The following is a 54,881-nucleotide window of genomic DNA, read 5'->3' as shown; positions in this document are numbered from 1 at the left end:
GGCCCGGGTCAGCGCGTTGCAGGCGACGATGTCCTGACGCCCGTTGCGTACGAACGCCGCCGCCATCGTCATGGCATCCAGCATCCACTGGACCCGCGGCGGCACCTGGGCATCCGAACGGCGCGCGGGCGCGCGACGGGCGGGGCGGGCAGCGTGCGCCAGCGTGAACAGATAGGCGCGTTCGTCCTGGTCCAGCCGCAGCGCCTGGACCACCGCGTCGAGCACGTCGTCCGATACACCGCTGATGTGGCCTTTCTCCAGCCGGGTGTACCACTCGGTGCTCACCCCGGCCAGCACCGCGACTTCTTCACGCCGCAGCCCCGGCACCCGGCGGCGGCCGCCGGCGGGCAGCCCGACCTGCTCCGGGGTGAGCCTGGCGCGCCGGGTGACGAGGAAGTCCCTGATCTCCGCGCGGTGCTCCATGCCTTCCACGGTAACCGCGGCCGGCCGCGGTAAGGGGGTTGAGCCTGTACCCCCGATGAACGCGCTCTGCCTCGCCCGCGCTCGGACGGGTTTTCTGGACGCGACCCGAAACGAACGGAGAACTCCCGATGCGCGCAACCCTGATGTACGGCGCCGGCGACGTCCGCGTCGAGCAGGTGCCGGACCCGGTCATCAAGCGGCCCACCGACGCGCTGGTCCGCATCACCGCGTCCTGCGTCTGCGGCAGCGACCTGTGGCCGTACACCTCGATGAAACCGGCGGACGGCCCCGCCCTGATGGGGCACGAGTTCATCGGCGTCGTCGAGGACGCCGGCCCGGAGGTGACCACCCTCGCCAGGGGCGACCTGGTCGTGGCGCCGTTCGCCGTCTCCGACGGCACCTGCGTGTTCTGCCGCGAGGGCCTGCACACCTCCTGCACCGACCCGCAGGCCGGCTTCTGGACGAACGCGAGCGGCCAGGCCGAGGCGATCCGCGTCCCGCTCGCCGACGGCACCCTGGTCAGGCTGCCCGTCGAGGCGGACTCGGCGCTCGTACCGTCCCTGCTGACGCTCGCGGACGTGTTCGGCACCGGCCACCACGCGGCCCTGACCGGCGGCGTCAGCCCGCGTACCCTCGTCACCGTGATCGGTGACGGCGCCGTCGGCCTGCTGGCGGTCCTTGCGGCCAGGCGTCTGGGCGCCGAGCGGATCATCCTGATGGGACGCCACAAAGCTCGCACCGACCTCGGCCGCGAGTTCGGCGCCACCGACGTCGTCTCCGCCCGCGGCCAGGAGGGCATCGATGTGGTACGCGAGCTCACCGGCGGGCACGGCACCCACGTGGCCGTGGAGGCCGTCGGCACCATGCCGGCCTACCGGCAGGCCCTCGGCGTCGTCCGCCCGGGCGGCGTCATCAGCCGCGTCGGCATCCCCCAGTACGAGGACGCGCCCATCGGCTTCGGCAGCCTCTTCCTCCGCAACATCCGCCTGGCCGGCGGACCGGCGCCGGTCCGGGCGTACATCGAAGAACTGATGCCGGACATCCTGAACGGCTCCATCGAGCCGGGCAAGGTCTTCGACACCACCATCAGCCTCGACGCCGTCCCCGTCGCTTACCAGGACATGGCCGCCCGCAAGAGCCTCAAGGTCCTCATCAAACCCTGACCGAGATGATGCGGGGGGCCGGAGATGAGCGGCATCAGGTGCCCTGCCGCGCGAGCCGGACCGTCGATCGGGAGGTCGCCGTGGTGGTACGCCTGACCACCCTCGGCGAGGACGGCCTGCTGCCCTGATAGCGATCCGGCCAGGAGAAGTGATCGGCCGGGAACCGGATCACTGTTCGATCGCTTCGGCCAGTTCGTCACGGAACTCGGCCCCGGCCAGCGGGTTGGCGTAGTCGCGCGAGTGGACGATCAGCCCATCCCTGATCCGCATGACCATGACGTAAGAGAAGACGAAGGGCCGGCCGGATTTCGTCATGGATCCGTGGAGGTCGTACTCCACGATGACGACCTCCGGGTCGCGCGTCTCGTGGATGACGACGGGGGCGGCCTTGTCGAACCGCCGCAGCGGCGCGGCCGCCTTGAATCGGGCACGGAAGATCTCCCGCCCCCGCGATCGGGCCGGGACTCCTTCGGGCGCGAAGGGGATCTCGATCTCCGCGTCGGGGGCGTACAGGTCGGCGAGGTCGTCCCAGGCATTGGCGGCCGAAGCGCGCAGGAAACGGTCGACGACCTCGCGGGGCGAAGGGACGTTCGTGCTCATGGGACTCCTTGAGGAGATGACGGCCGTGCGGGCCGTGGATAGAATCGGAACGACCAACCCGGTTGGACGTTACGGAACGACCGCCCCGCCTGTCAAAGCGGACCCAGGAGGAGCACATGTCCGAGGAGGCCGCCCGTGGCGGCGGCGCGCCCGCGCGAGCGGACGCGCGACGCAACCGGAGCCGCGTGCTGGAGGCGGCGCGGCACGCCTTCGCGGAGATCGGCCTCGACGTGCCGCTGGACGAGATCGCCCGGCGCGCCGGAGTGGGAGCGGGAACGGTCTACCGGCATTTCCCGAGCAAGGAGGCCTTGTTCGAGGCGGTCGTGCTGGAGGGCCTGCGACAGCTCACCGAGGAGGTCGGGGCCCTGGTCGCCGCCCCCGATCCCGCCGAGGCGTTCTTCGCGGCGGTCCGCCTCACCGTCGAACGGGCCGGGCCGAACAAGGCCCTGTGCGACGCCCTGTCCACCGAGGTCGACCCGCGCCTCGCCGCGCCGGCCAGGGAGGAGTACGCGGCCGCGCTCAGCACCCTGCTCGACCGGGCCCAGCGCGCCGGCGCGGTACGTCCTGACGTCGACCCGGCCGACGTGCGCACGCTCCTGAGCGGCTGCCTGACCATGGAGGGCGGACCGGACGGCACCCCCGGCCGGGCGACGGCGATCGTCCTCGACGGACTGCGTCCCGCTCCGGCGGACGGGCGCCCTTCCCTGCCACCCGTAACGAAAGCCACCCCGTCACGAAACTCAACGACGGGCGGTGACGCTGGAGACGGTGCCGCCGAGTCCTCGACGGAGGACGATCCGCGCTGCCGCCAGTGCGGCCGGCACCTCCGCCCGGCCCGCACCGGGCGCCCGGCCCGGTTCTGCGGCTCCGCCTGCCGCCAGAAGGCCCACCGCCGCCGCACCACCGACCGCTGACGCGCCGGGACAGGCCGTCGGGGGACGGTCATCCGGCGCGGCTGACGGCGCCGCGCCGAGTACGGTGTGTGCTGTGATCCGGGTGCTGCTGGCCGACGACGAGGCGTTGATCCGCACCGGGGCGCGGGCGATCCTGGGCGCGGCCCCGGACGTGGAGGTGGTCGCCGAAGCGGCGGACGGTCACCAGGCCGTCGAGCAGACCCGCGCCTACCGTCCCGACGTGGTCCTGCTGGACATCCAGATGCCGGTGCTGGACGGGTTGAGCGCCGCGGCGGAGCTGCGGCGGGTGGCGCCGGCGACGGCGGTGGTGATGCTGACGACGTTCGGCGAGGACGAGTACGTGGCCGCCGCCCTGGAGGCGGGGTGTCGGGGTTCCTGCTCAAGTCCGGCGACCCGTACGAGCTGATGGCAGCGGTGCGCGCGGCGCACGAGGGGGCGGCGCTGTTCGGTGCGGGGTTGAGCAACGCCGAGATCGGGCGCCGCCTCTTCCTGGTGGAGGGCGCCGTCAAGGCGCACGTCTCGGCGCTGATGACCCGCGGCTACGCAGCACCCCGATGCCCGCGCCCACCGCCGCGACCGAGGTAGACCCCGGTGCCGGCCACCTGCTCGGCCGCGGCCCCGAGGACGCGGGGCAACTCCCCGTGGCGTGCCGCGGCCGTACCGACTCCTGAGGTGGTGTCGTCCAGGAAGGACTGACCAACGCGGCCAAACACGCCCCCGGATCCGTGGTCCGCGTGAGCTTACGCCGTACCGGCGACCTTCTGGAGGTGACCGTCGCCAACGGGCGAACAGACGGCCGGCGCCAGAGTCCGGCCGACCCGGCCGGCTCCGGGTACGGCCTGGACGAACGCGTCCGCCTGGCCTGCGGCGGTCTTCCTGCTCCGCGGCGGAACGTTGTGACGCCTGTCGAGCCGTCCGGCGGTGGGTTCTGGAGGCACGGTCGGCCCGGGCTCCGGCCGGGTGCTCAGGCGGCGGCTACCAGCAGGAGGGCAGCGGTGACCGGGACGAGGTACATGATCGGGTAGGCGACGGTCTTGTACGAGCGGGCGCGGAGCACGGTGACGACGGCCCCGGCGAAGTACACCACCAGGCCGATCCCGGCCAGCACGCCGATCACGGGCAGGACCAGGCCGGCCAGCAGGCCCGCCGCCCCCGCTGCCTTGGCGACGCCGAGCCAGAGCCACCAGGAGGCGGGGACACCGTACGACCGCAGCGGCTCGATGACCCACGCGGCGCGGGTGAGGATGGCATAGGCGGAGAAACCCACCCAGGCGGCGGCCAGAACGGTGACGATGAGCTGCATCATGGGGTGTCCCCTTGCTTGGATGAGGCTGAGCGGGTGCCGCAGCGGCGGTGATCGATGAGTCCGTCACCGCCTTGACCCGCCGCCGTACGGCGATGTGACCGACGACGGCTGTGACGTGCGTCATAAGCAAGCCGACGGGCAGCTGGATCGCGACGACCCGCCTGTCCGCCTCTGTCAGTCGACGGGGCGAACCCCTGGTGGGCAGGCGCCCATCACCGTCAGTCGAGGACCGCCAGCTGGAGGCGATCAAGACGATCGGGTTCGGCGATGACGTCGATGGCGGTGATGAGGTCGTCGGCGATCGTGAAGGCGAGTGCCACCCGCAGGCGGCCGTACGGAGCCATCACCAGGCCGACGGCGCCGTCCAGGAGGGCGGGTCCGGTGAACCGGGCCCGCCGCATGGCGGCCATCGCGCCCTTGGCGACGGGCTCGGCTCCGGCCACCATCACGGGTTCGGCGGTCAGCATGACGGCCCTGTCGGCGCGGAGCGTGACCTCGGGGTGGAGCAGCGTGATCAGCGCCCGGAAATCCTGGCCGCGCGTGGCCGACAGGAACGCCTCGACGATCTTCCGCCGACGAGTCAGATCGGCATGCGGAGCAGGTGCGGCGCCCCTGACCCGGCGGCGCGCACGGCTGGCCAGTTGCCGGGTCGCCTCCGGTGATCGTTCCAGCATGGGGGCGATCTCCTCGAACGGTACGGCGAACAGATCGTGCAACACGAAGGCGAGCCGCTCGGCCGGGCTCAGGGTGTCCAACACCACCAGCAGCGCCACCCCCACCGAGTCGGCCATCACCACCTCGTGTTCTGGATCACCCGCCGACGCGGGACCGAGCAGCGGATCGGCCGTCTGGATGTCCAGCGGTTCGTCGCGGCGCTGACCGCGCGAGCGCAGCATGTTCAGGCACACCCGGGCCACGATCGTGGTCAGCCATCCGATCAGGTTGTCCACCTGGCCGACATCGGCGCGGCTGGCCCGCAGCCAGGCATCCTGCAGCGCGTCGTCGGCCTCACTCAGCGAACCGAGCATCCGAAAGGCCACCGCGCGCAGGTGCGAGCGATGCTCGGCGAACCGATCCGCCAGCCACTGCTGTTCGTCCATGTCACGTTCTCCCCGTCAACCAGCGTCGAAGGGGAAGAATACTTTCCGACATATCGCCCCATAGAGGGATCTATGACGTCCGCACGAGCCCGCCGCGACGCTCACACGTCATGGGCCTCCAGTGCCTTCATGAGCGGGAGCGGGTTGATGTAGTCCCGGTAGAACACGACCTGCCCGTCGCGGACCCGGATCACGGCGATGACCCGTTGAGTGAACGGCGCTCCCGTGCCGGTGACCGTGCCGTTCGCGGTGTATTCGACGATGACCACCTCAGGATCAACCGTCTCGTGCAGCACCAGGTCGGCATACTCCTCGAAGCTGATCAGCGAACCCCGCGCGGAGAGGAACGCGGCGATCTCCGCCCGGCCGCTCAGCGTGGCCGGCCTGCCTTCCAGCCGGTACGGCCACTCGATCACGGCGTCGGGAGCCATGAGGCCGAGGAAGTGTTCATGGTCTCCCGTCCTGCCCGCCTGGAGGATGTCCGTCACCACTTTCGTTGTACGCATGTTCATTGAACCAACGTACAACGAAACTCGCGGTCGATTCAACGCCCGTACAATGAGTCGGTGAGTGAGCCGTCCCAACCCAGCCGTACGCGCGCTCAGCAGCGCATCGACACCCAGCAACGCATCCTCGCCGCGGCCCGGCAGTCCTTCGCCGAACTGGGTTACGACCACACCACCATTCGCGCCGTCGCCGCCGCGGCCGGGGTCAACGCCGGCCTGGTGATGCACTACTTCGGCAGCAAGGAACAGCTCTTCGCGCGGGCCGTCCCGGTCGAAACCCACGAACTGCCGCCCGGCGAGCCCGCCGAAGCGCTGCTCGCGATGCTGCGCAGCCGCCTCGACGACGAACCGGCGGCGTCGCTGGCACTGTTGCGTTCCGTGCTCACCCACGCCGGCGCCGGCGACGACTACCGCGACAGCGGGCGGGCCTGGCTGTCCCGGGTCGGCGAGTCCATCCCGCACCAGGACGCGGACCTGCGGGCGGGCCTGGTCACGGCCATCATCACCGGCGTGGTCATCGACCGTCACCTTCTCAAGCTGAGCGCCCTCGCCGACGCCTCCGCCGACGACATCATCGAGCTCCTGCGTCCCTGCTTCGAAAGCCTGGCGGGCGAGCACACCACCCCTTGATCGGCGCGCTCACCGTCCGCGCGCGCACGCTCCGCGAGGACGCGGAGGGCGTCGGCCCAACCCGCACACCACCAGCGCCCGCCATCCCAAGAACCGACTCGCCCACGGACGCGCCGCCCAGACCATCCTGGTCGCGTCACACTTGGGGGTTACGGCACCACGGTCCTGTCATGATCTCGGTGGTACCTCACCGATGGGATCCGCCATGCCTCCACGCTCACTCGTCCTGGTGGCCGCCTCACTCTGCGCGGGTGGCCTCGCAGTCCTGCCGTACTTCCACGACTCTGACCTGGTGCTCTTGAGGGAGCATCTGAACCATCCGTTCGCGTTCGGTGCGCTGGCCTGTCTCCTGATGGCATGCGCCGCCCTCGGGCTGCGGTGGAGATGGCTACGCGTCCTGATCGCCGTCCTTGCCGGGCTGGGCGCGAGCGGTGCGCTGTTCGTGGCATTGGTCGCCCTTTCGTTCACCGCCACCGAGGAGGCCGGCTACGTCGACGGGCCCGCCCCGTACCGGATCCGGCTCCAGCAGTCGTCGACGGGTTTCGGGCCGGACTCGGTGATGCGGCTCAGCCTCCGCAGAGACGACGGGTTGCTCAGCAAGGAGTGGGATCTCGGCTGCATCAACGACGACGACCCCGACGACGCCTTCGACTCGGTCAAGTGGACGGGGCCGAGCTCCGTGGAGATCCGGGTGACCGACGGACGAACGTTCCCCATAGCCTTGGACCCCGCCTCGGGCCGGCCCCAGTCCACCACCGCGCTCAATTGCTGACACGCTGCGGTCGCCACCGCGCTCCGTACCAGGATCGAGAGGGGCGAGGTCATCCATCCGGAAAACCCAGAGCAGGCACACGGTACGTTCCGCACCGACTGACACGTGAAGCCGCCATCGATGGCGAGGGTGGCGCCGGTGATGAAGGCGCCCTCCGGTCCGACGAGGTGAGCGACCAGAGCGGAGACCTCTTCCGGCGTGCCGATCCGAGGCAGAGCCAGCCATTTGGTCATGGCCTGGGCGGCGGACCGTCGGCGCTGCCACGACGTAGTGGCAAAGCGACATTTCGCAGGAGCACCGTGGTGATCGAGGAGACCCATCCAGCCGCTGCCGACCTGCGACTGCCGAAGGTCCTGGCAGCCCTGGCCGACCCGGCGAAACTGCTGGCCGTACGCGCCCTGGACCAGGTAGGGGAATCGCCCTGCACCCAGCTCCAGCAGACGGCCGGCCTGACGATCAGCCGCTCCACCTTCTCCCACCACCAGCGGGTGCTGCGCGAGGCCGGGGTGATCCAGGTCAGGGTGCGCGGCTCCCAGCGCATCCTGAGCCTGCGCCGCGACGACCTGGACACGTGCTTCCCCGGCCTGCTGGACGCCGTACTCGACACCGCCCCCGAACACATCGAGACCTGACCGGACTCGCACAGCTGCGCGGCTTCGTAACCGACCCGACCGGCCCAGCGGGGCTGCGACTGGCCGACGACCTGCCCGAACCCGAATCCCAAGGCAGGAAACTTCCATCGAGCCGTATCCCAAGTCCCGAGCCGAACGACGGGAAAGCCCGCTTCCCGGCTTCGAGGTCCGAAGCCGATTCTCTTGAGGATCGAAGTAGCGCAGGCCGAGTTGGGCCGCAACATGGACCGCGTACGCCGAGGTCTCCTCCGCGCGGCTCCACGCCATCGCGACGTAGACGAAGGGCCCTGCCGCCCCATGATCAGCGGAGATGCCGCCCACGGCACATCCTCCTCCGCCTCACTCTTTCTGGCCAGCGCCGCAGAAGCCGCTCCACGAGGCTGCGGGGATGCAAGGCGCCGGCTCAGCGGGATTTGGTGAGTGACCACAGGGATACCGCCATGAGCAGAGCGGTCAGCCCGCCGCAGATCATCACGGTGGAGACCGAGAAGCCATCGACGATGCGGCCGCCGAGAAGAGCGCCGAGGGCGAAGGTCGCCTGGAAGGAGGAGGTGAAGACGACCGTGGCGGCTTCGGGCGTGCGACGGGCGGCGGTGACGAACGATGCCTGCGAGCAGACCGGCACGCCTCCGTAAGCCAGGCCCCAGACCATGAGCAGCACCACGGCGCCGACGATTGTGCCGCCGACCGAGGGCAGCAGCAGGGTGGTGGCTGCGAGCAGGCAGCCGCAGGTCACGAAAGCGGCTCGCAGGCGTGTGGCGGCGACCTTGCCTGCCAGGAAGTTGCCGGCGATTCCGGCGATTCCGTACGCCAGCAGAACGGCGCTGACGGCAGCTGGAGGCAGGCGGGTGACGTCCTGAAGGAAGGGCGTGACGTAGGTGTAGGTGCCGAAGTGGGCCAAGACGATGAGAAAAGTGGACAGCAGGGCGATGGCGGCACCCCGGGTGCGCAGCAGGTCGAGGAGGACGCGAGGGCTGGTGACCTGGTGGGCGGGCAGTGGCGGCAGCAGTATCAGCAGGGCGGCCAGGACCAGGATGGCCAGCACGGCCAGGACCAGGAAGGCGGTCCTCCAGGTGGCGAGGTTGCCGATGAAGGTGCCGGCGGGTACACCGAGCACGGAGCCCAGCGGCACGGCGGAGAAGATCACAGCGGTGGCGGTGCCGACGGCGTGCGGCGGCATCAGACGGCCGGCCAGCCCGGCCCCGATCGACCAGAAGCCGCCGATGGTGAGACCGACCAGCACCCTGGAGATCAGCATGACCCAGTAGGACGTCGCCACTGCGGCCAGCACGTCGGCCACGGCCAGCACTGCCATGAGGACGCACAGCATCACGCGGCGGTCCAGGTGCGCAGTGGTCAGTGTGACGGCGGGTGCGGCGACTGCGGCGACGATGCCGGGCAGCGTCATGGTCAGCCCTGTGGTGCCGTCGGAGATGCCGAAGTCGGTGCCGATGGCGGTCAGCAGGCCGATGGGCAGGATTTCGCTGGTGACGATGGCGAAGATGCCCAGCATGAGCGAAGTGACCGCGAGCCAGCTGATGAGGGGCGAGCGGGGCCGGGCGAGCGTGGTGGTAGACATGATCCCCGTTCAGGCAGGTGTTCTGCGTGGCGTGCAGGCACCCAGCCAAGCAGTGATGAAGTAGCGGACACTGGCACGTTTCGGACGCAGCCGTCGCCATGCCTCAGTGCACCGTCAGCGGTGGCTCGTCACCGGCATGGATCCCGACGGCTGTCCGGGGGCAGTCCGGCTGAACCCCATCATTGACATCGCCCCGGCGCCGGACACGGCTCGGCTTTGGGTCCATGTCGAGCGCCGTGATCTCGCCGGCAACCAGCGCGGCGACAGGAAGACTGCCCTGATACACGAGTTGGTTCAGTAAGGGATCTTGCATTCGGAAACGTCTGAAACGACAAGATCCCGCCCGATCACGATGACCAGACGGGATCCCGTCAACTTCAGTCCGGCCGTTTCAAGAACGGCCCCTGGTGGGGTGTTCACGAGTGTGACTGGCCTGCGATAAGACAGGCTCGTCAAGATCGCTTCCCATCACGACGATGATCGCTTCCCGGACGGCTCATACGGTGAATGTCCACCCAGCCCTTAGCGATCTTCGGTCGCACTGCTTTCCCCAGGGAAGACTTCACGCGTGTGGCAGAGGAGGGGCACCCGCCTCGCCTGGCCGCGACCACGGCCGGGGACGATCCTCGTACCCGCGCGCGGCCCGCTCGCAGACCGGGCCACTGTCGCTGCCTCTGGGCAAGCCCGCGCCCTGGGTCGTGATGCCGGACTGGACGGTAACGCGGGCGTCGCCGTATCGGAGGGCTAGCTCCTCGCAGGCGGCCGTCCTGATGTGTCGCTGCCGTCATCGTCCCACTGTGGGTCGTCGATGACGACGCACGGGCCGACATCGCCGGGGACCAGGAGCGTGGCGAGCTTCCAGAACACCTTTCCGGTTACAGGGGACTCCTTCTCATCGTCCTGTTTGCCGGCGAACTCCAACACCAATGTCTTGTCCTTGCCTATAAGCCGAGGCTTGATATCCAGCCCGCCCTCCCGCATGGTGACGAGCCCGTCCGGGGTCAGGACGCTCGCTCCTCTGTTCTTCTCGCACTGCTTGCCGGACTCGAGGTACGTGATGTCCGCTCTGACGCCCGCCGCCTGCAGGTCCCGCTCCAGCCGGTCGGCGTCCTTGAACTCACGGATCTCGACCCCCACCGTGCCGTCCGCCTTCTTGCTCACCGCGTACGCCGAGCTCTCCGTGCCGGTCATCAGCGGTACGGCGATGGCCGCCGCGGCGGCGAGGCCGGCCACCGCCGCTCCCACGGAAATACGGCGAACAGTACGACGACGGCGTTCGTCCCGCGCGGCGAATTCGACTTTCAGATCCATCAGCAGCTGCTCCTCGAAACTCATGTGCCGTTTCCTTCCATGACGAAGGGCACTTCCTTGAGCGTTCGGCGCGCACGGTGCAGCCGGACCATGGCGGTCCCCGACCGGATGCCGAGGGAGCTCGCGGCTTCGGTAACTGTCAGCTGGTCGAGGACGACCAGCTCCAGTACGGCACGTTCCCCCTCAGGCAAGTCGGCCATGGCCTGGAAAGCCCGCCGAGCGGGCTGTTCCGCGTCGATCCGCTCCTCCAGCCGGGCGATGTCGTCGCCGTCCAGTGGCCGCCGCCTGCTTACGCGGTCGGTCAGCTGGGACTCCCGCAACGCCCGGCGCCGCTCGGCCGAGAGCGTGTTGCGTGCTACGCCATACAGCCACGCGACCTCGCTGCCCCGTCCCGGCCGGTAGGTGTGAGCGGACTCCATCACCGCAAGGAACACATCCGCAACCAGGTCCGCGACTGCATGAGGGTCATCGACCCGGCGGGCCAGGAATCGCGTGACTCCCTCGACGTGGCGCCGGTAGAAGGCTTCGAACGCCACGGAGTCTGTGGCGAACTCCGCCTGTTTACGACGCACCGGCCATGCTCCCTTCGTCGATCTACACCCATACTTGGTATGAAGCGATCAAAGGCTTACAAGCCGACGTTATCGACCCGTGAGTCGCACGAGCGGTGGCTGGTACTGGCTGGGGGCAGCGCTGCGCGCCGGAACGCGAACACGCTCTTGGCCGGGATCAACTCCCGCCTTTCGACTGTTCCACCGTTGACAACGCATGGCCTGAAAGATCTTTAAGCCTCGTAGTGACTGTCAGTGCTTTGCTGTTTACAGTTTGGAGTTGTTGCTGCATGGTGTGAATGCGGCAGGCGGATACGGCGGCTTCTCGTTTGGGAGGCGATGGTGACGTCACTGTGGGAACGCGTGGCCCAGGCCGAGACGACTGCGCTACGGCAGGCCGAGGACTTGCGGGCACAACTGGCCGCGGTCGAGGAACGACTGCAGCGCCTGGCCATCACGCGCGAGACGCTGACAGAGTTCGCTGGCGATCACCCCAGCGACGCCGACATGCCTGAAGACGACGCGGGCGCCGAGGCGGAATCGTCGCAGGCTGCTCACCTCGCCCCCACAAAGGAGCCGTCACCGCTACCGCCGCTGCGGGGGTTCCGGCAGCAGGTGGTGGCGTTGCTGGCCACGGCCGATAAGCCGATGCGGACACGGGAGATCGTGCAGGCCATCGGCAAGCCGGACACGCGCTCCCAGGTGGAGGGCATGCGTTCACGGCTGCAGCGGCTGGTGACTGATGGATGGCTACGCCGGGAGGCGGACGGCCTCTATGCGATCGCCGCCGGGATCAACGGCTACGTGCCGAGCGGGGAGGCCGATTGACCATCCGTTCCTGATCACGGCCATGCCGTGGACGAGCAGGGTGCCGCCGAGGGTTCAGCTCGGCGGCACCCGAGGTTGCACGAGCGACCCGAGCTAACTACCCAAAGTGGCTCACGCATTCCCGAGAGTAACCCGGATGCGGTGTCTTGGGGAGGCGTCGAGCCTGGAGTTCGCCTGCTCTGCCACCGGCAGGGCCTGGCAGGAAGGATCGACGATGCCCTCACCAGGACGGAAGCGGGTACACCGCGAATCAACTTCCTCCCAACTCACCGGGCGTGCCCGGCCACAAGCGGATGGCCAGACCGGCCTCGAGCTGGGCGATGGTGGCCACGTCCGGCCAGCAGCGTCCGGCGACCACGTCGTTGACGGTCTGCCGGTTCACCCCACTGACCTCGGCCCGCGCCACCACCAGCCTGGACGACGCCGCCATCCGCACACCGTCGGAAGAACTCACCGCGTTGATCGCCGCGCGAGAGCCGTACTTGCTGCGTCTCAAACATAGCGTGAACGCAGGCGGCAACATTCGTCTCCAGTGCCCGGCAGCAGGCACCGCCCCGTCCCTCACCTGCCCCCGCATCGACCGCCTCCACCGACGCGGGCCGTTCCGGCCCGCCGCGGTCGACCTGACCGACACCCGACAACGAGCCGCCCACCCCGCGGCCAAACCCCGCGTCCTGCCCCCCAACCCCCGACCGCAAGACCGGCGAACTGCCGAAGATCTGCCACCAGCAGACCATCACCCTGAACGCCGGCGACCTCGGCCACCTCGACAAATTCCGCCAGGATCTGACCTACTTGAGTTCCGCCTGGATCGGGACCTACAAATCTGTCCGCGCCAACACCAAGGCGTCAACGGCAGACTCAAGGGACACAACCTCGACCCTCGGCGACCCCAAGAGCCGGCTCGCCCACGGACGCGTCGCCCAGACCATCCTCGTCGCATTGCTCATCACGGTCGCCAACAACCACTTCCTCGACCAGTGGCGCCACACCCACCAGCCTCCAGACGAGCCGATCACACCCGCCGACACCCCGCAGACTCCAGTCGAGCCCTTCGACGACACGCCCCCCACAGGCCAGAGCAGGCCACCACCCACCCCATAGGCCGCAAAAGCCGCCACCCCACCGCAGCGCCCAGCCCACCATCGGCTTCGCCATGCCCAACGGCCGAATCTCGGTCCTCCACCAGCGGCCTGACACCACCCGGACCTTCTCGGACACCTGCTCCTCGGTTCCCAAACCAGGACGAACCCGATTCGAAACCCCTGAAACGACAAGATCCCGCCCGATCACGACGATCAGACGGGATCCCCTCAACTTCAGTCCAGCCGCTTCAAGAACGGCCCCTGGTGGGGTGTTCACGAGTGGATCTGGCCTGGGGCGGAGGAGGGGGCAAGGAGATCGTTTCCTGGCATGAAGATGATCGTTTTCCAGCTCCGAACGGATGCCCAGAATCCTGGAGTACAGGGCAGCGGCGTAAGGGTTCCTTGATCTGCAGTGACCTGGCGGTGGGTGCTGCGGCGGCTGGCTCGTTGACGTCGAAGTCCTGGCGCACACATGGCCCGCTCACCACGAGAACGTCCACGCCCACGGCACTCACTTCGTCGCGCCATCGGCTACGGCGCAAGACGGGCGCGGGCAGTCACCCGGTCACGCCGAGCTCGGTCAGCACGTCAGATGCGGGATCGGTGCGGTCACCGTCCAGAAGCCCGACCAGTAGGTGGACCGCGGTGACCCGGCGCGCGGGGCCGCGCTTAGCCACGACGATAGCCCGGGACAGCGCGGCCTTCGCACCGGAGGTGAAGGGCATCCGTTTCGACGGTGCCGAAATCATGGCCCGCTCGACGCCACGCGCGACTACGCCGATGCGGCAAGGGCGGCATCATCCAAGACAGCGAGCGCGGACCGCGCCGATTCGACGTCCGCCCCGAGTGCCTGTGCCGCCTCTGCTTCATGGAGCACGCCGCGGAGTAGATGTTCTGTGCCAACGCGCCGGTCGCCGCGCCGCCGCGCCTCCGCGGGTGCGTGCGCCACGACCGCGGCTTGGGCACCAGCCGTGAACCGTTCGAACGTCGCAACTCACTTCCCGTGCTTGGCGTGGGCGGACTGGCGCGAGACGCCGAGCGCGTCGCCGATCTGCTCCCAGGACCAGCCTTCGGCTCGAGCGCGGGCTACTGCGGCGGCCTCGACCTGCTCCGCGAGCCGGTGCAGGGCACCGACGGCGCGCAGCCCCACCGCCGGGTCGTGCGACCGCAGCCGGGCGACCAATTCGGGCTCCTCCATGCCTGTCAGTTTGGATTGACAAGCGATGCTTGTCAATCCAAACTGACATTCCAATACTTGAGGAGGGCTCAATGTCCAAGGCCACGTTCATCTGCGGCATCGCCGCCGGTCCGCTGTTCGTACTCAGCTTCCTCATTCAGGGCGCCGTTCGGAACGGCTACGATCCGCTGCGCCATCCGGTCAGTTCCCTCGCCCTCGGCGACCATGGCTGGGTGCAGAGCGCCACATTCCTCGTCGCCGGCGCGTTGACCACCGTCTTCACCGTCGGGCTCCGACGGAATCTGCGCCCAGGGCCCGGCAGGCTATGGGGCCCACTGCTCGTGGGCGTGTGGGCGCTCGGCCTCGCCGGCGCCGGCCTGTTCACCACGGACCCGGTGAGCGGATACCCGGCTGGCAGCCCGGATCTGCTGCCTGCCTACGGCAGCACCCAGGCGGCCCTGCACGACGCTGTGTCACTGGTCGCCTTCGTCGCATTCCTGGGGGCCTGCATCGTGTTCGCCCGCCGGTTCGCCGCCGACGACCGGCAGGGCTGGGCGCTGTACTCGACCGTGACCGCCATCGTCGTCCTCGTCGCCCTCGGACTCTCAAACGCGGCCTTCGCCCAATCGCCGAACCTCGTGGCCTTCGGCGGCCTGTTCCAGCGAATCATGATCGCTGCAGCCTGGTCATGGCTGACCCTGCTCGCCCATGACATGTATGGCAACAGTGAGCGATCAAGGTGAGCGCCCGCATCCGTTAGCCGATCGCGTATCGGACACCGGGCTGGACGAACCGGAGAGGATGCCGACCAGCATCGGGGTTGAGGAACCGGCGGGAAGCCGTTATGTGCGACCGCCCCAGATGCCCCGCCATCGGCACTTCCCGCTCTTCGCCCACCTTCGGCGACGCGCCCGCGGCGGCATCCGGGAGACGTTGGACCTTGCTGAGGGTTGTGGCCGGTGATGTCCTGGCCGGCTTCTCGTCACCGACCTCCAGAAAGACAGGATCCGCCATCCCTACGGCGGGCGCATGGAGACTGGCTGTCCGCCCTCCCTTCCGGCTCGTGAAGGCGCAGCGCCATATGCAGGTGTTGATCTTGATTGTGGTAGTGACTGCCAGAACTTCCCCGCTTACAGTGTGGAGTTGTTGGACCACATGGCGTGAAGCGGATCGGATGGGCGCGTCTGCGCTCTTTCGTGGAGGGCGACGTGACGCCACTGTTGGAACGTTTGGCCCAGGCCGAGGCGGCTGTCACCGAGAAAGCGGCTGAGCTGCGTGAGCAACTGGCCGCGGCGGAGGAACAGCTCCGGCGCCTGTCCATCACCCGCGAGACGCTGCTGGCATTGTCGGCCCAGAACGAGCAGGTGGCGGGGTCGGGCGAGTCAGGCGCCGAGGAACCAATCGAGGCAGGCAAGGGGCATGAGCCGGACGGCCCAGCCGGGCCTTCAGGCGGGACTGCGGCGCTGCCGGAGTTGCGCGGGGTTCGCCGGCAGACGGTGGCGTTGCTGGCCACGGCGCAGCGGCCGATGCGGGTCCGGGATGTGGTGGTGGCGCTGGGGCAGCCGGACGACCGGGGGAAGGTGGAGTCGATGCGGTCGCGGTTGCTGCGGCTGGCCGCCGATGGATGGCTGACCCGCTGTGAGGGCGGCACCTACGCGATCGCCTCGGGCGTGAACGGCAACGCCCCAGCCTGGGAGGGAAGTGAACCGATAGCTCCGTGAGCGACCGAAGCGGGGTGCCGCCGAGATTAGGCCCTCGGCGGCACCCGAGGTTGCGTGAGCACCCTCCAGGTTCTAACTGACAGTGGCTCGCACACTCCCGAGAGTAACCCGGATGGGATGTCTTGGGGAGGGGCGTCGAGCCTGGATTTCGCCCGCCCTGCTACCGGCAGGGACCGGGCGGGAAGGATCGGCGATGCCCTCACCAGGGCGAAGGCAGGTTCGTCGAGGCCTGGCGGATCGCCGCGTTCTGTCTGACCGCCGCCGCACGCCACCGGCTCGGCCTGCCCGACATCAACCCCGAAGACATCCACCGGGTGCTCGCCTCCTCCCGCCGCTTCTACCGGGCCTTCGACCGGCTGACCACCCTGCTGGATCCAGCCCGCCACGATCGGCGCGCCCGCCTGCCCCAGCATCAGGCCGACGCGCTGGCCACCGCCTGGGAGGATGACGACCCAGCACACAAGCGCAAGCGGGAACTGCTGCAAGACATCGTCACCGCGCTCGCGCTCACCCCAGTGCGCTGGGCCAAAGGCCGGGGCTACCTCCGCCACTTCCGCGGCGACGTCGGCATCGACACCACCGCCACCCCGGTCTTCGCCCGCCCGCCCCACGCCCGCCGCTCCACCGGCGAACTCATCGCCTCCACCGAGATCACCGCAGGCTGGCACCACTCGGCCGGCAACGGCCCACCCGCCTACGGCTACAGCGCCACCCTCACCGTCGCCGCCCGCACCCGCTCGACTCCTGGCTCTTTCCCGCAGCTGGCGCTCGGCCTGGTCCTCGACACCCCGCACAAACGCATCGGCGCCAACGCCATCACCACCCTCAAACCCCTGGCCGCGCTCGGCTTCCCCACCGCCTTCGCCGTCGTCGACCGCGCCTACACCGACCAGCAGAGCGCCCATTTCGCCCGACCCGCACGCGACCTCGGCTACAAACTCGCCCTCGACTACAAAGTGGACCAGCGGGGAGTGCAGGGCAGCGCCCATGGCGCGCTGCTCATCGACGGCCACCTAGCCTGCCCGCTGATACCCGGCCGACTCGCGCAGGCCACCACCGGTCTGGACGACGCCGCCATCCGCACCCCATCGGAAGAACTCACCGCGCTCATCAGCGCGCGAGAGCCGTACTTGCTGCGTCTCAAACAGAGCGTGAACGCAGACGGCGCCATCCGCTTGCAGTGCCCGGCAGCAGGCACCTCCCCGTCGGTCGCCTGCCCCCGCTTCGACCGCCTCCACCAGCGTGGGCCCAGCCGGCCCGCCGCGGTCGACCTGACCGATGCCCGGCAGCGAGCCGCCCACCCTGCGGCCAAGCCCCGCGTCTTGCCTCCGAACCCCGACCACAAGGCCGGCGAACTGCCGAAGATCTGCCACCAGCACACCATCACCCTGAACAAGGACGACCTCGGCCACATCGACAAGTTCCGCCAGGACGTGGCCTACCTGAGTCCCGTCTGGATCGGGACCTACAAGTCCGTCCGCGCCAACACCGAAGGCATCAACGGCAGGATCAAAGGACACGACCTCGACCTCGGCGATCCCAAGAACCGGCTCGCCCACGGCCGCGTCGCCCAGACCATCCTGGTCGCGCTGCTCGTCACCGTCGCCAACGACCACTTCCTCGACCAGTGGCGCCACATCCACGAGCCCCAAGACGAGCCCGTCACACGCGCCGACACTCCGCGGACTCCAGCCGGGTCCTTCGAGGGCACACCACCCGCAGGCCAGAGCAGGCCGCCACCCGCCCCATAAGCCGCAAAAGCCGCCACCCTGTCGCAGCGTCCCGCTCACCGTCGGCTTCGCCATGCCCAACGGTCGGATCTCGCCCCACCACCAGCGGCCTGACACCACCCGGGCCTTTCCAAACACCCGCTCCGCTGCTCCCAAACCGGGACGAACCCGATTCGGAAACCCCTGAAACGACAAGATCCCGCCCGATCACAATGATCGGACGGGATCCCGTCGACTTCAGTCCGGCCGTTTCAAGAACGGCCCTGGGTGGAGATGAGGGGATTCGAACCCCTGACCCCTTCGATGCGAACGAAGTGCGCTACCGGACTGCGCTACATCCCCAAGGACTCGACCAGATTAGCAAACTCCAGAGGGTCCTCGCGCCACCGTTTCAGTCCCCCACCGCGCGCCGAGGCGGTTCGGCGTACTGATCGAACAGGACGTCCCCGTTCAGCGCCGTTAGATCGATCACCTCGGCCTCCGCCTCGACGGCGGCCCGCTGCTGCTCGCGCTGCCGTCGCAGGCGCTCAGCGCGCGCCTGGCGGGCGCGTTCGCGGCGTTCTCTGTCGACCTGTACGGCGATGCGCAGGAACGCCATGTACGTCAGCATGACGACGATCGAGGGCGCGACGCCCCACCACGGCATCATCTCGACCGAGGCGGTCACCACGGAGGCCAGGACGAGCAGGGCGGTGAAGAAGAGCAGGCGGCGCCGGCGGGCGACGATGATGGCGCGGCGCCGGAACCGGAACTGGCGGACGTCGACCTTCTCGATCTCGGCGGGCGTCGCCCCGTCGTAGTCCTCGGAATCGGGGGCGAGATTGTCGAGATCGGGCAGTTGGTGCTCGCCGGTGTAATACTCTTCGAGCTCGGCCAGTTCGGCGAGGTTCGTCTTGTCCCGACGCAGCCACATGGGAATCAGGACACAGAGCCACATAACGACGATGGCCATGTAGAGGAGGACAGGACTCACGGCCACCTCCGGGCAGCACAAAGACGCGGATGTGCTCGTCGCGCCTTGAATGTGCTCACGTCACGCACCGTAAGACCGCGTGTCACTAATTGACGAGCATTCGGTGCGGTGTGTCGCGAGATCGTCAAACCTCTTCGACGGAGGACCCCCCGTGAGCCGCTGACTCACGCGCGCGACGCCACTGCACGAGCAGCCCGCCAGGTACGTCCTCGACGGTCAACGCGTAACAGATGTGGTCGCGCCAGGCTCCGTCGATGTGGAGTTGGCGACGCCGAATGCCTTCTTCCCTGAAACCGAGCTTCTCAACCACTCTACGGCTGGCTTGATTCTCGGGGCGGATGTTCGCCTCCAGCCGATGCAATCCGGTGGTGAAGAAGCAGTGGTCAACGGCCATCGCGAGCGCGGTCGGGGTGACCCCGTTGCCCGCCACGGCGCCGTCGATCCAGTATCCGACCTGGGCAGAACGGGCAGATCCCCATACGATGGCGCCCACGGTCAGCTGACCCGCGAAGCGGCCGTTGTACGTCATCACCCACGGCAGCGCCAGCCCCTGCCTGGCCTCGCGGCGCAGGGTGCCCACCATGGAGACGTACGGGCCGAGCCCGGTCCGGAACAGCGGCGTCTCGGGGTTGCTCGGCTCCCAGGGCCGCAGCCAGTCGGCGTTGCGCAGCCTGGTCTCGCGCCACACGCGTACGTCGCCCAGCCGCAGCGGCCGCAGGCCCACGGGGCCTTCGTTCAGGGTCGCCGGCCAGCCACGAAGTCGATCCACACCCCTCATCATCCCCCGATCGGGCACGATGGCGCCACGGATCAGTGACCGGAGCTGCGATTGCCCCTCAGGACGCCGATCCCCGGCGCGATCACCGGCCGCTCTCAGCGCGGGTGATCGCCGCCCCGGATCTGGTCGACCGCGTGCCGCAGGATGGGAGCGAGTACGGCGACGCCATCCCGTACACCGCCGGACGATCCGGGCAGATTCACGATCAGGGTGTCACCCGCCTGCCCGGCCAGCCCTCGCGACAATACGGACGTAGGCACCTTCTCCCGATTCGCCAGCCGAATTGCCTCCGCGATGCCAGGAATTTCCCGAGAAATCACCCTGGACGTCATCTCCGGCGTCAGATCCAGCGGCGTCAGCCCGGTGCCCCCGGTGGTGACGATGACCTCGTACCCGCCCGCCACCCCCTCCCGGAGCGCCCGCTCGACCGCCTCGCCGTCGGGCACCACCACGGGCCCTTCGACCTCGCATCCGGCCTCCTGCCGCAGCAGATCGGCCAGCAATGGCCCGGATTTATCGGCATAAATCCCGGCAGAAGCCCGGTTCGACACCGTGATCACCAGCGCGCGCATCAGCCCTGCTCCCGCGTCCACCGGCCGGTCTTGCCGCCCAGCTTCTCCTCCACCCGCACATCGGTGATCACCGCGCCCGGATCGACCGCCTTGACCATGTCGATGAGCGCCAGCGCCGCCACCGAGACGGCCGTCAGCGCCTCCATCTCCACCCCGGTCCGGTCGGCCGTCTTCACCCGGCACGTGATCGCCACGCCCCAGTCCTCGACGTCGAGCGTGACCTTCACTCCGTGCAGGGCGATCGGATGACAGAGCGGGATCAGATCGGGCGTACGTTTCGCCCCCATGATCCCCGCGATCCGCGCCACCCCCAGCGCGTCGCCCTTCGGCACCTCGCCCGAACGCAGCAGCGCGACCACCTCGGCCGACAGCAGCACCCGGCCGGTGGCGGTGGCGGTGCGGGCCGAGACGTCCTTGGCCGACACGTCCACCATGCGCGCGGCGCCGGTCTCGTCGATATGGGTCAGTTCACCCACGGGCGGCACCCTCCAGTCGGCTCACAGCCGGACCACCTCCATGGCGGACCCGCTCTCCACCTCGGTCACATCCTCCGGCACCACGATCAGCGCGTTGGCCAGGGCCAGAGCGGCGAGCTGATGGGAGCCCTGCCCGTGCACCGGCGTCACCGTGCCGTCCGGAGCCAGCACGCCGCGCAGGTAGGAGCGCCGGCCAGGCGGCGACCGCAGCGGCCCGGTGACCGTCGCGGTGACCGTCTCCGGCAGGCCGCCGGGCAGCCCGCGCATCCGGTCGAGCGCAGGACGTACGAACAGCATGAACGACACGAACGACGAGACCGGATTGCCGGGCAGCGCGAAGATCGGCACCTCGTCCTCGCCCAGCACGCCGAAGCCCTGCGGCATCCCCGGCTGCATCGCCACCTTCTCGAACCGGACGGTGCCGAGCGGCGACAGCGCCTCCTTGACCGGCTCGTACGCCCCCATCGACACCCCGCCGGTGGTGATGATCGCATCGGCCCGGACGAGATGCGTGTCCAGCCGGTCGAGCAGCACCGCGGGATCGTCGCCGACGGATCCGGCGCGGAACCCCTCGGCCCCCGCCTCGCGTACCGCCGCCGCCAGAGTGTAGCTGTTGGACTCCCAGATCTGGCCGGGCGCGAGCGTGCCGCCCGGCTCGACGAGCTCGGCGCCGGTGGAGACGACCACGACGCGGGGACGCGGCCGCGCCAGCACGCGCCGCCGCCCCACCCCGGCGATGATCCCGAGCTGCGCGGGCCCGATCACGGTGCCCGCCTTGAGCACGACCTCTCCGGCCTGTACGTCCTCCCCGGCCCGCCGGACCGCGTTGCCCACCTCGGCGCGGCGGTCGATGCGTACGGAGACCGTGCCCCCGTCCGTCCACTCGACCGGCACCACGGCGTCGGCCCCGGCCGGCATGGGAGCGCCGGTCATGATGCGTACGGTATGGCCGGGCCCCACGGCGCGCAGCTCGACGGAGCCGGCCGCCACGTCGTCGATCACCGGCAGCGTGACCGGAAGCTCCGCCAGGTCCTCGGCCCTGACCGCGTACCCGTCCATGGCCGAGTTGTCGAACGGCGGCAACGGAACCGGCGAGGTCACGTCCTCAGCCAGCGTCGTGCCGAGCGTCTGCTCCAGCTCCAGCTCCAGGGGGGCCAGCGGACGTACAGTGGCCAGGATCTCGGCCAGATGCGCGTCAACTGATTTCATCGAGGAACTCCCGCAGCCACGGCACGAAATCCGGCGCCAGGTCGTCCCGGTCCGCCGCGAACTTCACCACAGTGCGCAGATAGTCGAGTTTGTCGCCCGTGTCGTAGCGCCGCCCCCTGAACAGCACCCCGTGCACGGGCCCGCCCTCGTCGCGGCCGCGCGAGGCGAGCGTGCGCAGCGCGTCGGTGAGCTGGATCTCGCCGCCCCGCCCGGGCGGCGTCTGCTCCAGCACCTCGAAGACCGCCGGATCGATCACATAACGCCCGATGATGGCCCAGTTGGACGGCGCCTCGTCGGCCGGCGGCTTCTCGACGAGGTCCGTCACGCGTACGACGTCCTCTTCCGCGGTGGCCTCGATGGTGGCGACACCGTAGAGCGAGACCTGCTCTTTAGGCACCTCCATCAGCGCGATCACGCTCCCCCCGAACGTGTCGCGCACCTCGATCATGCGCCGCAGCAGGTGGTCGCGGTGGTCGATCAGGTCGTCGCCGAGCAGGCAGGCGAAGGGGTGCTCGCCCACGTGCTGCTTGGCGCAGAGCACCGCGTGCCCGAGCCCCTTGGGCTCGCCCTGGCGTACGTAGTGCAGAGTCGCCAGCGAGGCCGGCTCGCGGACCTGGGACAGCCGCTGCTCGTCGCCCTTGGCCTCAAGGGCTTCCTCCAGCTCGAACGCCCGGTCGAAGTGGTCCTCGATCGAGCGCTTGTTCTTGCCGGTGACCATGAGGACGTCGAGGAGACCGGCGGAGGCCGCCTCTTCGACGACATACTGGATCGCGGGCTTGTCGACGATGGGCAACATCTCCTTGGGTGTCGCCTTCGTCGCCGGAAGGAACCGGGTGCCCAGACCCGCGGCGGGCACGACGGCTTTCGTCACAGGGTCGAAGTCAGCCATGAGTAGACCCTAGTGGAGGGACCTGTGGACAAGATGAACCTGCGCCGCGAGCTGAACGCGACGCGCGGCTCACTCTCCCCCGAACAACTACGGGCAAACGCCATCAAGGTCCGCGAAACGCTGCTCGAACAGCCGTGGGTCCAGATGGCCGGTCTGGTGGCCTGCTACTGGTCAGCGGGGTCGGAGCCGGAGACGCACGGGCTCGTGTTCGCTCTCTGGAAACATGGGGCCACCGTCATCCTGCCCGTGCTCCAGAAGGACAACGACCTGGATTGGGCGGTGTACGACGGGCCCGACACCCTCGCCCCCGGCCGCCACGGGATCATGGAGCCGGTCGACACGCGCCGGGGCGTCGACGCCGTACGCACGGCCGCCCTCGTGATCGTGCCCGCGCTGGCGGTCGACCGGCGCACGGGCGTACGCCTCGGACGCGGCGGCGGCTCCTACGACCGGGCGCTGGCCAGGGTCGGTCCGAACGTCCCCACCGTGGCCCTCCTGCACGACGGCGAGCTGATCGACGACGTCCCGTCCGAGCCCCATGACCGGCAGGTTCGATACGCGATGACACCTTCAGGACTCACTAGTCTTATGTGACCGCCGGTACGAGAGGGGCCAGTGATGCTCGACGTCTGGCTCCTCCTGGGCGCCGCGATCGTCATCGCCGCGATCGCCTCCGTCCGCATCGCCCATCGCTCCGGGCTGCCCAGCCTCCTGGTGTTCCTCGGCTTCGGGCTGATCCTGGGGCCCTCGGGGTTCGGCGTCCCCTTCGAGAGCCCCCAGCTGGCGCAGCAGATCGGCATGTCGGCGCTGGCGGTGATCCTGGCCGAGGGCGGCCTGACGACGAACTGGTCCCACGTACGCCGTTCCGTCCCCCTCGCCCTCGTCCTGGCGACTGTGGGCGTGGCCGTCAGCATCGGCGTGGTGGCACTGATCGTCCAGGGCTTCCTCGGCATGGAGGCCAGGACGGCGCTGATCCTCGGCGCCGTCCTGGCCTCCACCGACGCCGCCGCCGTCTTCTCCGTGCTGCGCAGGCTGCCGCTGCCGCCCCGCCTGGCGGGGGTGCTGGAGGCGGAGTCCGGGCTCAACGACGCGCCCACGGTCATCGCCGTGGTGCTGCTCAGCGGGGCGTCCCACTCCTCGGCCACCCTGGGAACGTTCCTGCTGGAGACCGGGATCGAGCTGCTCATCGGTGCCGTGGTGGGGCTCGCCGTCGGCCCCGCGGGCGCCTACGCCCTGCGCCGCGTCGCCCTGCCCGCCTCCGGCCTCTATCCCATCGCCGTGCTGGCGCTCACCTTCGTCTCGTACGGCGGCGCGGTGCTGCTGCACGGCTCCGGCTTCCTGGCCGTCTACCTGACGGCGCTCATCCTGGGCAACTCGCGCCTGCCGCACCGGGCGGCCACCAGGGGTTTCGCGGAGGGCGCGGCCTGGCTGGCGCAGATCGGCATGTTCGTCATGCTCGGCATGCTGGCCGACGTCGGCGAGATGGCCTCGGCGATCATTCCCGGCCTGATCACCGGCACCATCCTGGTGCTCCTGGCCCGCCCGCTGTCGGTGCTGGTCAGCTCCGGTCTGTCATGGGCGCTGCGGCTGGGCTGGGTGAGCTGGCGCGACCAGGCGTTCCTGTCGTGGGCCGGGCTGCGCGGCGCGGTCCCGATCGTCCTGGCGACCATCCCGTGGGCGGGCGGCGTCCTCGGGTCCAAAGGTCTCTTCAACGAGGTCTTCGTGATCGTCATCGTGTTCACCCTGCTCCAGGGGCCGACGCTGCCGTACGCCGCGCGGCTGCTCGGGGTGGCCGCTCCCGGCGAGGCCCACGATCTCTCGGTCGAGTCCGCTCCCCTGGAGGAGCTCAACGCCGACCTGCTGCAGGTCAAGGTGCCACCGGGATCGCGCCTGCACGGGGTCGAGGTCTTCGAGCTCCGCCTGCCCTCGGGGGCCGCGGTGACGCTCGTCGTACGCGACGGCAAATCCTTCGTCCCCACCGCCACGACCAGGCTGCGCGTGGACGACCAGCTGCTGGTCGTCACCACCGCCGCCTGCCGAGACGAGGCGGAGCGCCGGCTGCGCGCCGTGAGCCGGGGCGGGAAGCTGGCAGGCTGGTACGGCGAGCGGGGGTTGGAATAGCTGTTTGACCCCATCGGTTAGCATTAGCAGTCGCCTCGCTCGAGTGCCAAAGCTTGTAAGGAGGAGCGCGTGCCGACCTATCAGTACGCCTGCAACGACTGCGGTGAGCAGCTCGAGGTCGTTCAGAAGTTCACCGACGATGCGTTGACGGTGTGCCCGAGCTGCCAGGGCAACCTGCGCAAGGTGTTCTCGGCCGTCGGCATCGTGTTCAAGGGCTCCGGCTTCTACCGGACCGACAACCGCTCGTCGTCGGGCTCGTCGTCCGCGGCCGCGTCCTCTTCCGGTTCTTCCGGCGCGAAGTCCGGCGAGAAGTCCGGCGAGAAGTCCGGCGAGAAGTCCGGCGAGAGCAAGTCGTCGTCGGAGTCGAGTTCCTCGACGCCGTCGACCGCCCCCGCACCGGCCGCCGCCTCCACGACGACCTCCAGCTGACCTTCTCAGAGCCCGGGGCCCGCCCCGGGCGCTCGGACGGTCGGCTTACCTGAGCCGTCCGCCCATCCGAGCGGTCGCTTACCTGAGCCGTCCGCCCATCCCAGCGGTCGCTTACCTGAGTGTGGCGCGGAGACCGGCTGCGGTGGACGGACAAATGCCGACATGCCGGTTGCTGTCGGCTTATGTCGGCGCGCCCGCAACACCCGAACCCCGTTATCCACAGAACGGCGTTCGGGTCGTTCTAGCGGCACCCCGCTCCCGCTACTCTCAGCGCCATGGTCACTCGCGCAGACATCGGCGTCATCGGCGGCTCGGGCTTCTACTCCCTGCTGGACGACGCCGAAGAGCTCCAGCTCGCCACCCCCTACGGCCCCCCGAGCGATGTCGTCACGATCGGGCGCATCGGCTCGCGTTCGGTGGCGTTCATCCCCAGACACGGGCGAGATCACCGTTTCCCGCCGCACCGCATCCCCTATCGCGCCAACCTCTGGGCGCTGCGCTCACTCGGCGTCCGCCAGGTGCTCGCGCCCAGCGCCGTGGGTTCGCTGAAGGCCGAATACGGCCCGGGTGCCCTGGTGGTCCCCGATCAGCTCGTCGACCGCACCTCTGGGCGCGTACAGACCTATTACGACACCGACGGCGCGGTCCACGTCTCCTTCGCCGACCCCTACTGCCCGTCCGGCCGCGCCGCCGCCGTCAAGCGCGCGCAGGAGGGCGGCTGGCAGACGGTCGACGGCGGCACGCTGGTCGTCATCGAGGGCCCGCGCTTCTCCACGCGCGCCGAGTCGCAGTGGTACGCGGCCAACGGCTGGTCCATCGTGGGCATGACCGGCTTCCCCGAGGCCATCCTGGCCCGCGAGCTGGCCCTCTGCTACACCTCGATCTCCCTCGTGACCGACCACGACGCCGGGGTCGAGGCCGGCCAGGGCGTCACCCATGACGAGGTGCTGGAGTTCTTCGCCAGAAACGTCACCCGCATGCGCACCCTGGTGTCCGAGACCGTCCAGTCCCTCCCCGAGGAGCGCACCTGCTCCTGCGGCTCGGCACTCGACGGCCTCAAGCTCCCGTTCGAGCTGCCGTGATCCGATCCTGGCCGGCCCGCTACGGCCGTCGCCGCCGCCTCGTCGCGGCGGCGTTCGCCGCCCTGTCCGTGCTGGCCGCCTTCCTGGCCACCCGCCCCGCCGCCTCCGCCCCCACGGTGCTGGTGGCCGCGCGCGACCTGGCCGCCGGCCCGCTCGACCCGGCCGACTTCCATCCGGCGGCGCTCGTCCCGCCGCCCGCCGGAGCCGTGCGCACCATCTCCCCGTCGGCGTCCCAGACCCTGACCGCCCCCATGCGCCGAGGCGAGCCCCTCACCGACGCCCGCCTCCTGTCCTCCTACCGCCTCCCACCCGGCCTGGTGGCCACCCCGGTGCGCATCTCCGACCCCGCCGCGGCCGCCCTGCTCTCCCCCGGCTCCACGATCACACTCCTGGCCTCCTACGCGGAGGGCGTACCCGCTCGCCAGATCGCCCCGGACAGCCAGGTCCTCACCATCCCCGGAGCGTCGTCCCCGTCCTTGTCCTCGTCCAACGGCAGCCTGATCGTCCTGGCCACCACGATCACCCAAGCGGCCGAACTCGCCACCGCCCAAGCCCACGCCCGCCTGTCGATCGCCATCAAACCTAACCCTGGGTAATGGCTCGACTACGATCACTTCCCATGAACGGATTCCGGAAGTTCCTCACCCAGGGCAGCGTCATCGACCTGGCCGTCGCCGTGGTCGTCGGCGCCGCCTTCAACGCGATCGTGCAGTCGTTCGTGGCCGACCTGCTCACCCCGCTGATCTCGGCGTTCGGCGGCCTGCCCGACTTCTCCACGCTCAAGGTCACCATCGGCCAGTCCAACTTCATGTACGGCAACCTCATCAACGCGGTGATCTCGTTCCTGATCGTCGCCGCGGTGCTCTACTTCCTCGTCGTCAAGCCGTACACCCACTTCAGAGACCGCTCCGCGGCCAAGATCGAGGCGAAGACCCGCGACTGCCCCGAGTGCCTGTCGGAGATCCCCAAGGCGGCGAGCCGCTGCGCCTTCTGCAGCGAGGAAGTCACTCCCGTCGCCCTGTGAACCCGTGGGCTCGCAGAACGCTCAGACCAACGAATCGATCTTGGGATCGTACTCCCAATGCCACGGCTCGAACGGGCTGCTGTAAGCCCACGACGGATGGAACCACCCATACCGCTTCGAGTTCTTCTCCATCCACACGAACTCCGCGGACCCCGACCGCTCCACACCGCCACACAGGTCCACAGCCAGCCCGAGCCCGTGGTTGCTCCGCCCCGGCACCGCCGCGAACCCGGGCCGCCGGTAGTAGACCGACTGCTGCTCGGCCAGGCTCCGGTACGCGTCCGTCACACACATGGCCTTGCCGAACCGGCGCCGGTAGGCCTCGTTCAGACTGACGAACGCGATGGTGGCGTCGGCCCTGAGACTCTGCCCCTTCTGCTGCAAGGGGCAGAGCATCGACGGGGGGATCAGCCCGTTGGGATAGTGATCGGCCGTGGCCGCCCGCAGCGGATTGCACCCCAGCGCCGCCCGCCCCACCTTGTCGATCTTGATGCCCAGCTTCACCAGCGCCGCGGTCAGCGACTTCACGATCTTGTCCGACCGCTGCCGCAAGGTGTCCACCTCGGCCGCCAGCTGCGCCTCGGCCAGCAGATTGCCGGCCCGCAGTTCCTGCGCCTCACCGGCCAGCCGCTCGGCCTCCTTGTACAGCGTGCTGGTCTGCTCGACCGCCTGCTGCCGCACGGCCACCATCTGGGTCGCGTCCGACAACGCCCGCAGCGTCTTCTCATCCGCGCCGCCCGTCAGGAACGGCACGAAGCCCCCCGCCATGAGCGGCTGCTGATAGAGCAACTCGGCCATCTGCGACACCGGCTGCCGCATCACCGCGACCCGCTGCTCCAGCTGCTGCAACGAGGAGAGCTTGCTCTTGAGCGTCCGCTCGGAGCTCGCGATCTCGGCCCGCCGCTTCTCCAGCGCCTTGGTGGCCTCTTCAAGCTCCTTGGCCGACTTCTCGGCCTCTCTCCTGAGCTCGGTCAAATTGGACGGATCCCGCCGATCGAGCTGACCCTGGGCCTGCGCCTTCGAACGCGCCTGTGCCTGAGCCGGCACCTGCCCACCGGGCACGAGAAGAGAAGCCACCGCCATGACTACCGCGATCAGACCCGCTGATCGAGGGGCTGGCACGTTCGACTCCTCCGTTTGCACTCTCGTTACCCAAGTCAGGCACGCACGTTACTACAGCCCCCGGAGTGTCCGGACCGAACTCGGAAGAGCTGCTATGAGACAAATAGCCCACTTTGCTCACCTCGCCACGCCCCGCACACACACCACCCCGACCCAGTCACCACCTCCCCCGCTCACACACACCGCGGTTCGATCAGCACACCCTTATTTGATCAGTACGCCCCACCACCCCCCGCGGTTCATCCCCCAGCCCTCAAGTCCCCCGCGCACTCCAGCTCCCCGACCCCGAACCCTCCCGAAATCCAGATCCCCAACCCTCAACCCTCCCGCGCACTCCAGCCCCAGCCTCCAGCCCTGAACCCGCAATCCAGCCTCAGCCCTCAGCCCCCTGACACTCCCGCACAATCCAGCCCCAGCCCCAGCCCCAGCCCCGGATCCTCCCCCGCGACTCATATCCCCGGCACCCAACTTTTCCCCGCCTCCGCCTCCGCCTCCGCCTCCGCCTCCATCTCCGCGTCCGCTCCCACCCCTCTCCCCATCCCCGCCCTCTCCTGCTCCCGATCCCGGCACAACTCCCACAACCAGGTGTCCACCCACTCCCCCGGACACCCATCCCGAGTCCGCACGGGAGCCGGCGTCACAGGCTCCTCAGGAACGGCCTCCTCCGGCGCCTCGGAAGCCACCACGACCTCCTCCGGCACCTCCTCCTCCACAGGAGGCGAGACCTCCACCTCACGCACGGGAGCAGGCACCACCCCCTCATACCACCGATCAGGCCGAGGCGGAGCAGCCACCAACACCGGCTCCAACGCCACCCCCCGCCCTCCGCTAGGCACAATCACCGGCGGCCCCGTCAACCCAAGCCCCCGCATCTCCCCCGCCAGCAACCCACCCGCCAGAATCGCCGGCGCGAGCAACGCCCCGAACAGAACAACGGGCCGCCGCCGGGCCTGCGTACATCGCCTCCTGGTCACGAGCAGACGGTATCCACGCCCCCCGAACCCGCCACCGACCGCTTGCCATGGCTTTACCGCAGCTCAGAGCACCCATAACCAACCCCACAAAACTGATCGGCGCCTCACGTCGCGGGCAGTGCCAGACTTTCGCTAGGCTTACGAGAGTCCGCCTCCGTAGCTCAGGGGATAGAGCACCGCTCTCCTAAAGCGGGTGCCGCAGGTTCGAATCCTGCCGGGGGCACTCATCTCGACCAGCAAATTTGGCCTCTGACCTGCGGTTTCTCAGCTGCAGGTCTTTTGCTTTCCTGACCCTCAGTAGGCCGCCGAGGGCACCCGAATGCAGCCGTAGGACAGAGTTCTGGGGACATGCGGGGGATGATCTTGGAGGCGTTTCCCGAGCTCATCGCCTATTCAAAGACCGGTCTGTCGCGCCAAGATGCTCCCATCTAGGGTGGCGGCATGCAGCATCTCGCCCTCTTTGACCTTGATAGGACGCTGATCGACCTCGATACCGCTTTCCTGCACTGGACGGAGGAGTTCGCCGAGCAGCAACGGTTGGGGCCTGAGGGCGTTGCCTGGCTCGTCGCTCTGGATCGAGAGGGGTACGCGCATCGGGAGGTCTTCTTCGGCAAAGTACGTGAGCGGTTCGCCCTGACGGAACCGGTCGACGAGCTGTGGGCCGCCTACCGCCGGCGCATGCCGCACCTCGTGCGTTGCTATCCGGGCGTGCCCGAGGCGTTGGCCGAGTTGCGCGCCGCAGGGTGGCGGGTCGGGATCGTCACGAACGGCATGGCGGACAACCAACTCGGCAAGCTCCGCCGAACCGGCCTGGCCGAGGTGGTCGATGGGTACGCCGTTTCGGGCGCCGAGGGTATCAGCAAGCCGGACAGTGCCCTCTTCCACATAGCGGCGGAGCGGTGCGGAGCCAGCCTCACCGAGGGCGGTTGGATGGTCGGCGACAACCCCATCGCAGATGTCCAAGGCGCACAGACAGCCGGCCTACGCGCGATCTGGATCGACCGAGGAACATGGCGAGGTCACGAGCACCGAGCCGACCACGTGGTCACCGACGTCATGGCGGGAATCGCCATCCTGCACGAAGCAACCATGGCGCTGCGCCCAGACGGGCCGATGAACTGATCATCGCGTAAGGGCCCACGGCGCTTTTCCTGAACAATCAGATCAATCCCGGCGATTCGGTTGCTCCGTCTCCTGTGTCGAAGTCCAATAGCTTCACATCTTGGTCTTATGCTCGATCATCGCGCCTGAGGGAGTCGCGTATGACCCGGGAGCAAGTGGAACAGGCGTTACGCAGAGCGGAGCGATTAGCCGACCAGGCCAGGACCAGCCTCGATCGGGCAGTGGCGCTCATGTCGCAGAACGTCTGGACGGGGCCGGCCGCGCAGCGCTTCGGTCACGAACTGACCGGCCAGCGTCAGGTCCTCCTCACCGCATGCACGGAAGCGGTGGACGAACTACGGGCGCTCCTGGCCCGCACGCCCATGGACAACCCCGGCTGAGCCATGGGGGAGCTTGAGGGCATGGTCCCCGAGGGAGTCCGGGCGCTGAAGGAAGCACTGCGCGTCGCCGAATCGTCGCTGGGCTCCATCGGGGACGAGTTATGGGAGCTGCTGCGTGAAGCCTGGCTGTCACCGGTCTCGGCCAACAGGATCCGGCAGGTGGCCGGGTGGGCCGGGCAGCAAGGGCCGGAGGTCAACCGGCGGTTACTGCTTCTGGAGCGGATGGAGCTCGACAAGCCGGAGCTGTTCAGTGGCGGCAAGCCGGTTCATGTCGATGAGTCGCTGTTCGCTCCAGGAGCGGTCCTCCCGCTGGCGGGAGGCTTCTGGGATCGCGTAGGCCAGCACCTCCAGGCCACGTTCGACCCGAACCTGAACTCCGGCGACCCGATGACCGAACAGGTCAAGGGCGCCGTCGAGAGTGTCGCCGGGTTGGGCGAGATGGTGGTCAAGCACTCCCCCAATCGCATGTTCTTCGATCGCATGGGATGGGAACGCGACATCAGCGACCTTGCCCAGGCCGTTATCGCGGGCGTTCAGGATCCGGTCGGGCTCGCCAAGACGGCGGTGGACTGGGACACCTGGGCGTCCAACCCCGAGCGGGCCTTCGGCCGGCTCATCCCGGACATCGTGGCGGCCGTCACGTCGGCCGGATCCAGCAGTGTGGTCTCGGGCGGCAAGAGGGTGACAGGAGCCTTGGCGAAAGCCGCCGAGAACACACGGGCCCGGCCTCCGACGAAGCCGTCAACACTCGACAGCGGGACCGCCGGCCGCGTAGACCAGGACGTGGCCCCGCTGTTCCGAGGTGACGGGCGCAGAACGGAGAAGATATTCGAGAACGGCATGACCGCGCGCAACCCCGAGATGAGCATCGAAGAGCACATGACCGGCGGGAACGGCTTGATCGCAGCCTCCGAGAGCAAGAGCGTGGCCCGAGGTTTCGCGATCAAATACAAAGGCTTCATCTATGAGATAGACGACTGGGGCAACGGCACGCCTGTGAAGTACGCAGGCCGCGTCAAGTACCTGCTGCCCGAGCAGGAGATCATCTTTACCAAGATCGATCCTGGGCAGATCAGAGGGGCTTGGAAGCTAGGCAAGTACGACGCACCGGACACATGGATCCCGAACCCGAACTACGTACCGAGGTGAGCATGTACAGGCTCGAACTGGTCAGGCTTGCAGACGAGTCGCGGCTGCCATGCGTGGTGACCTTGCGGGATATCGAAGAGGATGACATATGCGAACTCCGCCTCGATCGGCAGGACGCTCCGCCTCTGGAATTTCAATCGCCCGTGGATTTCGAGGACACCCTGATCGAGTTGCGGAAAGAGCTTGAGCGCCAAGGTCTTCTCCTGCTGTGCAACAGGTATCGCCGGAACGCGTTCGTCTCCTCGATGGCCCGCCAGATGAGCACCGGCCTGTCGTGCTATCTGGTGAGCCCGGGAAAGCCGGTGGATCCGAAGAAGCTCGCTGATTCCCTTGGCCCGGCCCCCAGGGAGGACGTGGTCCTCGCCGAAGAAGGCACGAAGTACATCAACGAATGGATCGCCGGCTTCGACGACGATGACGACTGACTTGGCTAGCCGTAAATCTGATGACACGCCTGGTTGCGTAGGCGGAACGCCGGGTGGGAAGGCGGGAACAACTCGTCGCATCTTGCGGCAACCAAGGAGGCTGAAGTCTCCCTGACGCCGCGCGTGGAGCCCTTGATTCCAGTCGACCGACCCCAGTCGGCGGGCGTCGAGGGCTCGTTACGCGATTCAGCACGGGCCCTCGTCTGGTGACGGGCCGACCTCACAGGCGGGGTTACCTGCTCATGTCGGTGCTGGGGACGTGGCACCATCCGAAGCACTGATCGACGACGAGGCTTTGCCGACTTCACCTTGCTCTTCGAGCTGTTGGGTCGTGTCCGGGGTGTCGTCGAGGGCACTGCCCGTGACGACGGCCAAGGCGTAGATACCATCGAGTGCCCAGCAACGCTCGGGACAGGGGTCGTCGTCGAAGCGGCGTTCGGCCGCGACGCGGCGTCGCCCGTTCCCCAGGGACTCGCCCAGATGCTGAAGGCGGCGCAGCTCAGAAGCGCCGCGGCAAGCACCGGCAGAGCCCGCCGCCGCCGATCGTGCAACGTTGCCCGCCGTGGCGGGGTGGGGGTCGAGTACTTCCGCCAGTCGAAGGAGCCGGGGTCCAGGCCGGGCCGGCGGCGATCCCGGAGGGGTAGACCATACGGCGGTCGTCGCCGCGAGCGGAGTTCTTCGACCGAGGGGGTGCGGTGGTTCGGGTCTTCGTGCATGATCCTCCCTACTGGCCGCCCTACCTGTCAGAGTGCCGCCATAGGGCGGCATCCAGCGGGAATGACTCGGTAAAGACAACGGCGCAGACGAACCGACCCCGCGAAGAGCGGGGTCGGCAACAGGTGAAGTCGGGCTATATGTCCAGAGCAGCGTTGATCTTGCCGTTGATCTGTTCCTGCTGGCCGTCCATGCACTTGGCGTAGACCCTCAGCAGGACGTCAACGCTGTGTCCGGCTCGCTTGGCAACCTCAGGAGCCGGGACGCCGGCGTTCAGCCAGAGGGACACCGCCGCGTGGCGGAGGTCGTACGGGCGGGCGGCCAGCGACGAGGCGACCTGAGCCGGAGTGAAGGCGAGTTTGCGGGCTTCCTGCCAGACGTACGAGTGTGCCGAACTGGAGTGGGTGCCGCCGGTTCCGGTGCTGAAGATCCGTCCGTCCTCGGCGGTGCCGAACTCGGCGACGTGCTCGCGCAGCATGGCCACCAGGATGGGCGGGATCGGGATCTCGCGCGTCTCCTTGTCCGCGCGATGCTTCAAGCGGCGCGACTCGTGGGTCTGGCCCGAGTCGGTCCAGCGCTTGGTAGCCTGCGGGCGCGCCCTCTCCAGGACGATCAGACCCCAGCCCGTCTCAGGCAGGTTGCAGTTCCTCAGCCGCAGGTCGGCTGCTTCTTCCGGACGCAGCGCGGCGTAGTAGATGCAGGCGAACAGCGCCTTGAGGCGAGGACCGCGCTTCCGCCCCACCTTTGGCACGGCGTCGAGCAGTTGCCGGGCTTGGGCCGGGTTGACCACGGTACGCGGATCGACGACCGTGACGGCCTTCGGCACCGTCCACTTGATCTCGTCCAGCGGGTTGCTGCTGAACGCCTTCTGCTCGACGGCGTGTTCCAGCAGGTGATGCAGGACGGCGCGCTTACGCCGCACCGTGTTCGCGCCGGCGGGTGCTCCGGCAAAGGTGACCGAGATGGCGGAGAGCGCCACACGAAGGACATGCGGCTCTTTCAGCTCCGTCAATGGCAGCGACGCCCTTTCGAGCCAGCCCAATGCCGCGGTCTGAGTATCGGTCGGGGTAGGGCGTCTCTTCTCTGGGATGAGCGCGTACGTCCGGAGGACTTCCCTCAGCTCGTCGTCCTTGGGCCGGCGCGGCGCGTCGGCCACCAGGGCAGGGACCAGCGTCAAGAGCGCGTAGGCGTCCGTCTCCCGCGTCCGGGCCGCCGACGTGCTCCAACGACTGAGCACGTACGACTGAGCGAACTCCAGGAACGTCGGCCCGGTGGACTTGGCAGCGAGCATCGACACCGGCAGACCGGTGGCGATGTCGAACTCCTCCCCCATCTTGGCGGCCTGACGCAGGTCGGACATGAAGGCGTTGGCGAGGCCCTTGGTCCGGAAGCTCTTGGACTTGGCCTTGCCCGCGACGCGCCAGCGGGCGATGAACGTAGGGGTCTCGCGGTCTGTACGGTGCTGGATCACGCCGAGCTTGACGTCGTAGGTGGTGTTCACGCGGCCTCCCGTCGCGAGTCGAGCCAGGCGTTGAGGTCGCTCCGCCAGACGCGGAGTTCGAGGTTGGGCAGTTGAATGCAGACCGGCGCGCGGCCGAGTTCGCGCCAGCGGTAGAAGGTGCGCCGGGAGACTCCGCCCAACTCGGCGAGCACCTGCGGAATGGTCAGCAGTTCGTCGCGCCTACTCATCGACGGTCACCGCCAGTGTCGCGAGTGGCCTACCGGTGAGTGCAGCGGCGAGAAGTTGATCTCCGAGGGAGAGCCCTTGCCCGACGTACTCCCAGTGCGCGACGACGAGAACGGTGTCCTCGTCGAAGAGCGGGAGCCGTCCCATGGTGATCTCTTCGGCGCGCATGTGTTCTTCTCGGGCGGCACGGAGTTCGCCGAGAGTGGTGGAGTAGCGGCGGCTCTTCGTGGAGAAGTGGCCGCGGAAGCCGAGCATGTGGGCCCAATGGATGAGCCGCAGGTCGGCCAGGCCCGGGTTCTCACCGAGACGCATGCAGGCGGCGATCAGCTGGCGGGCGTGGTCGCGGACGGGCAGTGCCTCTAGGTTGTCGAGGGGTTGGATGCGGCGATCCAGGGTGCCGACGCACTCCGCGGCCTTGGTGGCGTACTTGGCGATGTAGGCGGCGACGGCTTGTTCGGTGAGGTCGCCGTCCAGGGTGATGGGGCGGACGTCGAGTTGGGTGCCCCAGCGGAACGTCCGGGCCAGCGGCTTGACCTCGGCGGTGACGACTGCGGCGGCGTGCTGAACGGCTTGGGACAAGGCATCGGCCGTGGCCCAGGCGGGTGGCGGTGAGTGTGGGCCGTCGGGTCCGTCGAGGCGGATGACGGCGTGGAAGTGGACGACGCCACGGCGCTGGTATTCGGCGACCTTGGCGAAGGCGATGCTGACGTGCTCGCGCAGGGCTCTGACGGTCAGGCCGTTAAGGCGGGCGAAGCGACGGCGCAGAGCGAGCGTGAAGCGCCGCCACAACTCGGGACTGATGGCGTTGAACAGGACCGAGCCGTCGTAGTCGTAGCAGTCCGGGCACAGCGGTTCCCCGAGCTGGGGGTCGTCGGCGCTGTGCCGGTCGGTGCAGGACATGACCCGCCCGTGCGGGCAGGTCTCGGCGTCTCGGCGGGCGTGGCAGGGCAGGACCTTGCCGTTCTTCTCCTTCCGGACGTGGACCGCGCCGAAGGAGGGCGCGGTGAGGGTGACGAACAGGCACGGGTGAGCGGCGACGGTCTCAGGGACGCCCTTGCCGCCGACGAGGCCGGCGCGGACGAGTTGGTACGTGTCGGCGCGATAGACCTCGGCGCAGGCCGGGCAGCGGGAGGCGCGGCGGGTCTTGCACGGGACGCGCAGGACGCCGTTCGGTTCGGTGGTGGTGGAGTAGCGGTGGAGCAGGTGGCCAGTGGCCTGGTCGAAGTGTTCGACCTTGCCGCGCAGGTGGATCGGCTGTCGGCAGCCGCCAGTGCGCTTGATCTGGCGGGCCCAACGGTCGTAGTCAGGTTGGTTGAGCCGGTCGATCACCCCGGCTACGGCGTGGGAGTGGGCAAGGCAGGGCAAGATGGGTTCCGTCCTATCCAGTGACGCTGGTGTGGATGGCCCCCGGCCTGGCGAACGTCTTGGCGGATGTGTGGCCAGGCGGGGGGCGCTGCGGCTATGCGCCGTGGTTGTCGATGCCGGCGCCGTGGCAGTCGGCGCAGGTCTGGTCGTCGTAGATGCCAGTGCCGTTGCAGGTGCAGCAGCGGTAGTGGTGGAGTTCGGTGTCCATGATGATCAGCGGTTGTCGCGCGGGCTGATGCGGACGTAGACGCGGTACATGCGCGGGTGGGCGCGGTCCGGGTAGGCCCGGGACATCGCGGTGACGGTGAAGACCTCGCGCAGGTGGATCAGGCCGAGCGTGATCTCCGCGCGGTTTCCTTCGAGACGGATTCGCATGGTGGTCGCTCCTAGCTGGGGTCGATGCAGCCGTAGTAGCTGCGGTCGGCGTCGTGGCGGGCGCGGGCGGTGGAGAGGATCGCGACGGCGCGGTATTCGACCGGTCCGAAGAGGACGGACGTCGCGTAGTGGCCGTACGGAGAGTCCTCGAAGTCGATCTCTGAGCCGACGCGGGCAGCGATCTGGTCGATCTCGGCGCGTAGGTCGTCGTCGTTGTCGTGGTTCGGGAAGTGGTGGAGGGTGAGGCTGGACGAGGCGGGCACGTCCGGGTGGGCTTGCAGGAAGATGGCCAGGTTGAGCAGGCCGTTGATGAGGGCTCTGCGGTGGTCGTGCATGGTTCTCCTTCAGGCGGTTTCCGGTGTGGTCAGCAGGGTGCGGAGCAGTTCCGAGGCGAGTTGGTCGGACACGCCCAGGCGGGTGCGGAGGAGGTCTCCGGTGATGGGCTTGCCGTGTTTGGCGTGGTGTTCGGTGGCGACGCGGCGGGCGTAGTCGATCAGTGCCGGGGCGGGTGCGGGTCCGTCGCTCTGTCCGTCCTCATGGGCGGGGACGAGGGCGGGGCGGTCCGCTTGCGGGGCAGCTTGCGTTCTGTCGGGGACGTCCGGGGACGCCGCTCTCCAGGACGGGGACGGTTGCGGGACGTCCGGGGACGGTTCGGTACGGGTTGCGGTGGCGCGGCGTTCGAGCATGGAGACCGCGACGAGGAAGGCGCCGGCCGGGGTGGCGGCGGTGATCCAGCCCCAGGCGGTCGGGGTGGCTTGTTGCAGGTTGGCGGCCAGTGAGAGGACCACGCCGCCGGTCAGGACGAGGACGGGCCAGGAGACGAGTCCGCGCCGGTCTTTACCGATCTTCTTGTCGCGTTGGCGTTCGCGGGCGGCCATGACGCAGGTCAGGTCGATGCAGATAGCGATGGCCCAGGCCATCCAGCCGGTCTGTCCGTGCTCGGTGGCGGTGTCGCGGATGTGGGTGAAGGAGCCGGCACCCGCGATAAGCGCCAGGACCAGGACAGGGCCGGTGTCGAGCAGCCAGGCGGCGAAGCGGCGCATCTCGTTCCTCCTCTCAGGCGGTCTGCGAGTCGGGCAGTTGGTGAGGTTGCGCGGCCATGACCTCGGCCCAAGACGGGGCGCGGTCGGCGTAGGTGTGAGCGGCGTGTTCGGCGGTCTGTTCGCTGACGTAGAAAGAGCGCGCGCGGTACCACTGGCCGTCCTGGCTGGCGACGATGGCCACGCCTGGTGTCTCGGCGGCGATGGCACGGGCGGAGTCGAGCGCGGCGGGGTCGAGGTCGCCGAGGGTCATGGTGGCGGTCTCGGGGTCGTTGACGCGGTGGCAGATCCGTCCGGAGCACTGGGCCCGCAGGGCGGTGACGCCGGGGCCGAGATCGGAGCCGATGCGCTGGCCGCAGCAGAAGAGGTAGATGCCGAACGCCCTGCCAAGCTGTGCGATCCGGAGCAGCGCGGTCGAGGTCTTGGCGATCTCGTCCTTCTCCGACTTGTCGGCCATCAGGTAGAGCTCGGCCAACTCGTCCACCAGGACCACGATCGGAACCGGTCGCAGGTGCGGCGGTAGTTGCCAGATGTTGCGGGCCGAGGCCATTCGGCAGATGCCCATGCGGTCGGTCATGAGCGCCACCAGGTCATCCAGCAGCCCGCCGCACTCGGCCCGTGTGGTGGCCAGCGCGGACAGTCGCGGGGCGTAGGGAGTGAACTCGACGCCGCCCTTGAGGTCGAAGCCGACCAGGGCGACGGGTTGCGGGGCCAGGCCGACGATGAGCGCGTTGGCCAGGTTGGATTTGCCGGACTGCGTGGCTCCCGCGTTGATGTAGTGCGGCACGGTACGGAAGTCCACGACCCAGGGCCCGCCGGTTTCCAGGCGTCCCACGGTGACCTTGAGCAGTTCAGTGGAGGGCGGGAGGTCGTCGACCTTGACCAGTGGGTCACGGATGGTGGCGGCCAGCCGTACCCGACCGGGCTTGTCGGAGGAGACGCGTACGGCGTGTACGCCCCAGGAGTGCGCGAGGCGTTCGGCGACGTCGGCGTAGTCGGCTGGAATCTGTCCTTCCAGGGTGTGCAAGGTGACGCGCCAGCCGTAACGGGTCGGCAGCGGCAGCCACATGAACGGCTTGGTGTCCACCGCGATGCGCTGCCACTTGCGCCTGACGCGGACCACGCCGGTCGAGGCGACCAGACCGGGGACGGTGGTGAACCAGAAGCGCTGCCGCTTCTTGGTGAGGTTGCAGCCGAGAGCGACTTTGCGCCAGGACCCCCGGATGCTGATGGCCGTGACCGGGAAGCCGATGAAGAGCCAGAAGGAGCGGTAGTGCCAGCGGCGCCAGGCCCAGAGCCCGGCCGCGACAGCGGCCAGGACTCCGAGCATCCAGAAGAACTGGTCAGACACTGGCGGCCTCCTGCTCCTGCTGCGGGAGCAGGGCGGTGGCCCGGTAGGAGATGCCCCACCGTCCGGCCATCTCCCAGATGTAACCGAGCAGGCCGACCGCCTGGACGGCGTCGCCGGCCTTGATGGGCGGCTCTCCGGTGATGCCGATCTTGACGAGTTCGATCCGGCCGAACTCGTCTTCGACGGAGACGGTGACCTCGTAAACCGTGTTGCCGTTCTTGTCGGTCTTGATCTCGCCGGTGTCGCGGTTAAGCACGCGAGGGCGCGGGCCCTTCACGCAGGTGATGGTGAGCTTGCTGGTGTCCACAGGGATGGGGACGGTGCGCATGGTGTGGTTCCTTCGTTCGATTGGACTCTTAGAATACATAGAATACTTGGAATTCTAAGTTGTCAAGGGCTTCCACGAAGACTTGGTTGGCATGTCATGCGGGCTGTGCTGAACTAGAGGGGCACGCACCCTCACGGAAGGCATCGGATGGTCGAGAAGACCGGCCAGCCCGGCTACCTCCAGATAGCTGACGACCTACGCACGCAGATCAGAACGGGCTCACTCGCGCCCGGTGCTGCGCTGCCCTCGACCGCCCAGCTATGCAAGCGCTATGACGTCTCGGCCAGCGTGGTCAAGGCGGCCATCAGCGTGCTTCGTACTGAAGGACTGATCGTCGGCCAGCAGGGCAAGGGCGTGTTCGTTCGCGAAGATGCCGCGGCATCGGCATCAGAGGAAGAGCCGACCTCGTCGGAGGTCATGGAGCAGCTCGCTCAGATGCGGAGCACTCTGGCGACTCTCGGTGAGCGGATCGCCGAGTTGGAGAAGACCGTGTTCCAAGGGTCGAAGCGATCTCGCTGACCCGGCAGGCCAATTCTTCCATTTCAGACCGAATGGCCTGGAGTTCGTCCAGGATCCGCTGGTTTATGGTCACTTCGGCACCCCTTTTCAGGTCGGTCGTTACCCCGGTGGGATGCCGTTAGTTCATCGCGCATCGGCGCTGGTGAGTATCACAGAGCGTTAGCTAAGCTTCTTCACTGCTGCCTGCACGGCGGTTACACATCCGCTTACACATTGCCCGCTTCTCAAAGTGCGCAAAAGGATGCAATTGAAGACAATCCACCGCCCTGGATGGCAACCTCTGATCCTGCGCCAGCATCGCGAAGCACACGGGCTCACCCTCGAAGCCGCAGGTGACCAGCTTCGCCAGGTCGCCCATCGACATGGCCTGACCGCACCAGCCGCCAATTTCCAGACACTCTGGGCACACGAACAGGGATCGGTGTATCCCGGACCTCACTACCGAAGAGCTTATTGCCTCCTATACCAGGCAAATGAACCCACACTCGGTTTCCGCCTGGCACTTCCCGGCGAAATAACCGAAGTGGAAAATTCCATCTCGGATTTGCCCCAGCCCACCGATCCCGCCACCGATAATGCCGCCGCCCAGGTGATCGAACAAACTCTGCTCAAAGTCTCAGGAACCCCATCCAAGGCTGAGCAGAACGCACTTCTCAACCGCGTCGTGGATGCCTGGCGACGCCGCCACGGCAAGGGCAGCCCCAAGCCCATCCTCACGCTCGTCGGCGGCTACGCCGGATCAGGCAAGACGGAGTTCTCCCGGTTCCTGTCCGACATCACCGGCTGGGCCTTCCTGGACAAGGACTCCCTGACCCGCCCCATGGTCGAACGCCTGCTCATCTCCCTCGACGGTGACCCCCACGACCGGCATACCGAGCTGTACCTGCGCGAGGTCCGGCCGCTGGAGTACCGCTGCCTGATGGAGACCGCGTTCGACAACCTCAAAGTAGGCACCTCGGCCATCCTGACGGCCCCCTTCATCGCCGAGCTGAGCGATCCCGACTGGGTGTCGCGCCTGACCAACCGGTGCGCGGCCAGAGGCATCGACGTGGCCGTGGTGTGGGTGCGCTGCGACGCCGCATCCATGCGCGAGTACATCGAGTTCCGCGGCGCCCCCCGCGACGCCTGGAAAATCCAGAACTGGCAGGCGTACGTCAGCACCCTCAACATCGAGACCAGCCCACCCACCACACACATCACCGTCGACAACCGGCTCGGTGCCGCAATCAGCTTGGCCGACCAGACCCGTGAGACGCTGAAACGGATCCTGACATGATGGGCATCGTGCTGTACGGGCCGCCCGCCAGTGGCAAGAGCACTGCCACCGTCGCTCTCAGAAAGCTCGACCCGCGGTTCACGCTGGTGCGGAAGCTCAAGACGGGAAACCGGCGCGGTACCGAGTACGACTTCGTTAGCGCCGCAGAACTGGCCGCGCTGCGAGACGCCGGACGGCTCCTGGTCGAATCCCACCGCTACGGCAACACCTACGCCATCGATCGCCACCAGATCGATCAGCTCACCTCGACCGGACGGGTGCCGATCGTCCACCTGGGCAACATCGCCGACATCCACCGCTTGATCCAGGCCGCCCCATGGCTTACCGTCCTGCTCTGGGTTCCGCGTCAAGTCTGTGAGCAACGCTCCCGCCAGCGCGGCGACAACGACACACTCCACCGCCTCCAGGCATGGGACGAGACGCTGACCGACCTAGGCGCCAACGACGACGGCCTGTTCCACCACCGATTCCACACGGACCAGGCCAGTCCAGATGAGATCGCACACGTGATAGCAAGCAGGTTCTTCGAGAAGCGAGCAGTACCACTCGGTCAGCGTGCTTGACCAGTCAGGATCAGCAGCCACAGAGCCCGCGCGGCCCGTGCGGACATCCACTCACTCCCGAGGATGTCCGCACGATCTTCCGACCTGGGTTGCCGGATGAAACGAAAGCCGGCCGCAGGCGCGGGCCGAGAGGCCACCGCAGTAGGGGCGCTACGTGTGCGCGATCTGCGGGGCCGGCGCGTCGTCACCTCGCTTCTCCGCTCATGAGTTGCCGCCACAGCGCCTGAACCTCGGCGACTCTCACTCGCGGGCTCTCGGCGATGCCACATGGAGTGATCGAACGGTCGTATCTCCGGATGAAGCCCAGCCCGCCAGCTATGCACTGCTCGAAGACCAAGGACAGGCATTCACAGGTGTAGCCCCTCACCCGTGCTGGAAGCGGACGGTCCTGCACCTGGGTCCACCTCACCGGCACCGCGTCCGGACGAGGCGCAGCGGGGTGCATGCCGTGAAAGTCGAAATCATCTGCCACAGGGGATCACTGTCCTTCGCGTGACGAGCGATCACCAACGGAGTGCCGGGCGGCGCCTGCGGAGACCGCGATCGATGAACAGGCGCTGGTGAGCGACGAGCCATCTCCAGTCACAGCGTGCGCCCTCACGAGGAGCCATGCCGGGGCGCAGCTGCAAAACCCCATCCCGAGGGGCTCTGAACCATCGCTCACCAACGCCATACCGTGACTGTAGAAGGAAGCGAGAGAACCTGTCTACCCCTATAGGTACCGTGGGCTAGCCGCAGACCCCTATAGATACCGATAGATCCATAGAGGCGACTGAAGACCCGCGACGCCCCCTTTCTACGCTTAGCTCGTGATGGAGTTCGAGCCTGATCGGCCACGCTGGCAACAAATCGCCGAAGTTCTACGTCAACGCATCACCACCGGAGAGTACCCGCCAAAGCATCTTGTTTCGGAAGTTCAACTCGTCCAGGAGTTCGGCGTCGCCCGCGACACCATCCGCAAGGCGATCCGCCAGCTGCGCGACGAAGGCTTGATCTACACCGTCCCCAACCTCGGCAGCTTCGTTAGTCCACCTGCCCAAGCCACGTCCGGGGACGCCTGAGGCCGGCCATCTGTTCCCAGTCCGGACGTGCTGGTCATGCCGCTACAGGTCAGCCAACTAACAGCAAGGTCAACGGCTCGGCGGAGGCACAAGGTTGCAAGCCCAGCACAGAGCCGTCATGGCCATCATGACCCTGTCTAGTCCCATGAGATGCCTGACGTTTCTGTCCCAGGACATGGGCGACAGGTGATCTAGGAAACATGGTCGACCTTGTACGGCCGGTGCGCTTTGACGTTGCGGACCGGAAGGTCGGTGGTGCGATGCACCGTGCGCGGGCCCTCGTCCAGGTCGATGGTCAGCGTGGTGTCGCTGACGTGCACCGCGACGACCTGGCTGGCGTGCAGGCGGCCAAGGGAGACGGTCTGCCGGGCCACCATGATGACGCCGAAGGAGTTCGCACGCCGCTGCACCGTGATCGGCGAGCGCTCCGGGACAGGCGGCGGGCCGGCAGGGCGAGCACCACGCAGCATCAGGCACTTCTGCCAGATCAACGGGTTCGGCCGCGTGCGCAGCAGCTGCCGGGTGTCAGGGTCGAGGAACATCAGCGTCTTCTCCTCGATCCGGATGGTGACCCGGCGTCCGCCCAAGATCTCGGCGGCCAGTAGATAGCGGCCGGCCAGGCTGACCATGCCGTACTTGTTGACCGTCCGCTCCACTTCCACCACCGCGTCGTTCTCCGCCTGCGGCAGCGGCGACGGCCCTGCCGGGCGGCCACCGTCGGCGAACAGCCGGGCCAGGTCGCTGGTCGACAGGTGGGAGCGCAGGCTTTTGAGCCGCGCTCCCCCGACCAGCAGGTGGATCACGTTCACGTCCGCCCAGAAGGTGATCACCTGACCGGCGCGAGCCGGGCCGAGCCAGAACTGCTTGCCGGCCACCCCCAGGTTGCCGCTGGCCGGCACCACCCGATCGAACTCGATAGGCCCGCCCGGCCAGGACGCTGCCGATCTCGTCGGACGCCTGGCCACCTGCGTGCCCTCGTTACTGCCTTTCTGGCGCTCCGGCACCCGAGCAGCGGCGTCGGCGGCCGCATCGTCCGTGGCAGGTGCCGGGTCTGGCTGGGCGGTCAGGATCGCCGGCAGACGCAGCGGCAACATCTCCCGCTCGGCCTCGCTCACCGGCGTGAACCGGTCAGCAGGGACGGCCATGTCCAGGCTCTGATGCGGCCGGGCAGTGTTGTAATGCTCCACCCACGCATCCAGCGCCGCCTGGAACGCGGCCAGGTCCTCAAACGGGCCAGCGTCATCCAGCAGCTCGCGGCGCATGCTCTGATGGAAACGCTCCACCTTGCCCGTCGTCGTCGGCGAGCGCGGCTGAGTCAGCCGATGCACGATCGCGTTGTCCCGGCAGATCCGATCGAACAGCACCTCACCGCCATGGCCGAACCTCGCGGTGAACTGCTTGCCGTTGTCCGTCAGCACTTCGCCCGGCACCCCAAACGCCCGCAGCGCCTCGGTGAAGGCCAGGCAGACAGCCCTGCCGGTGGCCCGCACCACCGCTTTGGCGATCACACAGAAGCGGGAATGGTCGTCAACGCCGGTCACCACCTTCACCTCCCGCCCGTCGGCCAAGAACACGCCGCCGACGATGTCCAGCTGCCATAACTCCATCGGCGCCTCACGCTGCCAGCGACGGAAGACCCGCTTGCGCCGCCCCGCACCCGGCTCAATCAGCCCGTGACGCACCAGCGCTCGATACACCCCCATCCGCGACGGCGGCGGATCCACACCCCGGCGGCCGGCCTCATGCGCCAGCCGGACCGGACCCCACCGCGGATGCTGCCGCCGAAGCTCACACACCAGCACCTCCACCTCCGCCCGCATCTGTGACGGAGACGAATGAGGCCGCCGCGAGCGATCCACCAGCCCGCCCAGCCCCGACTCCCGATAACGCGACACCCACCCGGACAACGTCTGCCGCGCCAACCCCACCTCCCGGGCGACCTCGGTCACCGACGCGCCGGCCAGCACCGCCAGCACAGCCCGATACCGCTGCTCCACCACAGACATATCCACCAGGGCCAATCCCGGCCTCCCGACGCACGACGCCGCAACGACGCACGCCAGACTGGCCGATGACAGCACCTGTCGCCCATGTCCTGGGACTCATCCGTCAAGCATGTCCCGGGACAGCACACAGCCATCATGACCCGACGGATGAGAACTTTCTCTACGACTTCAAGGGCAGCCCGCCTGCGGCGGCCTGCCGCGCGTCTAGGCGGCCAGCGGGCCGCGCTGCGGCTCTCCGGCCGGTCGCGGCCCGCGCCGCCCACGCGCTAAGCCGTCATGCTGAACAGCCTAAAATAATCCAAGCACCTAACAGGCCAAGGCCGGACAGTAGCCGAACTCGCCACAGTTGGTGGCGATCAGAACACGCCTTCGGCGAGGATCTTCGGCCCCGAGGCGAGCACCTCGTGCGGGCGGCCTAATGGACTGGTCGAGGCGGACGTGATTACCTCGCACCTCATCGACCCAGGCAAGCTCAACAGGCTGGCTCCTCCACATCAAGCGCGGCCGTGACCGCAGGACAACAGATCACTCAGAAACGGCGGCCAGCGAATGTATGCGCGAAACCCAGGCTTGACACTGTATCTCCGGCCTGCCCCCGCTTCGCGGTGCGGTCCGACGGCATGCGAGATGATCAGGGGTCAGGCATTGGACGAGCGATCACACATGGGTTGCGCTGAGTAGAGGTCGCGTTTGCTTGCCGAGGGCAAGATAGCAAGTGGTATCTACTCCTACGGCCTAAATCGATGAGCAATGAGCAAGCAAAATGAGTGTCCTCAATGCGCATACCCTCTTGACGCAGGCTACTGCGCGAGGTGCCAAGAGAGGCCGAAGCATCCGCCGCCCCGCCTGCACTTTAAGGACGATGCTCTAAGGATTGGAACTGGAATGGGCCACTTCCACTCACTCGAGCCAGGCGAGATCGTTTCAAGAGCCGTTCGTCGTGTCAAGAGATATGAGTTTGAGGACGAGTGGAAGAATCAGACAATAAGCGATTCAGAAATTCGCCAAATGCTCAACAGAGGGGTGGAGACGACCACTGCGTTCATCGATCAGATATTCGAATTCCTTGTTGGCAGCCTTCTATTGTCGCCCGACGTACCAAAGATCGAAATAGAGCCCACAGAGTGGGAGGTCCATATCGCCGGAAAGGGATCAGCTCCACCTGAGCTTCGAGTTCGCGAAGGTGTGCATTTCGGCGCAATAGAGGCCGTGAAGAGCATCGTCGGCATTCTGCGTATTCTGCTGAACACGGTAGGCGTGACCACGATCACAAGGATCCCGCAAGAAATTGAGCGCCTTGTCAACATTATGCCAAGGTTTTCTGATACGGAACGCTTGGTATATGAGGCGGTGTATACTCACTGCGCATCCCTGGCAATCGTTAATTACGATATAAAAAGACTAAGCGAGCCGGGCGCAACGGGATACCTTGGGGGATATACCGAAACCATTATTCGTGACCTCGCTGGGCAACTGGACGGGGTGAAAGTTACCGAGACCCTTTATGAACTTGAGAAGCGCAAGGTACTTAGCCTACGGCGACATCGCTGGTATATCTCCCCATGACCAACTCCACCGCTCTTGTGTGCTGATGGCAACGTCGGCCATCAAATCCACATCGAGGGCAACTCCTCTGCTGGCACCCGACCAAATCGGCGCGACCGATGATTGCCACACCTGAATGTAGAAGGTCATGCTGCCGCGCCGCTTCCGGTGCTCGGGCCTGGTGGCCCTGCGCTCCGGGTCGGCTTGCCACCGGATACACGGGTTGCTGTGGTCTGCTGTACAGCAAGGAAGTGCAACAACGTCGCCTCGCATAGTCTGATCGTCTCGTACCGCGTCACACGGTTGAGCAGCAGCATCGGTCGAGATCACGGCCTTCCGCTTCACTCGAATTAAGGGCTCATCAGCGCCCCATGTCGGCTTCTTGGGAGCAAGTCGGCGTGGGCGGCCTTAATGATCGCGTTCGTCGGTGTTAGTCGATGATGACGTTGGCGCCGCCGTACTAGGGGTAGAGGGCTGAGCGCGTGCGCGTCAAAGGGCGCCAGCGATCTGCCCTCGCCGAGTACGACATCCGACACGGCCGATCTTTGCAGCATCATTGGCGCGCCACTCGTTCGCGAAGCCCGCGACCGCGGCGACCTCAAGGCCGAGTCTACGTTCACCCGCCTCACCGCGAACGGCGTCGCCTGGGCCGGCGACACCAAGGCTGCCTACGACGCGTTCATCCATTTGGTTGAGATGAGGGACTACAAGATTTGGCCCGGGAAACCTCCATTCTTCAAATACTCCGCTGCCCTGAGAAGAATTTTAGCATTATCCCGCATGAGCCCTAGAGCTTTGTTGCAATTCCCGCACAAGATACCTCTGATGCAACGACCGCAGGAGTTCGCGCCTGGGCAACATTCGTGGTCATGGTCAATGTGCGTATCCGGACCCCGACTTAATGTAACTCGACATATAGCACAAGAGCCGCCCTGCATCAGAACGAGATTTTCAAAGCGCTCTGCGGTAATGTTGTGACGCTGCAGAACTCGACACTTTCGGCAAAGTCGCCCTGCTCGCTGGCCGGGCCTACGCGAGATCCTCTGAACAGGATATTCTCCCGGATCTTTCCATCTTTCGCACAGACGGCACCGTACCCAACCATCATCCCTAACATGCTCTTCGTATGAGTTGAAAAGCGGATCGCCATGCTTACGGAACCGGCCTGCATGCATAGAGCAGTATCCGTAGCTATGACGAGGCTTTTCGCATCCTTCAACCTTGCAAAAGTTGATCTCCCCAGCTGTTCTGCGGGGACGCAGCTCCTGGCCTCGATATTGTTGCGAGTAATGTGCTCTACATAGGCCTTTCGCCACTTTCGCTTCCGTGCATCCTGGCTCTGTGCACGGCTCTTTCGATTTTCCCAAGCTAGAGCCAATCGGACGAAGCTCTTGACCTCTCCGTCTTTGGTAATTATGGGAGTCACAAAGTCCATTGGCATCATGAGGCCGGCCGCACCCAGGAAATGTGCAGACTCGAACCACAGTTACGGCCTTCAGCGGCCGCAACTCTTGGCCGCGGGCTTTCTGTGCATAATGACTTTTGCATAGTTTCGCTGAGTGGGCAGGCCGCTCGCAGGCAGGAAATATGCACGCTTCTACCGTGCCCTCCAGAGGCTGTAGCGGACGGCCAGCGCTCTTCTGCTGGGCATGCCCTTTACAGAGGCCTCGGGATGACGCCTCCCGCTGGCATGGCTCCATATCAGTGGCGATTTCTCGACCAAATATGCACAATTTGCCAGGATGCACTCTTCGCGCCGGGCGTAAGACCTTCCCATCCTTCACTTGCTTTGCATGCGCCTTGCAAAGCCAGACCATCATGCCGTTAAGCTCGTGACGCTCACGTGCTAAAATTTCACACTCTGGCCCTTCGCAAATACGTTCGCCCCGCTCTTTAGGTAGATCACGCGCACTGCTATCCACGTCTTCCTCCTCCCGTTCGAGTCCGGGATGATATAGCACCGCGCTGACATCTCCAGGTCCAGACGCACCGACGGGGGTGGGCGAGATTCGAACGGCCACGGTTTGTACAGCGGAAGATGTGGCCGCCGTCCAGAATCATGCGGCATCTGGGATGTCCTGATGCTGCTAGCCTGCAATCGCGTCAGGAACGCATGGGGCCTTCCGACAGATTACTCATGGCTATGCAATTCAGAATTTGTACGTTCGAAGTACGGAACCGCGCGCAATCGTATCCATGGTTTGTAGTGGATGTTTTGCATGACGGTATCAAGTGGGGCCAAGCCCCGTATCATGTTGCCGAGGTGCTCGGCCTCGCTGCCAGATGTCTTCCCGATGAGCGTGCGCTGGATCTCGCGTATCTGCTCGGCTTTGGTCTGGCTGAAATAGAGCCTGGTCGCAGTTGACCCTGCAATCTGGTCTGGCAGGTCTTTCGGGAACTGGGTTGCGATGATCACGCCCAGGCCGAACGCGCGGCCTTCCCGCATAAGCGGTTCGAGGAACGGGGAGTTCACCAGTCGCCATGCCTCGTCTAGGACAAGGAGCTGCTCCAGTCGGTGTGGCTGGGGCCGGCGGATCAGAAAACCGTAGAGAGCCATGAGGAAGAACTCCGCGACAGCGTTCTTCACCTGGTCTCCAGGGAGTTGGCTGAGCCGGACCACTGTCGGCTGGGTAAGCAGGTCATCCAGCCCCGACTGGACGTTGGCCTGGTTGAACAGCCCTAGATCGAAGACCGGCGAGAGTCGGCCGAGAAGAGTTGTCGCCCCCTCCCTGCGCAGGACATCGCCGATAGCCTCGAATGCCAGGTACTCCTGGTTTGCTGACGGCATGAACGGTCTGAAACCAACGCCAGATATCTCGTACGTCTCCTTCATTGCCTCGCGCAACTGGAACGCCTGCTGGTCGCCGAGTTTGTAGATCCGCTGGAGCATGTTGCCCAGTTCGTGGACATGAGCGATCGGGTTGGCCCGGCCCGTCTGTGGGTCAACGGGCGGGACCATGGGGTTAAAGGGCAAGGCACCGAAACTGGCGTCGTGAACTGTGAAGCCCTCCACCGCGGCATAGGCAGGACTGGAGTAGTCGTCCTTGAAGTCGAGGATCAACGCAGGAAGCCCTTGGGCTAGGAAGTCGTGCACGATCGCCTTCACTGCCTGGGTCTTACCACTTCCCGTCTCGCCCGAGATCGAGATGTGTGGGTTGTTCAGAGACTGATCCTGGTTCTGGGGATCGAACCAAACTTCCCTCGGCTGACCGTAGCCACTGTTGGCATTGCCTATGAACACCCTGGGGCGTTGGATGCTCTCAGCGAGATCGGGTCCCCTGGGCGACCTATCGCTCGTGGGGGCCTCTGGGCCTGCGGGGTGCTGCGGTCCCGGCGTTCCGCCTTCGTCAGGCTCGGTAGGTCCAGTTTCTCCCTCCGGCCCTTCTCCGCGAGGCGCGTCCGGGGGCAAGGTCAGCGCCTCCTCAAGAACCGGGACGCCCTTCTCATTCAGGTGTCGGAGAGTCACGGGCACAAGGATTTCCCCGTCAGCGGCCATGCACTCGCGCGTGGGCTCAAGGCTGGCGGTTGCCATTCCAAGCTGGACGTCCACGAGTTCGCACCGGAGAAGCACGCTAGGGCGTTCCGCGTCGAAGAGGTGGTGCGACATCCTCGCCCACCTCCCCTTGGTTCCTGCGTCATACCTGCCCTTGGAAAGTTCTCGGTATAGGTGCTCACGCAGTATCTCGCGCCTCGACGGCGTGACCAGCGCGTCAGGGGCTGAAGGGTCGAACACAGGGCGCAGTAGCCGGTGGGTTGACAAGACCTGATCAACCGCAGGCCCGGTCACCATTCCCCCAGCGACTGAATACTCGACGGACATGTCGCGCCGTGCCTTGACCTCGACGACCGTGACGATGAACTGGCTGTCCTTGCCGTCGATGACGAGGAGGTCAGCCCGCCGCCGATCCTCGTTAAGGTGAAGCCAGCGCTGTGCCTGATCGCCATCCAGGCTGAGGATAACCCTGTCGAAGCCGTCAGGTGCGGCGTCCTCCAGTGCCTTAACAGCCACCAGGAGCCCGAGGATACCCCTGATGTGCGCTGGGTCAGGCTCGCCGGTGCGCCCGGGGCGAAGCGAAAGGATGCCAGCGTCAAGGAGGTCACTAAGTGCTTCCAGGAGGCCGTCAAGTTCCTGGTCCGTGACGTAGGTGTTGAACTGGCGGACCTCGTCCCTGAGGATACGCCGGAATGCATGAGGCTCCCGGGCAAAGGCGGCGACAACTCTGGTTCGGTCCCGGTCTATGAAGACGCGCAAGCTGCCGAGTTGGAGGTCGCGGTCAACATGTCCGTCCGCGATGACGTACCACGGCACTATGGCTGCACCTTCAGCCATGCGTTCCCGCAGTTCGCGTGACTGGTGGATGGTGGGGTAGGAGACGACACTCGCACCCACCGCGAGCTTCGCAAACTGCGTGTAATCGGCAAGGATTCCGCCGAGGGCCGGCTCTAGGTCAAGGTTCCTCGTACTGATCCTGTAGACGAGGCGATGCCGGCTTGCGAGAGGCTGGATGCGGCCAGTTGGCGAGCCAGCATCGGTAGAGCGACGCTCGCTCTGATCGAAGACAACCAGCATGTGGGGCATACACCCGTCTGGGGGTGCCATGGTGCTAGGTCCAACGTGGAGGGTCTCAAAAGTGAAGCGGCGATCGGCGTGGTTGCCGAACCGCTGCTGGACACGCCGTTCCGCATCCGGGTAGAGGTTGAGTTCAGCCCCCGGGCCGTGCTTGCGTCTGAGGATCGTGACATGGGCGCCCCGGAGCCGCCCAGCATCCGCGAGTTCGCAGATCAGAGGGAGGAACGTGCTCGCAGCATCCGCTGGCGGGTCGAGCAACGCGAGACGAAGTCCCTCGACAGCCGACGGATGCAGCGAGATGAAGGCCTCGATTAGCTTGCTGATCTGCTTCAGCCCGTCCCTTGGATCGGGGACGGTTGCCCGCTCACTAAAGTATGCAAGTTCCGCGTACTTTCCTGCGTAGGTCAGGGTCAGGGGAGCGTTATCGGAGATGATCCGCGGCACTCCGATTGACGTCAGGAAGAACGGAACGCCGCGCAGTTCGAGTTCTGACCGGATGAGCTCACGGTCCCTCTGGCTCAATTGGATGCGCTGCTCGCTGATGACTGTGGCGTACTGGAAGTAGTGCCAGAGTACTAGCGGATGCAGCGGCGTGAGAAGCGCTACAAAGGTCTCCGTACTCCCGCCTGAATCACTGCTCCTCGAGAACACGGTGTCGATGAGCATGATGTGCTCAATCAGGGCGCGGGCGTCATCTCCCCATTCCTGGTGAAGTTCCGTATATGAGAACTGAATTGCCGCTAGCAGTTCTTGGTAGGCATCCACAACAGGCTGCAGGAGGGGCCTTGTCTCCTGTGCCGTGGCGAAGAGCAATGGCTGGGTGCAGAGTACGCCAATATGTGGCAGCAGCTGGCTGCGAGCCTGGTCGAAGCAGATGAAGGCCTGGCGGATGAGATCCAGGCCGGGGGACGACGCCTGAACGAACGCGTCGAGGTACTCCAGGATGGTCTCTCTCACCCACGGCTTGATGACGTCCGACTGCTGCTGGAAATTGCGTATGATCCCTGAGATCTCGGTACCATCGCCGCGGATCAACCCCCCGTACCTGCCGTCCCCAACCATCCTGTTCATGAAGTTCAGTACGTCCGTCTGGACTACAGCGTCGATGTGCTTCCCGCTCGGCAGTGTCACGCCGACCGGCTTGGGGCGGACCGACGAGTCGTCGACCTCTTCCTCCAGCCTCTCGCGGAATTCCACGACAGCCGTGTTGAGGGCCTCGTCAGACGTGTCCTCGACCTCATCCTCGTCTGGATCATTGTGGAGGAGGTTCGCTACGGCCAGATCAGTGAAGCTATCCACACGCGGAGGAGGAGTGGGCCGGGGAGGATCTGGTTCGTCCTGGCCTGACGCGTCCGTGGGTTGGTCTTCCGGTTTCTTGGGTGGCAGGACCGGCTTCGGTGCCGGAGGGATGGGCTTCGGCGTGGGCTTCTTAGCGCGCATCTTCAGCAGTTCCATGGCCTGCTCAGCCGTAAGGCTAAGTTGCCCCCCGCGACGATACTCCTGAAGGTCACGCAGTCGCCTGCGCAGATCCGCGCGCCTCGCAGGGTCCTTCTCCGCATTGAGCGCAGAATTCACTTTGGCGCGGTCTTCCTCGCTGAAATTGGCAAGCCGCAGAGCAAGCGAACGGTTCTCTTCGAGTCTCTGCCTGAGTTGGCTCCTCCTCGGATTGTCGAAGAACCCTGGATCTGGGAGTAGGCCCAGCCGGTTAATCTGCTGCGCCGACTGTTCTCTCACATCGTCACCGTCGAGGGGCTCAAGGGCAGTGTAGTAGTCAACGAGGTCAGAGAACGATATCTGCTCGTCCCTCCCGATCATGTCCCACCAGGACGGCAGTACCTCGTTGATCTCCTCGAACCTACCGATGGCCCGCCGGACCAGCATGGCGCGCAGTTGTGACGGGCCTATGGGCGCGAAGTCTTCCAGCGAGGTCAGCTTGGCGGCATCTTCCTCAGTGATCACCACGATGAGCGCATCGAGACCGTGAGTGTTGCGCCATTGCTCGGCCTGCTCCACTTTCGTCGTGAATACCGACTCGGGGATTCCTGCCCGCCGTGCAGCCTCATCCGCCTGCGGGTTGAGGAACGCGATCCGCAGGTCGACCTCCTCCTGGCTGCGGACGCTCTCAAGCTCGGCCAGGACGGCATCCACATCCAGGTGCGGCACGTCCCGAACCAAGACGCCGGGACGACCCACGGCTTCCGCTACCGCTCTGCCGACCAGCCACGCAACGAGAGATGTCTCGCTGAGTTGCGCCTGAATCATCGCCGTCCCTCATCAGTTGTCACGATTGTCCGGCCGTCTGCGTATGACTTCGCGAACCCGATGTCTAAGATGAGGTCGCGGAACGCCATGACGTTAGCGCGCAGGTCGTTCTCGTTCACTGACACCGACTTCTGGAGCGCACCCGTCGGTTGAAGGTCGCTGCGGCGGATTATCTCGAAGTCTGCTCTCCTTCCCACCACGATCCCGAAGGAATCCCGCAGGCGGTCCAGGAACACGTCGAAGTCGACCGGATCACCCGGAGCGACAGTGGCGGCTACGATGATCTCGGCGAATTCCGCGCTAGCCCCGTAGCGCTTGTGTTCCTTCCCTCCTCGTCCCCGGTCGTCGTAGGGAAGCAGATACCCGGCCCTGCGTCCGAGGTTTAGGAGCGCATGCCATGGGAGCCCCTTCCGTGAACTCGATCCCACCCCGCCGTCGTATCCGGCGACCCAGTAGGCTTCGGTAAGCGCGTCCAGCGAGTTACCACCGTGAAGGTGGGCGCTGTATTCGGCGCGTATCCTCGCCGTGTCGGAATTGTGCGGAAGGCCGGCTAGGTATGCCTCGGCGTCTCCGCCTTCGCATAAGGGCTCAAGTTCCACGCGGATGCGGTGGATGACGATCTGCTCGATGGCTCGGAGCGCGCCCTGGAGGGTGGCCGCCGATGCCTCTCTGAGGGAACGCCTACGCCCCTCGAACAGGTCGAGCAGGATCGGCGGACGCGGACCATAGCCAAGATGGTCGCTGCACCGCCGGATCATGTGGACGTGGAGCGTGAAGATACCAAACATGATGAGCCTGCGCAGGGTTGCCAACTTGGCTCCATGCAGTTCCTCGTATGCAGCGAGTTGTTCGAAGTGCCTTCGCAAGGTGCGGAGGGTTGGCGACTCCAACAGTCCACTGCTGTCCGTACCAAGCAGCGGACTCGCGCGCTGGGCGCGGTCCAGCGCTGCGCCTGTAAGCGGAAAGTCCCTTTCCGTCGCCACTCTCAGCAGCGGCCAGGCAATGGTGGTCCACGGATCGGTATCCTCCTCCAGGAGGGATTGGATCAGGATGGCCGCGGCCGGCTTGACCTGCGGCTGCCCTGCCCTGAGAAATGCGGCAATGAAGTCGCCCGCTCCGTTGTCGGAGAAATCGGAGCTGATCATCGTGCGGTGGGAAAGCGTGAATGAGGCCACGGTCGGATAGACCGCGTCGTCCGCGCCAAGTGTCTCGTTGGCAAGCGACCGGAATCGTGTCATCGCCTCGTCGGACGGGCGATTGCCGTGAACGTCTGAGAACATGTCGGGGTAGCGGTCAAGAATGTCGCTGTTGGGCATGCGCTCCTCTACCACGCCACCCTTCTGGTTCTTGACGTACTGGCGCATTACGCCTGCCAGGGGCTTGTGGTCAGATGAGACTCCGCAGAGCCTGCGATACAGGCCGTTGGCTACGTGCACCGGTTTCATGGAGGCGTTCGTCGGGATGAA

General features: G+C 66.8%; 59 protein-coding genes, 2 tRNA genes and 2 pseudogenes (2 of these 63 only partly in view). 28 read left to right on the top strand and 35 right to left on the bottom strand.

Annotation, left to right across the window (positions count from 1 at the left end; all coding sequences use genetic code 11):
* Positions 1-423: the 5' portion of a helix-turn-helix transcriptional regulator gene (locus tag OIE67_RS53545; RefSeq protein ID WP_326634865.1), read on the bottom strand. The gene continues 471 nt to the left of window position 1, outside the view; only the first 423 of its 894 coding nucleotides appear in the window; the start codon lies at positions 421-423; the stop codon falls past the left edge of the window.
* A gap of 128 nt (positions 424-551) precedes the next feature.
* On the opposite strand from OIE67_RS53545, the gene OIE67_RS53540 reads away from it, so the two are divergent.
* The gene (locus OIE67_RS53540) at positions 552-1,586 is read left to right on the top strand and encodes a zinc-binding dehydrogenase (RefSeq protein ID WP_326634864.1); all 1,035 of its coding nucleotides are present in this window, start codon (positions 552-554) and stop codon (positions 1,584-1,586) included.
* Between the two features lie 5 nt (positions 1,587-1,591).
* Positions 1,592-1,714 carry a hypothetical protein gene (locus tag OIE67_RS53535; protein ID WP_326634863.1) on the top strand — a complete coding sequence of 41 codons (123 nt, stop codon included), beginning with the start codon at positions 1,592-1,594 and terminating at the stop codon, positions 1,712-1,714.
* A 40-nt stretch (positions 1,715-1,754) separates the two neighbouring features.
* Here OIE67_RS53535 and OIE67_RS53530 read toward each other — a convergent pair whose 3' ends face one another.
* Positions 1,755-2,186, bottom strand: coding sequence for a nuclear transport factor 2 family protein (locus tag OIE67_RS53530; RefSeq protein ID WP_326634862.1), 432 nt, complete (start codon positions 2,184-2,186; stop codon positions 1,755-1,757).
* A gap of 116 nt (positions 2,187-2,302) precedes the next feature.
* Between OIE67_RS53530 and OIE67_RS53525 the strand changes: the two genes are divergently transcribed.
* Both OIE67_RS53525 and OIE67_RS53520 read left to right on the top strand, forming a co-directional pair.
* Positions 2,303-3,100 carry a TetR/AcrR family transcriptional regulator gene (locus OIE67_RS53525; RefSeq protein WP_326634861.1) on the top strand — a complete coding sequence of 266 codons (798 nt, stop codon included), beginning with the start codon at positions 2,303-2,305 and terminating at the stop codon, positions 3,098-3,100.
* A 73-nt stretch (positions 3,101-3,173) separates the two neighbouring features.
* Positions 3,174-3,685, top strand: a pseudogene (locus OIE67_RS53520) (response regulator).
* Between the two features lie 379 nt (positions 3,686-4,064).
* Here the strand turns inward: OIE67_RS53520 and OIE67_RS53515 are convergent.
* The 3 genes from OIE67_RS53515 to OIE67_RS53505 form a co-directional block, all read right to left on the bottom strand.
* Positions 4,065-4,406, bottom strand: a complete 342-nt coding sequence (locus OIE67_RS53515; RefSeq protein ID WP_326634860.1) for a DoxX family protein — start codon at positions 4,404-4,406, stop codon at positions 4,065-4,067.
* Between the two features lie 218 nt (positions 4,407-4,624).
* A complete protein-coding gene (locus OIE67_RS53510) occupies positions 4,625-5,506 on the bottom strand; it encodes a sigma-70 family RNA polymerase sigma factor (protein ID WP_326634859.1) in 882 nt (293 codons plus the stop codon).
* 101 nt (positions 5,507-5,607) lie between these two features.
* The gene (locus OIE67_RS53505; RefSeq protein WP_326634858.1) at positions 5,608-6,018 is read right to left on the bottom strand and encodes a nuclear transport factor 2 family protein; all 411 of its coding nucleotides are present in this window, start codon (positions 6,016-6,018) and stop codon (positions 5,608-5,610) included.
* Positions 6,019-6,072: 54 nt separating this feature from the next.
* Here OIE67_RS53505 and OIE67_RS53500 point away from each other — a divergent pair, with 54 nt between their 5' ends.
* Together OIE67_RS53500 and OIE67_RS53495 are read left to right on the top strand one after the other, a co-directional pair.
* Positions 6,073-6,642: a TetR family transcriptional regulator gene (locus OIE67_RS53500; protein WP_326634857.1), complete on the top strand. Its 570-nt coding sequence runs from the start codon at positions 6,073-6,075 to the stop codon at positions 6,640-6,642.
* Positions 6,643-6,847: 205 nt separating this feature from the next.
* On the top strand, positions 6,848-7,414 hold the full coding sequence (locus OIE67_RS53495) for a hypothetical protein (RefSeq protein ID WP_326645834.1): 567 nt from the start codon (positions 6,848-6,850) through the stop codon (positions 7,412-7,414).
* 116 nt (positions 7,415-7,530) lie between these two features.
* Here OIE67_RS53495 and OIE67_RS53490 read toward each other — a convergent pair.
* Positions 7,531-7,734 (bottom strand): annotated as a pseudogene (locus tag OIE67_RS53490) (hypothetical protein); the annotation flags it as partial.
* Here OIE67_RS53490 and OIE67_RS53485 point away from each other — a divergent pair.
* Positions 7,714-8,046 carry an ArsR/SmtB family transcription factor gene (locus OIE67_RS53485; protein ID WP_326634856.1) on the top strand — a complete coding sequence of 111 codons (333 nt, stop codon included), beginning with the start codon at positions 7,714-7,716 and terminating at the stop codon, positions 8,044-8,046. The pseudogene OIE67_RS53490 and the gene OIE67_RS53485 sit on opposite strands and share 21 nt — an antisense overlap.
* A 403-nt stretch (positions 8,047-8,449) precedes the next feature.
* Here OIE67_RS53485 and OIE67_RS53480 read toward each other — a convergent pair whose 3' ends face one another.
* The 3 genes from OIE67_RS53480 to OIE67_RS53470 all read right to left on the bottom strand — a co-directional run bounded on the left by OIE67_RS53480 (position 8,450) and on the right by OIE67_RS53470 (position 11,508).
* Complete coding sequence (locus tag OIE67_RS53480; RefSeq protein WP_326634855.1) at positions 8,450-9,625, bottom strand: MFS transporter; 1,176 nt, start codon at positions 9,623-9,625, stop codon at positions 8,450-8,452.
* A gap of 744 nt (positions 9,626-10,369) precedes the next feature.
* On the bottom strand, positions 10,370-10,960 hold the full coding sequence (locus OIE67_RS53475; protein WP_326634854.1) for a hypothetical protein: 591 nt from the start codon (positions 10,958-10,960) through the stop codon (positions 10,370-10,372).
* Positions 10,957-11,508, bottom strand: a complete 552-nt coding sequence (locus OIE67_RS53470; RefSeq protein WP_326634853.1) for an RNA polymerase sigma factor — start codon at positions 11,506-11,508, stop codon at positions 10,957-10,959. Before OIE67_RS53470 ends, OIE67_RS53475 begins: the two co-directional genes overlap by 4 nt.
* Before the next feature lie 318 nt (positions 11,509-11,826).
* On the opposite strand from OIE67_RS53470, the gene OIE67_RS53465 reads away from it, so the two are divergent.
* A complete protein-coding gene (locus tag OIE67_RS53465; RefSeq protein ID WP_326634852.1) occupies positions 11,827-12,315 on the top strand; it encodes a hypothetical protein in 489 nt (162 codons plus the stop codon).
* Between the two features lie 250 nt (positions 12,316-12,565).
* Here OIE67_RS53465 and OIE67_RS53460 read toward each other — a convergent pair whose 3' ends face one another.
* Positions 12,566-12,769 carry a hypothetical protein gene (locus OIE67_RS53460; RefSeq protein ID WP_326634851.1) on the bottom strand — a complete coding sequence of 68 codons (204 nt, stop codon included), beginning with the start codon at positions 12,767-12,769 and terminating at the stop codon, positions 12,566-12,568.
* Between the two features lie 488 nt (positions 12,770-13,257).
* Here OIE67_RS53460 and OIE67_RS53455 point away from each other — a divergent pair, with 488 nt between their 5' ends.
* The gene (locus OIE67_RS53455; RefSeq protein WP_326634850.1) at positions 13,258-13,419 is read left to right on the top strand and encodes a hypothetical protein; all 162 of its coding nucleotides are present in this window, start codon (positions 13,258-13,260) and stop codon (positions 13,417-13,419) included.
* Between the two features lie 538 nt (positions 13,420-13,957).
* On the opposite strand, the gene OIE67_RS53450 is transcribed toward OIE67_RS53455, so the two are convergent.
* Genes OIE67_RS53450 through OIE67_RS53445 form a run of 3 tightly spaced genes read right to left on the bottom strand, consistent with a single transcriptional unit; the run spans position 13,958 to position 14,598 of the window.
* Positions 13,958-14,125, bottom strand: coding sequence for a hypothetical protein (locus OIE67_RS53450; RefSeq protein ID WP_326634849.1), 168 nt, complete (start codon positions 14,123-14,125; stop codon positions 13,958-13,960).
* Between the two features lie 47 nt (positions 14,126-14,172).
* The gene (locus OIE67_RS55715) at positions 14,173-14,349 is read right to left on the bottom strand and encodes a Clp protease N-terminal domain-containing protein (protein WP_364673465.1); all 177 of its coding nucleotides are present in this window, start codon (positions 14,347-14,349) and stop codon (positions 14,173-14,175) included.
* 45 nt (positions 14,350-14,394) lie between these two features.
* Complete coding sequence (locus tag OIE67_RS53445; protein ID WP_326634848.1) at positions 14,395-14,598, bottom strand: helix-turn-helix domain-containing protein; 204 nt, start codon at positions 14,596-14,598, stop codon at positions 14,395-14,397.
* Positions 14,599-14,669: 71 nt separating this feature from the next.
* Here OIE67_RS53445 and OIE67_RS53440 point away from each other — a divergent pair, with 71 nt between their 5' ends.
* The 3 genes from OIE67_RS53440 to OIE67_RS53430 all read left to right on the top strand — a co-directional run bounded on the left by OIE67_RS53440 (position 14,670) and on the right by OIE67_RS53430 (position 18,049).
* The gene (locus OIE67_RS53440) at positions 14,670-15,320 is read left to right on the top strand and encodes a DUF998 domain-containing protein (RefSeq protein ID WP_326634847.1); all 651 of its coding nucleotides are present in this window, start codon (positions 14,670-14,672) and stop codon (positions 15,318-15,320) included.
* Positions 15,321-15,737: 417 nt separating this feature from the next.
* Positions 15,738-16,298, top strand: a complete 561-nt coding sequence (locus tag OIE67_RS53435) for a hypothetical protein (RefSeq protein ID WP_326634846.1) — start codon at positions 15,738-15,740, stop codon at positions 16,296-16,298.
* Between the two features lie 122 nt (positions 16,299-16,420).
* Positions 16,421-18,049 (top strand): hypothetical protein, encoded by a 1,629-nt coding sequence (locus OIE67_RS53430; RefSeq protein ID WP_326634845.1) that lies wholly within the window; start codon positions 16,421-16,423, stop codon positions 18,047-18,049.
* Between the two features lie 247 nt (positions 18,050-18,296).
* On the opposite strand, the gene OIE67_RS53425 is transcribed toward OIE67_RS53430, so the two are convergent.
* The 7 genes from OIE67_RS53425 to galU all read right to left on the bottom strand — a co-directional run bounded on the left by OIE67_RS53425 (position 18,297) and on the right by galU (position 22,925).
* A tRNA-Ala gene (locus OIE67_RS53425) sits at positions 18,297-18,370 on the bottom strand.
* Positions 18,371-18,419: 49 nt separating this feature from the next.
* Entirely contained in the window at positions 18,420-19,001 is a 582-nt protein-coding gene (gene sepX, locus OIE67_RS53420) for a divisome protein SepX/GlpR (RefSeq protein WP_435876124.1), read from the bottom strand.
* 124 nt (positions 19,002-19,125) lie between these two features.
* Entirely contained in the window at positions 19,126-19,779 is a 654-nt protein-coding gene (locus OIE67_RS53415; protein ID WP_326645779.1) for a GNAT family N-acetyltransferase, read from the bottom strand.
* A 95-nt stretch (positions 19,780-19,874) separates the two neighbouring features.
* On the bottom strand, positions 19,875-20,351 hold the full coding sequence (locus OIE67_RS53410) for a MogA/MoaB family molybdenum cofactor biosynthesis protein (RefSeq protein WP_106240986.1): 477 nt from the start codon (positions 20,349-20,351) through the stop codon (positions 19,875-19,877).
* Positions 20,351-20,827 carry a cyclic pyranopterin monophosphate synthase MoaC gene (moaC, locus tag OIE67_RS53405; RefSeq protein ID WP_106240248.1) on the bottom strand — a complete coding sequence of 159 codons (477 nt, stop codon included), beginning with the start codon at positions 20,825-20,827 and terminating at the stop codon, positions 20,351-20,353. The genes OIE67_RS53410 and moaC overlap by 1 nt, the downstream gene beginning before the upstream one ends.
* 21 nt (positions 20,828-20,848) lie before the next feature.
* The gene (glp, locus tag OIE67_RS53400) at positions 20,849-22,036 is read right to left on the bottom strand and encodes a molybdotransferase-like divisome protein Glp (protein WP_326634843.1); all 1,188 of its coding nucleotides are present in this window, start codon (positions 22,034-22,036) and stop codon (positions 20,849-20,851) included.
* Positions 22,023-22,925, bottom strand: coding sequence for a UTP--glucose-1-phosphate uridylyltransferase GalU (gene galU, locus OIE67_RS53395; RefSeq protein WP_106240242.1), 903 nt, complete (start codon positions 22,923-22,925; stop codon positions 22,023-22,025). Before galU ends, glp begins: the two co-directional genes overlap by 14 nt.
* A gap of 33 nt (positions 22,926-22,958) precedes the next feature.
* On the opposite strand from galU, the gene OIE67_RS53390 reads away from it, so the two are divergent.
* The 6 genes from OIE67_RS53390 (at position 22,959) to mscL (ending at position 27,581) form a co-directional block, all read left to right on the top strand.
* Positions 22,959-23,519, top strand: a complete 561-nt coding sequence (locus OIE67_RS53390) for a 5-formyltetrahydrofolate cyclo-ligase (protein ID WP_326645777.1) — start codon at positions 22,959-22,961, stop codon at positions 23,517-23,519.
* Positions 23,520-23,543: 24 nt separating this feature from the next.
* Complete coding sequence (locus tag OIE67_RS53385) at positions 23,544-25,046, top strand: potassium/proton antiporter (RefSeq protein WP_326634842.1); 1,503 nt, start codon at positions 23,544-23,546, stop codon at positions 25,044-25,046.
* 69 nt (positions 25,047-25,115) lie between these two features.
* Entirely contained in the window at positions 25,116-25,475 is a 360-nt protein-coding gene (locus OIE67_RS53380) for an FmdB family zinc ribbon protein (protein ID WP_326634841.1), read from the top strand.
* A 275-nt stretch (positions 25,476-25,750) separates the two neighbouring features.
* The gene (locus OIE67_RS53375; protein WP_106253220.1) at positions 25,751-26,557 is read left to right on the top strand and encodes an S-methyl-5'-thioadenosine phosphorylase; all 807 of its coding nucleotides are present in this window, start codon (positions 25,751-25,753) and stop codon (positions 26,555-26,557) included.
* A complete protein-coding gene (locus OIE67_RS53370; protein WP_326634840.1) occupies positions 26,554-27,153 on the top strand; it encodes a CpaB family protein in 600 nt (199 codons plus the stop codon). The genes OIE67_RS53375 and OIE67_RS53370 overlap by 4 nt, the downstream gene beginning before the upstream one ends.
* 23 nt (positions 27,154-27,176) lie before the next feature.
* Positions 27,177-27,581, top strand: a complete 405-nt coding sequence (gene mscL / locus OIE67_RS53365; protein WP_326634839.1) for a large conductance mechanosensitive channel protein MscL — start codon at positions 27,177-27,179, stop codon at positions 27,579-27,581.
* 21 nt (positions 27,582-27,602) lie between these two features.
* On the opposite strand, the gene OIE67_RS53360 is transcribed toward mscL, so the two are convergent.
* The gene (locus tag OIE67_RS53360) at positions 27,603-28,724 is read right to left on the bottom strand and encodes a D-alanyl-D-alanine carboxypeptidase family protein (protein ID WP_326634838.1); all 1,122 of its coding nucleotides are present in this window, start codon (positions 28,722-28,724) and stop codon (positions 27,603-27,605) included.
* A gap of 428 nt (positions 28,725-29,152) precedes the next feature.
* Positions 29,153-29,443, bottom strand: coding sequence for a hypothetical protein (locus OIE67_RS53355; protein ID WP_326634837.1), 291 nt, complete (start codon positions 29,441-29,443; stop codon positions 29,153-29,155).
* 384 nt (positions 29,444-29,827) lie between these two features.
* Between OIE67_RS53355 and OIE67_RS53350 the strand changes: the two genes are divergently transcribed.
* The 5 genes from OIE67_RS53350 to OIE67_RS53330 all read left to right on the top strand — a co-directional run bounded on the left by OIE67_RS53350 (position 29,828) and on the right by OIE67_RS53330 (position 32,753).
* Positions 29,828-29,900 (top strand) — tRNA-Arg (locus tag OIE67_RS53350).
* A gap of 218 nt (positions 29,901-30,118) precedes the next feature.
* Positions 30,119-30,799 carry an HAD family hydrolase gene (locus tag OIE67_RS53345; RefSeq protein WP_326634836.1) on the top strand — a complete coding sequence of 227 codons (681 nt, stop codon included), beginning with the start codon at positions 30,119-30,121 and terminating at the stop codon, positions 30,797-30,799.
* A gap of 140 nt (positions 30,800-30,939) precedes the next feature.
* Positions 30,940-31,179, top strand: coding sequence for a hypothetical protein (locus OIE67_RS53340; protein ID WP_106253229.1), 240 nt, complete (start codon positions 30,940-30,942; stop codon positions 31,177-31,179).
* Positions 31,180-31,200: 21 nt separating this feature from the next.
* A complete protein-coding gene (locus tag OIE67_RS53335) occupies positions 31,201-32,328 on the top strand; it encodes a scabin-related ADP-ribosyltransferase (protein WP_326634835.1) in 1,128 nt (375 codons plus the stop codon).
* A gap of 2 nt (positions 32,329-32,330) precedes the next feature.
* Positions 32,331-32,753: a hypothetical protein gene (locus OIE67_RS53330; protein WP_106253232.1), complete on the top strand. Its 423-nt coding sequence runs from the start codon at positions 32,331-32,333 to the stop codon at positions 32,751-32,753.
* 850 nt (positions 32,754-33,603) lie between these two features.
* Here the strand turns inward: OIE67_RS53330 and OIE67_RS53325 are convergent.
* The 8 genes from OIE67_RS53325 to OIE67_RS53290 all read right to left on the bottom strand — a co-directional run bounded on the left by OIE67_RS53325 (position 33,604) and on the right by OIE67_RS53290 (position 39,613).
* Positions 33,604-34,968 carry a tyrosine-type recombinase/integrase gene (locus tag OIE67_RS53325; RefSeq protein WP_326634834.1) on the bottom strand — a complete coding sequence of 455 codons (1,365 nt, stop codon included), beginning with the start codon at positions 34,966-34,968 and terminating at the stop codon, positions 33,604-33,606.
* Complete coding sequence (locus tag OIE67_RS53320; RefSeq protein WP_106253235.1) at positions 34,965-35,156, bottom strand: helix-turn-helix transcriptional regulator; 192 nt, start codon at positions 35,154-35,156, stop codon at positions 34,965-34,967. The genes OIE67_RS53325 and OIE67_RS53320 overlap by 4 nt, the downstream gene beginning before the upstream one ends.
* Positions 35,149-36,519 (bottom strand): replication initiator, encoded by a 1,371-nt coding sequence (locus tag OIE67_RS53315; RefSeq protein ID WP_326634833.1) that lies wholly within the window; start codon positions 36,517-36,519, stop codon positions 35,149-35,151. The genes OIE67_RS53320 and OIE67_RS53315 overlap by 8 nt, the downstream gene beginning before the upstream one ends.
* Positions 36,520-36,732: 213 nt before the next feature.
* Complete coding sequence (locus OIE67_RS53310) at positions 36,733-36,894, bottom strand: hypothetical protein (RefSeq protein ID WP_181308870.1); 162 nt, start codon at positions 36,892-36,894, stop codon at positions 36,733-36,735.
* A gap of 11 nt (positions 36,895-36,905) precedes the next feature.
* Positions 36,906-37,229 carry a hypothetical protein gene (locus tag OIE67_RS53305; RefSeq protein ID WP_326634832.1) on the bottom strand — a complete coding sequence of 108 codons (324 nt, stop codon included), beginning with the start codon at positions 37,227-37,229 and terminating at the stop codon, positions 36,906-36,908.
* 9 nt (positions 37,230-37,238) lie between these two features.
* Positions 37,239-37,937 (bottom strand): DUF2637 domain-containing protein, encoded by a 699-nt coding sequence (locus OIE67_RS53300; RefSeq protein WP_326634831.1) that lies wholly within the window; start codon positions 37,935-37,937, stop codon positions 37,239-37,241.
* A 13-nt stretch (positions 37,938-37,950) separates the two neighbouring features.
* The gene (locus OIE67_RS53295; protein ID WP_326634830.1) at positions 37,951-39,285 is read right to left on the bottom strand and encodes an FtsK/SpoIIIE domain-containing protein; all 1,335 of its coding nucleotides are present in this window, start codon (positions 39,283-39,285) and stop codon (positions 37,951-37,953) included.
* Positions 39,278-39,613: an SCO3933 family regulatory protein gene (locus tag OIE67_RS53290; RefSeq protein WP_326634829.1), complete on the bottom strand. Its 336-nt coding sequence runs from the start codon at positions 39,611-39,613 to the stop codon at positions 39,278-39,280. The genes OIE67_RS53295 and OIE67_RS53290 overlap by 8 nt, the downstream gene beginning before the upstream one ends.
* A gap of 147 nt (positions 39,614-39,760) precedes the next feature.
* Between OIE67_RS53290 and OIE67_RS53285 the strand changes: the two genes are divergently transcribed.
* From OIE67_RS53285 to OIE67_RS53270, 4 genes are all read left to right on the top strand, one after another.
* The gene (locus OIE67_RS53285) at positions 39,761-40,132 is read left to right on the top strand and encodes a winged helix-turn-helix domain-containing protein (protein WP_326634828.1); all 372 of its coding nucleotides are present in this window, start codon (positions 39,761-39,763) and stop codon (positions 40,130-40,132) included.
* 247 nt (positions 40,133-40,379) lie between these two features.
* On the top strand, positions 40,380-41,408 hold the full coding sequence (locus OIE67_RS53280; protein WP_407674817.1) for an AAA family ATPase: 1,029 nt from the start codon (positions 40,380-40,382) through the stop codon (positions 41,406-41,408).
* Complete coding sequence (locus tag OIE67_RS53275) at positions 41,405-41,971, top strand: nucleoside/nucleotide kinase family protein (RefSeq protein ID WP_326634826.1); 567 nt, start codon at positions 41,405-41,407, stop codon at positions 41,969-41,971. Before OIE67_RS53280 ends, OIE67_RS53275 begins: the two co-directional genes overlap by 4 nt.
* Before the next feature lie 812 nt (positions 41,972-42,783).
* Positions 42,784-43,032: a GntR family transcriptional regulator gene (locus tag OIE67_RS53270; protein ID WP_245956714.1), complete on the top strand. Its 249-nt coding sequence runs from the start codon at positions 42,784-42,786 to the stop codon at positions 43,030-43,032.
* 191 nt (positions 43,033-43,223) lie between these two features.
* On the opposite strand, the gene OIE67_RS53265 is transcribed toward OIE67_RS53270, so the two are convergent.
* A complete protein-coding gene (locus OIE67_RS53265; RefSeq protein ID WP_407674941.1) occupies positions 43,224-45,038 on the bottom strand; it encodes an IS481 family transposase in 1,815 nt (604 codons plus the stop codon).
* Between the two features lie 885 nt (positions 45,039-45,923).
* Here OIE67_RS53265 and OIE67_RS53260 point away from each other — a divergent pair.
* A complete protein-coding gene (locus tag OIE67_RS53260; RefSeq protein WP_326634825.1) occupies positions 45,924-46,604 on the top strand; it encodes a hypothetical protein in 681 nt (226 codons plus the stop codon).
* 683 nt (positions 46,605-47,287) lie between these two features.
* Here OIE67_RS53260 and OIE67_RS55710 read toward each other — a convergent pair.
* The 4 genes from OIE67_RS55710 to OIE67_RS53245 all read right to left on the bottom strand — a co-directional run.
* Positions 47,288-47,521, bottom strand: a complete 234-nt coding sequence (locus OIE67_RS55710; protein ID WP_407674816.1) for an endonuclease domain-containing protein — start codon at positions 47,519-47,521, stop codon at positions 47,288-47,290.
* Positions 47,521-48,018, bottom strand: coding sequence for a hypothetical protein (locus OIE67_RS53255; RefSeq protein ID WP_326634824.1), 498 nt, complete (start codon positions 48,016-48,018; stop codon positions 47,521-47,523). The genes OIE67_RS55710 and OIE67_RS53255 overlap by 1 nt, the downstream gene beginning before the upstream one ends.
* A 696-nt stretch (positions 48,019-48,714) precedes the next feature.
* Positions 48,715-53,415, bottom strand: coding sequence for an ATP-binding protein (locus tag OIE67_RS53250; protein ID WP_326634823.1), 4,701 nt, complete (start codon positions 53,413-53,415; stop codon positions 48,715-48,717).
* Positions 53,412-54,881: the 3' portion of a hypothetical protein gene (locus OIE67_RS53245; RefSeq protein ID WP_326634822.1), read on the bottom strand. It continues 60 nt past the right edge of the window; only the last 1,470 of its 1,530 coding nucleotides appear in the window; its start codon lies off the right edge, out of view; the stop codon is at positions 53,412-53,414. The genes OIE67_RS53250 and OIE67_RS53245 overlap by 4 nt, the downstream gene beginning before the upstream one ends.

Source organism: Nonomuraea fuscirosea, from assembly GCF_035917475.1.
Taxonomy (GTDB): Bacteria; Actinomycetota; Actinomycetes; order Streptosporangiales; family Streptosporangiaceae; genus Nonomuraea; species Nonomuraea fuscirosea.
The sequence above is the reverse complement of the archived record's forward strand: the minus strand, read 5'-3'. Positions and strand labels throughout refer to the sequence as shown.

Bases quoted from the DNA above. Each gene is read 5' to 3' on its own strand.
- OIE67_RS53510 (WP_326634859.1), bottom strand. From the start codon at position 5,506: ATGGACGAACAGCAGTGGCTGGCGGATCGGTTCGCCGAGCATCGCTCG.
- OIE67_RS53250 (WP_326634823.1), bottom strand. From the start codon at position 53,415: ATGATTCAGGCGCAACTCAGCGAGACATCTCTCGTTGCGTGGCTGGTC.
- OIE67_RS53345 (WP_326634836.1), top strand. From the start codon at position 30,119: ATGCAGCATCTCGCCCTCTTTGACCTTGATAGGACGCTGATCGACCTC.
- OIE67_RS53275 (WP_326634826.1), top strand. From the start codon at position 41,405: ATGATGGGCATCGTGCTGTACGGGCCGCCCGCCAGTGGCAAGAGCACT.
- glp (WP_326634843.1), bottom strand. From the start codon at position 22,036: ATGAAATCAGTTGACGCGCATCTGGCCGAGATCCTGGCCACTGTACGT.
- OIE67_RS53390 (WP_326645777.1), top strand. From the start codon at position 22,959: ATGAACCTGCGCCGCGAGCTGAACGCGACGCGCGGCTCACTCTCCCCC.
- OIE67_RS53330 (WP_106253232.1), top strand. From the start codon at position 32,331: ATGTACAGGCTCGAACTGGTCAGGCTTGCAGACGAGTCGCGGCTGCCA.
- galU (WP_106240242.1), bottom strand. From the start codon at position 22,925: ATGGCTGACTTCGACCCTGTGACGAAAGCCGTCGTGCCCGCCGCGGGT.
- OIE67_RS53505 (WP_326634858.1), bottom strand. From the start codon at position 6,018: ATGAACATGCGTACAACGAAAGTGGTGACGGACATCCTCCAGGCGGGC.
- OIE67_RS55710 (WP_407674816.1), bottom strand. From the start codon at position 47,521: ATGCAGGGCGGCTCTTGTGCTATATGTCGAGTTACATTAAGTCGGGGT.
- OIE67_RS53335 (WP_326634835.1), top strand. From the start codon at position 31,201: ATGGTCCCCGAGGGAGTCCGGGCGCTGAAGGAAGCACTGCGCGTCGCC.
- OIE67_RS53310 (WP_181308870.1), bottom strand. From the start codon at position 36,894: ATGCGAATCCGTCTCGAAGGAAACCGCGCGGAGATCACGCTCGGCCTG.
- OIE67_RS53495 (WP_326645834.1), top strand. From the start codon at position 6,848: ATGCCTCCACGCTCACTCGTCCTGGTGGCCGCCTCACTCTGCGCGGGT.
- OIE67_RS53300 (WP_326634831.1), bottom strand. From the start codon at position 37,937: ATGCGCCGCTTCGCCGCCTGGCTGCTCGACACCGGCCCTGTCCTGGTC.
- OIE67_RS53475 (WP_326634854.1), bottom strand. From the start codon at position 10,960: ATGAGTTTCGAGGAGCAGCTGCTGATGGATCTGAAAGTCGAATTCGCC.
- OIE67_RS53305 (WP_326634832.1), bottom strand. From the start codon at position 37,229: ATGCACGACCACCGCAGAGCCCTCATCAACGGCCTGCTCAACCTGGCC.
- OIE67_RS53535 (WP_326634863.1), top strand. From the start codon at position 1,592: ATGATGCGGGGGGCCGGAGATGAGCGGCATCAGGTGCCCTGCCGCGCG.
- OIE67_RS53410 (WP_106240986.1), bottom strand. From the start codon at position 20,351: ATGCGCGCGCTGGTGATCACGGTGTCGAACCGGGCTTCTGCCGGGATT.
- OIE67_RS53265 (WP_407674941.1), bottom strand. From the start codon at position 45,038: ATGTCTGTGGTGGAGCAGCGGTATCGGGCTGTGCTGGCGGTGCTGGCC.
- OIE67_RS53465 (WP_326634852.1), top strand. From the start codon at position 11,827: ATGGTGACGTCACTGTGGGAACGCGTGGCCCAGGCCGAGACGACTGCG.
- OIE67_RS53480 (WP_326634855.1), bottom strand. From the start codon at position 9,625: ATGTCTACCACCACGCTCGCCCGGCCCCGCTCGCCCCTCATCAGCTGG.
- OIE67_RS53450 (WP_326634849.1), bottom strand. From the start codon at position 14,125: ATGCCCTTCACCTCCGGTGCGAAGGCCGCGCTGTCCCGGGCTATCGTC.
- OIE67_RS53375 (WP_106253220.1), top strand. From the start codon at position 25,751: ATGGTCACTCGCGCAGACATCGGCGTCATCGGCGGCTCGGGCTTCTAC.
- OIE67_RS53415 (WP_326645779.1), bottom strand. From the start codon at position 19,779: ATGAGGGGTGTGGATCGACTTCGTGGCTGGCCGGCGACCCTGAACGAA.
- OIE67_RS53385 (WP_326634842.1), top strand. From the start codon at position 23,544: ATGCTCGACGTCTGGCTCCTCCTGGGCGCCGCGATCGTCATCGCCGCG.
- OIE67_RS53255 (WP_326634824.1), bottom strand. From the start codon at position 48,018: ATGGACTTTGTGACTCCCATAATTACCAAAGACGGAGAGGTCAAGAGC.
- OIE67_RS53340 (WP_106253229.1), top strand. From the start codon at position 30,940: ATGACCCGGGAGCAAGTGGAACAGGCGTTACGCAGAGCGGAGCGATTA.
- OIE67_RS53525 (WP_326634861.1), top strand. From the start codon at position 2,303: ATGTCCGAGGAGGCCGCCCGTGGCGGCGGCGCGCCCGCGCGAGCGGAC.
- OIE67_RS53320 (WP_106253235.1), bottom strand. From the start codon at position 35,156: ATGAGTAGGCGCGACGAACTGCTGACCATTCCGCAGGTGCTCGCCGAG.
- OIE67_RS53445 (WP_326634848.1), bottom strand. From the start codon at position 14,598: ATGGAGGAGCCCGAATTGGTCGCCCGGCTGCGGTCGCACGACCCGGCG.
- OIE67_RS53290 (WP_326634829.1), bottom strand. From the start codon at position 39,613: ATGCGCACCGTCCCCATCCCTGTGGACACCAGCAAGCTCACCATCACC.
- OIE67_RS53440 (WP_326634847.1), top strand. From the start codon at position 14,670: ATGTCCAAGGCCACGTTCATCTGCGGCATCGCCGCCGGTCCGCTGTTC.
- OIE67_RS53540 (WP_326634864.1), top strand. From the start codon at position 552: ATGCGCGCAACCCTGATGTACGGCGCCGGCGACGTCCGCGTCGAGCAG.
- OIE67_RS53270 (WP_245956714.1), top strand. From the start codon at position 42,784: ATGGAGTTCGAGCCTGATCGGCCACGCTGGCAACAAATCGCCGAAGTT.
- OIE67_RS53515 (WP_326634860.1), bottom strand. From the start codon at position 4,406: ATGATGCAGCTCATCGTCACCGTTCTGGCCGCCGCCTGGGTGGGTTTC.
- mscL (WP_326634839.1), top strand. From the start codon at position 27,177: ATGAACGGATTCCGGAAGTTCCTCACCCAGGGCAGCGTCATCGACCTG.
- OIE67_RS53260 (WP_326634825.1), top strand. From the start codon at position 45,924: ATGGGCCACTTCCACTCACTCGAGCCAGGCGAGATCGTTTCAAGAGCC.
- OIE67_RS53285 (WP_326634828.1), top strand. From the start codon at position 39,761: ATGGTCGAGAAGACCGGCCAGCCCGGCTACCTCCAGATAGCTGACGAC.
- OIE67_RS53530 (WP_326634862.1), bottom strand. From the start codon at position 2,186: ATGAGCACGAACGTCCCTTCGCCCCGCGAGGTCGTCGACCGTTTCCTG.